The 57347-nt window shown below is 72.7% G+C and carries 49 protein-coding genes and 2 pseudogenes (2 of these 51 cut by a window edge); 33 read left to right on the forward strand and 18 right to left on the reverse strand.

The window, feature by feature from the left end:
* On the forward strand, positions 1-305 hold the final stretch of the coding sequence (locus HS99_RS10060) for a CCA tRNA nucleotidyltransferase (protein ID WP_030278265.1). Its footprint begins 1123 nt before the window's first position; the window shows 305 of its 1428 coding nt (coding positions 1124-1428); its start codon lies off the left edge, out of view; it ends in the stop codon at positions 303-305.
* 62 nt (positions 306-367) lie between these two features.
* Here HS99_RS10060 and HS99_RS45790 read toward each other — a convergent pair whose 3' ends face one another.
* From HS99_RS45790 to HS99_RS10085, 5 genes are all read right to left on the reverse strand, one after another.
* The gene (locus tag HS99_RS45790) at positions 368-1333 is read right to left on the reverse strand and encodes an LppU/SCO3897 family protein (RefSeq protein ID WP_050366676.1); all 966 of its coding nucleotides are present in this window, start codon (positions 1331-1333) and stop codon (positions 368-370) included.
* A 58-nt stretch (positions 1334-1391) separates the two neighbouring features.
* Positions 1392-2033 (reverse strand): LppU/SCO3897 family protein, encoded by a 642-nt coding sequence (locus tag HS99_RS44740; RefSeq protein WP_050366677.1) that lies wholly within the window; start codon positions 2031-2033, stop codon positions 1392-1394.
* A gap of 134 nt (positions 2034-2167) precedes the next feature.
* A complete protein-coding gene (locus HS99_RS10075; protein WP_223886025.1) occupies positions 2168-3502 on the reverse strand; it encodes an MFS transporter in 1335 nt (444 codons plus the stop codon).
* Positions 3503-3689: 187 nt separating this feature from the next.
* On the reverse strand, positions 3690-4772 hold the full coding sequence (locus HS99_RS10080) for an inositol-3-phosphate synthase (protein WP_030278269.1): 1083 nt from the start codon (positions 4770-4772) through the stop codon (positions 3690-3692).
* Between the two features lie 127 nt (positions 4773-4899).
* A complete protein-coding gene (locus tag HS99_RS10085; RefSeq protein ID WP_030278270.1) occupies positions 4900-5616 on the reverse strand; it encodes a PadR family transcriptional regulator in 717 nt (238 codons plus the stop codon).
* 353 nt (positions 5617-5969) lie between these two features.
* Here HS99_RS10085 and HS99_RS10090 point away from each other — a divergent pair, with 353 nt between their 5' ends.
* Together HS99_RS10090 and HS99_RS10095 are read left to right on the forward strand one after the other, a co-directional pair.
* Positions 5970-8624: a transglycosylase domain-containing protein gene (locus tag HS99_RS10090; RefSeq protein WP_072654915.1), complete on the forward strand. Its 2655-nt coding sequence runs from the start codon at positions 5970-5972 to the stop codon at positions 8622-8624.
* Between the two features lie 169 nt (positions 8625-8793).
* A complete protein-coding gene (locus HS99_RS10095; protein WP_030552098.1) occupies positions 8794-10377 on the forward strand; it encodes a glycosyltransferase family 87 protein in 1584 nt (527 codons plus the stop codon).
* A 27-nt stretch (positions 10378-10404) separates the two neighbouring features.
* Here HS99_RS10095 and HS99_RS10100 read toward each other — a convergent pair whose 3' ends face one another.
* The 3 genes from HS99_RS10100 to HS99_RS10110 form a co-directional block, all read right to left on the reverse strand.
* Positions 10405-11439, reverse strand: coding sequence for an alanine racemase (locus HS99_RS10100; protein ID WP_030278273.1), 1035 nt, complete (start codon positions 11437-11439; stop codon positions 10405-10407).
* Between the two features lie 13 nt (positions 11440-11452).
* Positions 11453-12571 carry a lipid II:glycine glycyltransferase FemX gene (locus tag HS99_RS10105; protein WP_030278274.1) on the reverse strand — a complete coding sequence of 373 codons (1119 nt, stop codon included), beginning with the start codon at positions 12569-12571 and terminating at the stop codon, positions 11453-11455.
* 168 nt (positions 12572-12739) lie between these two features.
* Positions 12740-13039 carry a hypothetical protein gene (locus HS99_RS10110; protein ID WP_030552096.1) on the reverse strand — a complete coding sequence of 100 codons (300 nt, stop codon included), beginning with the start codon at positions 13037-13039 and terminating at the stop codon, positions 12740-12742.
* Positions 13040-13356: 317 nt separating this feature from the next.
* On the opposite strand from HS99_RS10110, the gene rpsF reads away from it, so the two are divergent.
* The 4 genes from rpsF (at position 13357) to rplI (ending at position 15119) form a co-directional block, all read left to right on the forward strand.
* A complete protein-coding gene (gene rpsF / locus HS99_RS10115) occupies positions 13357-13647 on the forward strand; it encodes a 30S ribosomal protein S6 (RefSeq protein WP_030278276.1) in 291 nt (96 codons plus the stop codon).
* Positions 13648-13743: 96 nt separating this feature from the next.
* Positions 13744-14340 carry a single-stranded DNA-binding protein gene (locus HS99_RS10120; RefSeq protein WP_030278277.1) on the forward strand — a complete coding sequence of 199 codons (597 nt, stop codon included), beginning with the start codon at positions 13744-13746 and terminating at the stop codon, positions 14338-14340.
* Between the two features lie 78 nt (positions 14341-14418).
* Positions 14419-14655, forward strand: a complete 237-nt coding sequence (gene rpsR / locus HS99_RS10125) for a 30S ribosomal protein S18 (RefSeq protein WP_030059640.1) — start codon at positions 14419-14421, stop codon at positions 14653-14655.
* 17 nt (positions 14656-14672) lie between these two features.
* Positions 14673-15119 (forward strand): 50S ribosomal protein L9, encoded by a 447-nt coding sequence (gene rplI, locus HS99_RS10130; protein WP_030278278.1) that lies wholly within the window; start codon positions 14673-14675, stop codon positions 15117-15119.
* Positions 15120-15222: 103 nt separating this feature from the next.
* On the opposite strand, the gene HS99_RS10135 is transcribed toward rplI, so the two are convergent.
* Positions 15223-16557, reverse strand: a complete 1335-nt coding sequence (locus HS99_RS10135; protein ID WP_030278279.1) for an MATE family efflux transporter — start codon at positions 16555-16557, stop codon at positions 15223-15225.
* A gap of 453 nt (positions 16558-17010) precedes the next feature.
* Here HS99_RS10135 and dnaB point away from each other — a divergent pair, with 453 nt between their 5' ends.
* The gene (gene dnaB / locus HS99_RS10140; protein WP_078938455.1) at positions 17011-18615 is read left to right on the forward strand and encodes a replicative DNA helicase; all 1605 of its coding nucleotides are present in this window, start codon (positions 17011-17013) and stop codon (positions 18613-18615) included.
* 48 nt (positions 18616-18663) lie between these two features.
* Here dnaB and HS99_RS10145 read toward each other — a convergent pair whose 3' ends face one another.
* Positions 18664-19887, reverse strand: a complete 1224-nt coding sequence (locus tag HS99_RS10145; protein WP_030552091.1) for a GNAT family N-acetyltransferase — start codon at positions 19885-19887, stop codon at positions 18664-18666.
* Positions 19888-20069: 182 nt separating this feature from the next.
* Between HS99_RS10145 and HS99_RS10150 the strand changes: the two genes are divergently transcribed.
* Positions 20070-21515, forward strand: coding sequence for an acyltransferase family protein (locus tag HS99_RS10150; protein ID WP_072654917.1), 1446 nt, complete (start codon positions 20070-20072; stop codon positions 21513-21515).
* A gap of 71 nt (positions 21516-21586) precedes the next feature.
* Here HS99_RS10150 and manA read toward each other — a convergent pair whose 3' ends face one another.
* Complete coding sequence (gene manA, locus HS99_RS10155) at positions 21587-22795, reverse strand: mannose-6-phosphate isomerase, class I (protein WP_030278283.1); 1209 nt, start codon at positions 22793-22795, stop codon at positions 21587-21589.
* A 343-nt stretch (positions 22796-23138) separates the two neighbouring features.
* On the opposite strand from manA, the gene HS99_RS10160 reads away from it, so the two are divergent.
* Positions 23139-23906, forward strand: a complete 768-nt coding sequence (locus HS99_RS10160) for a polyprenol monophosphomannose synthase (protein WP_030552087.1) — start codon at positions 23139-23141, stop codon at positions 23904-23906.
* A 77-nt stretch (positions 23907-23983) separates the two neighbouring features.
* Here the strand turns inward: HS99_RS10160 and HS99_RS10165 are convergent, their stop codons facing one another.
* Positions 23984-24397 (reverse strand): winged helix-turn-helix transcriptional regulator, encoded by a 414-nt coding sequence (locus HS99_RS10165; protein ID WP_078866947.1) that lies wholly within the window; start codon positions 24395-24397, stop codon positions 23984-23986.
* 107 nt (positions 24398-24504) lie between these two features.
* On the opposite strand from HS99_RS10165, the gene HS99_RS10170 reads away from it, so the two are divergent.
* The 11 genes and pseudogenes from HS99_RS10170 (at position 24505) to HS99_RS10215 (ending at position 35416) form a co-directional block, all read left to right on the forward strand.
* Complete coding sequence (locus tag HS99_RS10170) at positions 24505-25152, forward strand: FMN-dependent NADH-azoreductase (protein WP_030552083.1); 648 nt, start codon at positions 24505-24507, stop codon at positions 25150-25152.
* Positions 25153-25307: 155 nt separating this feature from the next.
* Positions 25308-26309, forward strand: coding sequence for an MBL fold metallo-hydrolase (locus HS99_RS10175; RefSeq protein ID WP_050366680.1), 1002 nt, complete (start codon positions 25308-25310; stop codon positions 26307-26309).
* A 17-nt stretch (positions 26310-26326) separates the two neighbouring features.
* Positions 26327-26908, forward strand: a pseudogene (gene mobA, locus HS99_RS10180) (molybdenum cofactor guanylyltransferase); the annotation flags it as partial.
* A gap of 200 nt (positions 26909-27108) precedes the next feature.
* Positions 27109-27390 (forward strand): annotated as a pseudogene (locus HS99_RS10185) (DUF6457 domain-containing protein); the annotation flags it as partial.
* The gene (locus HS99_RS10190; RefSeq protein ID WP_370863233.1) at positions 27387-28595 is read left to right on the forward strand and encodes a molybdopterin molybdotransferase MoeA; all 1209 of its coding nucleotides are present in this window, start codon (positions 27387-27389) and stop codon (positions 28593-28595) included. The pseudogene HS99_RS10185 and the gene HS99_RS10190, both read left to right, overlap by 4 nt.
* 179 nt (positions 28596-28774) lie before the next feature.
* Positions 28775-28948: a hypothetical protein gene (locus tag HS99_RS40910; RefSeq protein WP_370863234.1), complete on the forward strand. Its 174-nt coding sequence runs from the start codon at positions 28775-28777 to the stop codon at positions 28946-28948.
* A 48-nt stretch (positions 28949-28996) separates the two neighbouring features.
* Positions 28997-29974 carry an NAD(P)H-quinone oxidoreductase gene (locus tag HS99_RS10195; protein WP_030552074.1) on the forward strand — a complete coding sequence of 326 codons (978 nt, stop codon included), beginning with the start codon at positions 28997-28999 and terminating at the stop codon, positions 29972-29974.
* Positions 29975-30093: 119 nt separating this feature from the next.
* Positions 30094-30915 carry a hypothetical protein gene (locus tag HS99_RS10200; protein ID WP_030552072.1) on the forward strand — a complete coding sequence of 274 codons (822 nt, stop codon included), beginning with the start codon at positions 30094-30096 and terminating at the stop codon, positions 30913-30915.
* Between the two features lie 324 nt (positions 30916-31239).
* Entirely contained in the window at positions 31240-31854 is a 615-nt protein-coding gene (locus HS99_RS10205) for a bacterial proteasome activator family protein (RefSeq protein ID WP_030278293.1), read from the forward strand.
* A gap of 255 nt (positions 31855-32109) precedes the next feature.
* Positions 32110-33540, forward strand: a complete 1431-nt coding sequence (locus HS99_RS10210; RefSeq protein ID WP_063737826.1) for a protein kinase domain-containing protein — start codon at positions 32110-32112, stop codon at positions 33538-33540.
* Positions 33541-33652: 112 nt separating this feature from the next.
* On the forward strand, positions 33653-35416 hold the full coding sequence (locus tag HS99_RS10215; RefSeq protein WP_094742898.1) for a protein kinase domain-containing protein: 1764 nt from the start codon (positions 33653-33655) through the stop codon (positions 35414-35416).
* A 4-nt stretch (positions 35417-35420) separates the two neighbouring features.
* Here HS99_RS10215 and HS99_RS10220 read toward each other — a convergent pair whose 3' ends face one another.
* Both HS99_RS10220 and HS99_RS10225 read right to left on the reverse strand, forming a co-directional pair.
* Positions 35421-36521, reverse strand: coding sequence for a phosphotransferase enzyme family protein (locus HS99_RS10220; protein WP_078866949.1), 1101 nt, complete (start codon positions 36519-36521; stop codon positions 35421-35423).
* A 67-nt stretch (positions 36522-36588) separates the two neighbouring features.
* Positions 36589-37248, reverse strand: a complete 660-nt coding sequence (locus HS99_RS10225; protein WP_030278297.1) for a response regulator — start codon at positions 37246-37248, stop codon at positions 36589-36591.
* A gap of 425 nt (positions 37249-37673) precedes the next feature.
* On the opposite strand from HS99_RS10225, the gene pdhA reads away from it, so the two are divergent.
* The 3 genes from pdhA to HS99_RS10240 are packed head-to-tail and all read left to right on the forward strand — an operon-like array spanning position 37674 to position 41242.
* Positions 37674-38828 (forward strand): pyruvate dehydrogenase (acetyl-transferring) E1 component subunit alpha, encoded by a 1155-nt coding sequence (gene pdhA, locus HS99_RS10230; RefSeq protein WP_030278298.1) that lies wholly within the window; start codon positions 37674-37676, stop codon positions 38826-38828.
* Positions 38828-39802, forward strand: a complete 975-nt coding sequence (locus HS99_RS10235) for an alpha-ketoacid dehydrogenase subunit beta (protein ID WP_030278299.1) — start codon at positions 38828-38830, stop codon at positions 39800-39802. Before pdhA ends, HS99_RS10235 begins: the two co-directional genes overlap by 1 nt.
* A 15-nt stretch (positions 39803-39817) precedes the next feature.
* Positions 39818-41242, forward strand: a complete 1425-nt coding sequence (locus tag HS99_RS10240; RefSeq protein WP_030552069.1) for a dihydrolipoamide acetyltransferase family protein — start codon at positions 39818-39820, stop codon at positions 41240-41242.
* A gap of 82 nt (positions 41243-41324) precedes the next feature.
* Here the strand turns inward: HS99_RS10240 and HS99_RS10245 are convergent, their stop codons facing one another.
* Positions 41325-42248, reverse strand: a complete 924-nt coding sequence (locus HS99_RS10245; RefSeq protein ID WP_030552068.1) for a hypothetical protein — start codon at positions 42246-42248, stop codon at positions 41325-41327.
* Between the two features lie 205 nt (positions 42249-42453).
* Here HS99_RS10245 and HS99_RS10250 point away from each other — a divergent pair, with 205 nt between their 5' ends.
* From HS99_RS10250 to HS99_RS10260, 3 genes are all read left to right on the forward strand, one after another.
* Complete coding sequence (locus HS99_RS10250) at positions 42454-43686, forward strand: benzoate/H(+) symporter BenE family transporter (protein ID WP_078866951.1); 1233 nt, start codon at positions 42454-42456, stop codon at positions 43684-43686.
* Positions 43687-43843: 157 nt separating this feature from the next.
* On the forward strand, positions 43844-45076 hold the full coding sequence (locus HS99_RS10255) for a M64 family metallopeptidase (protein WP_078866953.1): 1233 nt from the start codon (positions 43844-43846) through the stop codon (positions 45074-45076).
* A gap of 60 nt (positions 45077-45136) precedes the next feature.
* The gene (locus tag HS99_RS10260; protein WP_030278305.1) at positions 45137-46489 is read left to right on the forward strand and encodes an MFS transporter; all 1353 of its coding nucleotides are present in this window, start codon (positions 45137-45139) and stop codon (positions 46487-46489) included.
* A gap of 57 nt (positions 46490-46546) precedes the next feature.
* Here the strand turns inward: HS99_RS10260 and HS99_RS10265 are convergent, their stop codons facing one another.
* Together HS99_RS10265 and HS99_RS10270 are read right to left on the reverse strand one after the other, a co-directional pair.
* On the reverse strand, positions 46547-47521 hold the full coding sequence (locus HS99_RS10265; RefSeq protein ID WP_141763685.1) for a BRO-N domain-containing protein: 975 nt from the start codon (positions 47519-47521) through the stop codon (positions 46547-46549).
* A gap of 39 nt (positions 47522-47560) precedes the next feature.
* Positions 47561-48382: a maleylpyruvate isomerase family mycothiol-dependent enzyme gene (locus HS99_RS10270; RefSeq protein WP_030278310.1), complete on the reverse strand. Its 822-nt coding sequence runs from the start codon at positions 48380-48382 to the stop codon at positions 47561-47563.
* A 172-nt stretch (positions 48383-48554) separates the two neighbouring features.
* On the opposite strand from HS99_RS10270, the gene HS99_RS10275 reads away from it, so the two are divergent.
* From HS99_RS10275 to HS99_RS10285, 3 genes are all read left to right on the forward strand, one after another.
* Entirely contained in the window at positions 48555-49352 is a 798-nt protein-coding gene (locus HS99_RS10275) for a carbon-nitrogen family hydrolase (RefSeq protein ID WP_030278312.1), read from the forward strand.
* Positions 49353-49500: 148 nt separating this feature from the next.
* Positions 49501-50550, forward strand: coding sequence for a GntR family transcriptional regulator (locus HS99_RS10280; RefSeq protein WP_063737827.1), 1050 nt, complete (start codon positions 49501-49503; stop codon positions 50548-50550).
* 115 nt (positions 50551-50665) lie between these two features.
* Positions 50666-51313: a putative DNA-mimic protein gene (locus HS99_RS10285; protein ID WP_030278316.1), complete on the forward strand. Its 648-nt coding sequence runs from the start codon at positions 50666-50668 to the stop codon at positions 51311-51313.
* 15 nt (positions 51314-51328) lie between these two features.
* Here HS99_RS10285 and HS99_RS10290 read toward each other — a convergent pair whose 3' ends face one another.
* The gene (locus HS99_RS10290) at positions 51329-52114 is read right to left on the reverse strand and encodes an SLATT domain-containing protein (RefSeq protein WP_078938761.1); all 786 of its coding nucleotides are present in this window, start codon (positions 52112-52114) and stop codon (positions 51329-51331) included.
* Positions 52115-52492: 378 nt separating this feature from the next.
* On the opposite strand from HS99_RS10290, the gene purD reads away from it, so the two are divergent.
* From purD to HS99_RS10305, 3 genes are all read left to right on the forward strand, one after another.
* Positions 52493-53740, forward strand: a complete 1248-nt coding sequence (gene purD, locus HS99_RS10295; RefSeq protein ID WP_030278320.1) for a phosphoribosylamine--glycine ligase — start codon at positions 52493-52495, stop codon at positions 53738-53740.
* A 615-nt stretch (positions 53741-54355) separates the two neighbouring features.
* Positions 54356-55936 carry a M48 family metalloprotease gene (locus HS99_RS10300; protein ID WP_030552064.1) on the forward strand — a complete coding sequence of 527 codons (1581 nt, stop codon included), beginning with the start codon at positions 54356-54358 and terminating at the stop codon, positions 55934-55936.
* A gap of 292 nt (positions 55937-56228) precedes the next feature.
* Positions 56229-57347: the 5' portion of a N,N-dimethylformamidase beta subunit family domain-containing protein gene (locus tag HS99_RS10305; protein WP_030278324.1), read on the forward strand. 420 nt of this gene lie beyond the right edge of the window; 1119 of the gene's 1539 nt are visible here — the first part of the coding sequence; the start codon lies at positions 56229-56231; its stop codon lies beyond the right edge, outside the window.

Here is a 57347-nt window from a genome sequence, read left to right on the forward strand (position 1 = left end):
GCCTGCACAAGCTGACCCGCTCGGACTGCACCACCCGCAACAAGAAGAAGGCGGCCGCGCTGTCGCGCACCTACGACGGCCTGGAGCACCGGATCGCCGAGCTGAAGGCGCAGGAGGAGCTGGACTCCATCCGCCCGGCGCTGGACGGCAACCAGATCATGGAGCTGCTCGGGCTGAAGCCCGGCCCGCAGGTCGGCAAGGCGTACAAGCACATGCTCGAACTGCGGCTGGAGCACGGGCCGATGGAGCCCGACGAGGCGGTCGCGGCGCTGCGGGCCTGGTGGGACGGGCAGCAGCAGGGCTGAGGCCCGGACGACGGAACGAGGGGCGGACCCGGTGCGGGCCGCCCCTCGCTCCGTGCGCGGGATCACTTGAGGTGCTTGAGGCAGAGCACGTAGTCCAGCGCGGGCCAGTTCGAGTAGGTGCGGGTGTACGTGCTGTCCGACTTGGGCTGCTTCTTGCAGACCGTCTCGTCCGAGGTGGCGACGTACTTGTAGACCACCTTGTACTGCGCCTTGGAGTCGGTGCAGGGCAGCACGGTGATCTTCGGGTGGTCGTCGCTCGTCCCGTCGTTGCGCAGGCAGTCGCCGGTCTTGGCGTCGTCCACCGTGTCGCTCGGGTCGGTCGGGGTGGCGATCGGCGGCAGGGTGATGCTCGGCATGGTGAAGGACGGCATCGGCGGCGGCGGGGTGTAGCTGAAGGTGGGCAGCGGCGACGGCGAGAAGGTGACCGTGGTCGGCGTCGGCGAGGCGATCGTGTTGCCGGAGTCGTTCTTCGGACCGATCACGCCGGTGGCGAGCAGGATTCCGGTGGTCAGCAGGGAGACCGGCACCAGCAGCATGGCCAGGTGCGGGCGGCTGGTCAGCGGGGCGCCGGGGTCGAGCTGCGGGCCGTGGGTGCCCGGCATCGGCGGCGGCAGCCGCTTGATCCGGCCGTGGGCGCCGAGGTTCATCAGCAGGGTGATCAGGGTCAGCAGCGGGGAGACCCAGCTCCACCAGCCCTGGACGAGCGTCCGGGCGGACATGTCGCGCACAGTGGCCGTGCCGCAGGTGTGGCAGAACGGTCCGTGCATCCGCAGCATCCGGAACGCGACTATCAGGCCCTGGTGGCCGCGGACGGTCGCGCGCACGGCGGGGAAGCCGCCGCAGAAGCGGCAGTGCTCCCCGTCCATCGGGGCCGGCGGCGGGTAGCCGTAGCCGTAGCCGGGAGGCTGGGCGCCGTAGGGCTGCTCCGGGGGCGGGGCGCCCGGGTAGCCGTACCCCGGCGGAGGCGGGGCGCCGTACGGGCCGCCGGCGTACGGACTGCCGTCACCGGGTGGCGGGCCGTAGGGCATCTGGGGCGGTGGCGGAGCGGACAAGAGGTCCCCCGGGAACAGGAAGGTGGCGGAAGGGTCAGGACTTCTTCACCGGCGGGTAGCCGCCGGTGGTGGGGGTCAGCGGGCCCAGGCAGAGCACGTACCGCGTCTTGTTCCAGCGGCGTCCGCTCTTGCCCGAGACGGCGCTGGTGGTCTGCGGCGTCTGCCGGCAGCGGGTCACGTCGGTGGTGCCGGTGAACTTCGACAGCACCTTGTAGTTGGCTTTGGAGTCATTGCAGTTGACGATCGAGACGTCACGCGAGCCGCTCACCCGGACGCAGTCGCCGGGCTTGGCGCTGCTCACGCTCGGGCCGGCCAGGAAGTAGCCGCCCGCGAGTACGGCGCAGCCGCCGACCAGCCCGGCGATCCTCAGCTTGGACCGGACGCCGCGCTTGGCGGGGGGCGTCGCGGCCGCCGGGGCGGGCTGGGGGTGGCCGTACGGCCCGGCGGGCGGCTGCTGCCCGTACGGCGCCTGCTGCCCGTACGGCGCCTGGGGCTGGGGCTGCGGCTGGGCCTGCGGTGCCTGCGCGTAGGGATTCTGGGCGTACGGGTTCGGGTACGGCAGCGGTGCGGTCGGCTGCTGCCCGTACGGCGGTTGGCCGCCGTACGCGGGCGGGGGCGGACCGTATCCGGGCGCGGCGGGCGGCGGCGGCCCGTACGGGCCTGTCGGTGTGCTCATCAGTTCGTCCCCCGAGACCGAGTTCTGTCGTTCCGACAGGTTTACGTACCTTAGCGACTCGGTCGGACGCAATCGGTCCCGAGCCCGCGAGGGACATCGGGACGTGGTGGTTTCGATTCCGCTACCGGACGGTTTCAGTGGCCGTCGCCGGGGAGCGGTCCGGACCGCCGGGCGGCCCGCAGGTAGAGCACGGCGGTCAGCGCGTACACCACGGCCACCCCGACGACCACCGCGACCGAACGGCCGGACAGCGGCAGCACCAGCGCGGTGACCAGGGCGGCCGCCACGAAGGCGACGTTGAACAGCACGTCGTAGATGGCGAAGACCCGGCCGCGGAACTCGTCCTCGACCGACTCCTGCACCACGGTGTCGGCGCAGATCTTGGTGCCCTGGGTGACCACCCCGAGCAGCAGGGCGGCGGCCAGGCAGGGGACCGGGGCGAAGGACAGGCCCAGCGCGGGGACGAAGACCACCGGGGCGAGCAGGCAGACCGTCATCCAGCCGGCCAGGCCGAGCCGGCGGGTGCACCAGGGGCTGACCACCGCGGCGACGAAGAACCCGGCGGCCGACAGGCCGACCGCCTGGCCGAGGGTGGCCAGTCCGGCCGCGCTGTCGGTCGGGTCGTTGAAGGTGTACCGGGCGAGCATCACCACGACCACGATCAGCACCCCGTAGCAGAACCGGGCCGCGGTGACGGCGGCCAGCGCGTGCACCGCGGGGCGGCGGTCCCGCACCAGGTGGCGCACCGCGGCGCCGAGTTCGGCGGCGGCCCGCTTCAGCGCCTGGCCGAGCGCGGGGTGGTCGTCGCGCTGCTCGGGGCCGAGCAGGTCGCGGTCCATCCGGCGGGCGGCCAGCGCGGCCGACAGGTAGAGCAGCGAGGCGACGGTGACCAGCGCGGCGTCCGCCTTCGGCCCGGGCGCCATCACCTGGTGCAGCAGGAAGCCGATCCCCCCGCCCGAGGCGGCGGCGACCGTCCCGAGGGTGGGGGAGAGGGCGTTGGCGGTGACCAGGGTGTCCTGCTCGACCACCCGCGGCAGGGCGGCGGACAGGCCGGCCAGGATGAACCGGTTGAGCGCGGTGACCAGCAGCGCGGAAGCGAAGAACAGCCAGGTCGGCGCCTCGACCAGGAGCAGCGCGCCGGTTCCCAGACCCAGCCCGAAGCGGGCCAGGTTGCCGAAGTACAGCACCTGGCGGCGGCGCCAGCGGTCCAGCAGCACCCCGGCGAACGGGCCGATCACCGAGAACGGGAGCAGCATCACGGCCAGCACCGAGGCGATGTCGGCGGGGGAGGACTGCTTCTCGGGGGAGAAGACCACGTAGGCGGCGAGCGAGACCTGGAAGACGCCGTCCGAGAGCTGGGAGAGCACCCGGGCGGTGAGCAGCCGACGGAAGTTCCGGCCGCGGAGCAGACCGAGGAGCGTGGCGCGTTGCGCGGACTGGTGGGTGCTGCCGTTCTCGGTGATCGCCACCCGCCCAGAGTGCCATGGAACCGGTCGCCGTTTCACGTGAAACATTCGCTGCGGAAACGCGAAGGGCTCACGATCAGATGATCGTGAGCCCTTCGGCCGCGTTATGAGCGGTCAGCTCGGCGCTCGACAGTCGCGAACCTCGCTGCGCTCAGCGCTCGGCGCTCGACAGTCGCGAACCTCGCTGCGCTCAGCGCTCGACCTCGCCGCGGATGAACTTCTCGACGTTCTCCTTGGCCTCGTCGTCGAAGTACTGCACCGGCGGGGACTTCATGAAGTACGAGGACGCCGACAGGATCGGGCCGCCGATGCCGCGGTCCTTGGCGATCTTCGCAGCGCGCACGGCGTCGATGATGACACCGGCGGAGTTCGGGGAGTCCCAGACCTCCAGCTTGTACTCCAGGTTCAGCGGGACGTCGCCGAACGCGCGGCCCTCGAGGCGGACGTAGGCCCACTTGCGGTCGTCCAGCCAGGCCACGTAGTCCGAGGGACCGATGTGGACGTTCTTGGCGCCCAGCTCGCGGTCGCGGATCTGCGAGGTCACGGCCTGGGTCTTGGAGATCTTCTTGGACTCCAGGCGCTCGCGCTCGAGCATGTTCTTGAAGTCCATGTTGCCGCCGACGTTCAGCTGCATGGTGCGCTCGAGGATGACACCGCGGTCCTCGAACAGCTTGGCCATCACGCGGTGCGTGATGGTGGCGCCGACCTGGGACTTGATGTCGTCACCGACGATCGGCACGCCGGCCTCGGTGAACTTGTCCGCCCACTCCTTGGTGCCCGCGATGAACACCGGCAGGGCGTTCACGAAGGCGACCTTGGCGTCGATGGCGCACTGGGCGTAGAACTTGGCCGCGTCCTCGGAGCCGACGGGCAGGTAGCAGACCAGGACGTCGACCTGCTTGTCCTTGAGGACCTGGACGACGTCGACCGGGGCCTCGTCCGACTCCTCGATGGTCTCCCGGTAGTACTTGCCCAGGCCGTCGAGGGTGTGGCCGCGCTGGACGGTCACGCCGGTCGGCGGGACGTCGCAGATCTTGATGGTGTTGTTCTCGCTGTTGCCGATGGCGTCGGCCAGGTCGAAACCGACCTTCTTGGCGTCGACGTCGAACGCGGCGACGAACTCCACGTCACGGACGTGGTAGTCACCGAACTGGACGTGCATCAGCCCGGGGACCTTGCCGGCCGGGTCGGCGTCCTTGTAGTACTCGACACCCTGCACCAGCGACGCGGCGCAGTTGCCCACGCCCACGATGGCTACGCGAACCGAACCCATTCCGGTTGCTCCCTGTGATCTCATGAGGGCCGTCGGGGTCGACGGCACTCGTCCTGCTTCTTCGAATGACTGCTTGTACGGGCGCGAGGCGCCCACTCCTGCCGCGTGGCACAGGGCTGACGCGGTGTCAGCGCTCCTGGGCGGAGCGCCCCGGGCGGTCGTACGGTGGCCCGGACGGGTCGGGGGACCCGGTCTCCTGGCCACGGCCGTCCGAAGTCGTGTGGGGTGCGGCGGTGGAGCCGGTGCTCCCGGTGGGGGCGCCGGCGGCGGGCCCGGTCCGGCCGGTGCGGTTGGCCCGCTCGGTCTCGATCAGCTCGTTGAGCCACCGGACCTCGCGTTCCACCGACTCCAGGCCGTGCCGCTGGAGTTCGACGGTGTAGTCGTCGAACCGTTCGCGGGCGCGGGCCAGCGAGCTGCGCATCCGCTCCAGGCGCTCCTCCAGCCGGCTGCGGCGACCCTCCAGGACGCGCATCCGGACGGCCCGGTCGGTCTGGCCGAAGAAGGCGAAGTGGACGCCGAAGCGCTCGTCCTCCCAGGCGTCCGGACCGGAGTCGGCGAGTAGCTCCTCGAAGCGCTGCTTGCCCTCGGGGGAGAGCCGGTAGACGATCTTCGACCGCTTGCCGTTGAGCGCGGTGGCCGGGACGTACTCGACGTCCGGGTTGTCCTCGACCAGGAAACCCTGGGCGACCAGGCTCTTCAGGCACGGGTAGAGCGTTCCGTAGGAGAGTGCCCGCAGCGCCCCGAGCAGGATGTTGAGCCGCTTGCGCAGCTCGTAACCGTGCATCGGGGCGTCATGGAGCAGGCCGAGAACGGCGAACTCCAGCACTCCTGAGCGTCTGCCCACTGCCGTCGTCCTCCTCCCTCTCGGCCTTCGCTCCGGCCGCTGCACCGGCGGTATACCGCTTCGATGTATCGGCTCGATATATCGAGAACAGTAAACCCGACCCCCGGAACGGGCAAGGGGGGCACGCGTGAATGTGATCACAAGCCGACGCGCGGGTGGGGTTGGCAACGGGCATGTAATGATCTGTCGCCGTTTTGCGGTTATTGGCGTCTGATGCCCGATTAGTTGTATTTCGGTGCTGCGTACGCTGTCGCGTGTGCACGAGGACCAACCTCCGGGGTTAGGGCGGTCCGGGCATCGGACAGGAACCCTGCCTTCAGGCCGACAAGGCCTGGCGAGGAGCGGCTGAGAACATGAGCGAGCGACGGCGAAGGACGCCCAACCCGGGCGGTGACGGGCAGCAGCCCCCGGGAGGCGGAGGTCGTCGGGGTGGTCCCGGTCCCGACGAGCTGGCCTCGGACGGGCTCGGTCGCCGACGCCAGCCGGGCGTCCGGGAGACCGCCCAGCAGCCCCGGATGGGCCGTGCCGAGATGCGCAAGGCCGCGCAGAAGAAGGGCAAGGGCGGTGGCCGGCGCGGCGGAGCCGCCTCCGCCGCGGCCGCCGCCGGGCCGGGCAAGAAGCGCTTCATCGACTACCCGCGGTTCGGCAAGACCGGCGTCCGGCGCTGGCTGCCGTCCTGGAAGCAGTGGCTGAGCGCCTTCCTGCTGTTCTTCGCCACCGGCGTGGGCGTCGTGTTCTACCTCTACGAGACCACCACGGTTCCGGACCTCAAGGACCTGGTGAAGGAGCAGAACACCATCTACTACTGGGCCGACAACACGGAGATGACCCGCAAGGGCGACACCAACCGCCAGATCGTCGAGCTCAGCGACATCAGCCCCAACCTGCAGAACGCCGTCATCTCGGCGGAGAACGAGACCTTCCGCACCGACAGCGGCATCGACCCCAAGGGCATGCTGCGCGCCGTCTACAACATGGCGAAGGGCGGCGAGACCCAGGGCGCCTCGACGATCACCCAGCAGTACGTCAAGAACGCCTACCTCAGCCAGGAACAGACCATCAGCCGCAAGCTGAAGGAGTTCTTCATCACGCTGAAGATCAATCAGCAGAAGAGCAAGGACGACATCCTCAAGGGGTACCTCAACACCAGCTGGTTCGGTCGCAACGCCAACGGCGCCCAGGCCGCCGCCCAGGCGTACTACGGCGTCAACGCCAAGGACCTGAACCTCTGCCAGAGCGCCATGCTGGCCGGTCTACTGAAGGGCGCGAACTACTACGACCCCTCCAAGCCGGCCAACCACGACCGCGCCGTGGAGCGCTGGAAGTGGATCCTGGACCGGATGGTGACCACCCACAACACCACGCCGGAGGAGCGGGCGAAGTGCACCACCTTCCCCGAGCCGATCCCGGTGAAGGCCAGCTCCAACATGAACGGTGAGATCAGCTACCTGGTCGACACCGCCAACCAGTACGTGATGACCACCGACAAGTCGATCACCCAGCAGATGATCGACAAGGGCGGCCTGAAGATCTACACCACCTTCGAGAAGGACAAGGTCGACGCCCTGAAGAAGGCCGTCGACGACGTCAAGGGCGAGAACCTCGACCCGCAGAAGCGCCCCAACAACGACACCTTCGTCCAGTTCGGCGCCGCCAGCATCAAGCCGGGCGACGGAGCGATGGTCGCCATCTACGGCGGCGACGGCGTGGAGAACGGCCACTTCGACAACAACGCCAACGCGAACGGCGTCCAGGTCGGCTCGACCTTCAAGCCCTTCGTGCTGGCCACCGCCATGCAGGTCGGCGTGCAGACCGCGAAGGACAGCGACGGCAAGCCCAAGCGGATCAACGCCGACAGCCGCTACCTCGCCGACGACATGTCCGAGATCCGCAAGCCGGACGGTTCGCTGGTGATCGGCGACGACGGCAAGCCCTACCGGCAGAAGAACGAGGACTCCGGCAAGCGCGGCTACGTCTCGCTGCGGCAGGCCATGCAGTGGTCGTACAACGTGCCCTTCGTCCAGCTCAACCAGGACGTCGGCGGCCCCGCCGTGGCCGACATGGCCGTGCAGATGGGCATCAAGCGGGAGAGCCTGGCCGACCCGAAGACCGCGACCTTCCCGCTCGGCACCTCCACCATCAGCCCGATCCGGATGGCCACCGGTTACGGCACCCTGGCGGCCAGCGGCAAGGAGGCCGAGCCCTACTCGGTCACCAAGGTCGAGGTGGACGGCAAGGAGCGCCCGGGCTTCGGCAAGAAGGACGTCAAGGCGGCGCTGGAGCCGGCCGTCGCCGACAACGTCACCGACGTGCTGGTGAACGTGGCCAAGAACGGCACCGGCTCGAAGACCAACGCGCTGGGCCGCCCGGTGGCCGGCAAGACCGGTACCACCGACGAGAACAAGTCGGCCTGGTGGGTCGGCTACACGCCGCAGTTGGTCACCAGCGTCGCCATGTGGCGCGAGGACCCGAGCAAGCACGACCGGGAGTCGCTCAACGGCACCGGCGGCAAGCAGTCCATCCACGGTGGTGACATCCCCACCGACATCTTCACCCGGTACATGAAGGCCGCGCTGGCCAACGAGAAGAACATGGACTTCCCGACCCCGCAGCCGGTCGGCACCGAGGTGGACTCCTCGGGCGCGCCGTCCACGGCCACCGCGACGCCCACCCAGACCGCGACGGAGACCCCGTCGGCCCCGGTCCAGACCCAGGCGCCGGTCCAGCAGCCGACCCAGCAGCCGACCCAGCCCACCCAGGGCGGGAACTGCGTGCCGGGCGTGGACTGCCAGCCGACCCAGACGCCGACCCACGGCGGCGGGCACACCCCGAAGCCGACGGACACCTCCTGCGGCAACATCATCTTCGGCTGCCCCTCGTCGTCACCGACCGGGAGCAGCGGAGGGGGCGCCGGAGGGGGCGGTGCCGGCGGCGGCACCGGCGGCGGCAAGCCGACCCCGTCCAGCACCGCCGGCGGCACCCAGGGCGGCGGAGCGGCCGGACAGTAGCCCGGCCCCGGTCCGACCGGTGACGAGACGGTGAAACGGCGGTGGCGGTCCTCCTCGGAGGGCCGCCACCGCCGTTTCGTCACGATTCGCCGCCCGCACCCCGGCCGCACCGCCGGAGCACGCGGGGTCCTCCTCGTCCCGGCGCATCCGGTGCGGCAGGATGTCCGGCATGACGTCGAGCGATCGTGACGAAACCGCCGGCCCGCACGGGCCCGGCGCCGCCGCAGGGCCCACCCCGGCAGCCGTCGCCACGGCCGCGCCACCGGCCAACACCGTGGTCGTCCCGGCCGACGAGGACCGGGTGGCGGCGGCCGGCAGCGAGGTGTTCGGCGGCCCGCCGGGGCGGCGGGCGCTGCTCGGCGTCTCCTGGTGGATCCCGGTGCGCGTCCTGGCGCTCGTGGTGATCGTGGTCTCGGCGCTCGGCATGGTGCACGACCTGCCCTGCTACGACCAGGCCTGGTTCCAGCCGGGGTCGCCGCAGTACATCCACGCCTGCTACAGCGACATCCCGCACCTGTTCTCCGGCCGCGGCTTCTCGGCCGGGCTGCACCCGTACGTGGACCGCATCCCCGGCACCACGGGGGACCTGCAGTACCTCGAATACCCGGTGCTGACCGGCCTGTTCATGCAGGTCGCGGCCTGGCTGACGCCCGGTGGCGGCACCGAGCAGTCCCAGGAGCAGTGGTTCTGGGTGATCAACGCCGGGCTGCTGATGGCCTGCGCGGTGGTCGCCGCGGTCGCGCTCTCGCGCACCCACCGCCGCCGCCCCTGGGACGCGATGCTGTTCGCGCTCTCGCCGATCGTGCTGCTCAACGGCACCGTCAACTGGGACCTGCTCGCGGTCGCCCTGGCGGCCGTGGCGATGGCCTGGTGGGCCCACTCCCGGCCGGGCTGGGCCGGCGTCTTCATCGGCCTGGCCACCGCGGCCAAGCTCTATCCGCTGCTGCTGCTCGGCCCGCTGCTGGTGCTCTGCTGGCGGGCCGGGAAGTGGCGCGAGTTCCGGGCGGTGCTCGGCGGCGCGGTGGGCGCCTGGCTGGTGGTCAACCTGCCGATCATGCTGGCCAACTGGCAGGGCTGGTCGACCTTCTACGTCTTCAGCGAGCACCGCGGCGAGGACTACGGCTCGTTCTGGCTGATCCTGATGCAGAACCGCGGGGTGGGGCTGGCCGACCTCGACCTCTACATCGGCGTGCTGATGGTGCTGGGCTGCGCCGCCACGGCGTGGCTCGGCCTCTCGGCGCCCCGCCGGCCGCGGTTCGCGCAGCTGGCCTTCCTGGTCGTCGCGCTGTTCGTGCTGGTCAACAAGGTGTACTCGCCGCAGTACGCGCTCTGGCTGCTGCCGCTCGCGGCGCTGGCCCGGCCGCGCTGGCGCGACATCCTGATCTGGCAGGCCTGCGAGGTGCTGTACACCCTCGGCATCTGGTCCCACCTGGGCTTCGTGACCGGGCCCAAGCAGCACGGGATCGGCGAGCCCTGGTACCACTTCGCGATCGTGCTGCACCTGCTCGGCACGCTCTACCTGGTCATGCTGGTGGTCCGCGACGCCCTCCACCCGGACCGGGACCCGGTCCGCTGGGACGGCAGCGACGACCCCTCCGGCGGGGTGCTCGACCGGGCCCCCGACGCCTTCACCCTCGGCACCGCCCGGCACCTCCACGAGGACGAGAGCTACGCCGGATACGCGCCGGCCGGCTCCTTCGAGCAGTGGCTGGAAGAGCCACGGCTGTCGGAGCCGGCCGGGGAGCAGCCCTAGCGCGAGCCGAGCGCCAGGGGGGCGGTCCTAGCGGTCCACCACGCGGTCGAAGTGGGTGGTGGTGTGCCGGACCTGGAGGCCCAGCTCCTCGCCGATCGCCGGGGGCGCGGTCTCCCCGTCCAGGAACAGCAGGGAGACCTGCATGTGCGGCGGCTCGGCGAACCAGAGCTGCTTGCCCGCCCAGTGGAACGGCGACTTGGTCTTGTTGACGGTCGCCAGGCCGGCCCGGGCGATGCCCTTGGCCCGGGCGCCCATGCTCGCCACGTACTTGGGCGCCTCCAGACCGATGCCGTGCGCGGTACCGCCGGCGACCACCAGGATGTGGCCGTCGGCGGGCGCCGGGTGCTGGCGGTAGCCGTAGCGGTCGCCCTTCCGCACCGGGGTGACGTCCAGCACCGTGGCCCGGACCTCCAGTGCGCCGTGGTCGCCCAGCCAGAGCCGGGTGCCGATCCGGGCCCGGAAGACGGTGTCCGGGTAGCGCTGGGACAGCTGGTCCATGCCGGCCGCGCCCAGGTGGCTGACGAAGACGGTGTGCACGGGGATGCCGGCCGCCTTCGCGGTGTCCACCCAGTACACGACCTCCTCGACCGGGCTGGAGCCGTCCGGCCGGTCCATCGGCAGGTGCAGCGCGAGGCCCTCGAAGGCGACGCCGTCCAGCTCGGCGGCGACCGTGCGCAGGTCGGCCGCGCTCACGCCGTGCCGGCGCATGGTGGTCATGCACTCCAGCACCACCCGGGCGCCGTGCAGCGAGCGCAGCGCGTCCACGCTGGCCACCGTCCGGATCACCCGGGCGTGCGGCAGCGGGAGCACCTCCTCGCCGACCCGGTAGGGGGTGAGCACCAGCAGCTCGCCGCCGTACCACTCGGCGGCGTCGGCCGCCTCGTAGGCGGTGCCGACGGCCAGCACACCGGTACCCAGCAGCGTCGCCTCCTCGGCCAGCCGGTGGTTGCCCAGGCCGTAGCCGTTCCCCTTGGCGACCGGCACCAGGCCGGGGAACTCGGCGAGGACGGAGCGCTGGTGGGTGCGCCAGCGTTCGGTGTCGAGGTAGAGCGACAGCGTCATCGGGTCAGCCTCCTCAGCGGCGGGACATGTAGAGGTCGAGGGCCTTGTGCAGCAGCTTGTTGAGCGGGAAGTCCCACTCGCCGAGGTACTCGGCCGCCTGGCCGCCGGTGCCGACCTTGAACTGGATCAGACCGAACAGGTGGTCGTTCTCGTCCAGGGTGTCGCTGATGCCGCGCAGGTCGTACACCCCGCCGCCGAGGGCATAGGCGTCGCGCATCATCCGCCACTGGATCGCGTTGGAGGGCTTGACCTCGCGCTTGTGGTTGGCCGAGGCGCCGTAGGAGTACCAGACGTGCTCGCCGACCACCAGCATCGTGGTCGAGGCCAGCGGCTCGCCCTCGTGGTAGGCGATGTAGAGCCGCATCCGGTTCGGGTCCTCGGAGTTGAGGGCGTTCCACATGCGCTGGAAGTAGGCCAGCGGGCGCGGGGTGAACTTGTCGCGCTCGGCGGTGACCAGGTAGAGCTGGTGGAAGATCGGCAGCTCGTCGTAGCCGCCCTGGACCACCTCGACGCCGCTCTTCTCGGCCTTCTTGATGTTGCGGCGCCAGAGCTGGTTGAAGCCCTTCTGGATGTCGTCCAGCGAGCGGTTGGCCAGCGGCACCTGGTACACGTAGCGCGGCTGGACGTCGCCGAAGCCGGCCCCGCCGTCCTCGCCCTGCAGCCAGCCGGCCTTGCGCAGCCGGTCGGCCACCTCGAAGGCGCGTGCCTCGTACCAGTCGGCCTCGACGTCGCGCAGCCGCTTGGCCTGCTTGGCGGCGATGGCCTCCTTGATGGTGGCGGCGTTCCAGCGGCGGATGACCACCGGCGGGCCCATCTTCACCGAGAAGGCGCCCTGCGCCTTCAGGTGCGCCAGCATCGGGGACAGCCAGCGGTCGAGGTCGCGGTCGAACCAGTCGATCACCGGGCCCTCGGGCAGGTAGGCGAGGTAGCGCTTGAGCTTCGGCAGCTGGCGGTAGAGCACCAGGCCGGCGCCGACCAGCTGGTTGTGCTCGTCGAACCAGCCGATCGACTCGGAGCGCCACTCGGCCTTCACGTCACCCCAGGCCGGCACCTGCATGTGGCTGGCCGAGGCGCGGCTCCTGATGAAGGCGAGGTGCTCCTCGCGGGTGATCGTCCTCAGGCGCAGGCTCATTGCTCGGTGCTCCTCGTCGGTCGGGCTGCGGTGGCCCCAGGTTCTCGGGCTGACCTTATCGTCCGGGGCCCGGGCGTCCGCTGCCGCGGGCACGACGGCGCCCCCGTCGGGTACCTGTCTGCTTGCAGATACGCGACGGGGGCGCCGAGGGTTCCTGGGGTGGTGCGGTCAGCCCCAGAGGCCGCCGCGCGCGATCCCGAGGTAGAAGCCGATCGCGGAGGCGCCGAGCGTGATCATCAGTACGAAGCGTTCGGCGGTGGTGACCGAGACGAACACGCCCCACAGGCCGGTGACGATCCCGGCGAGGCCGGTCCACGACGACAGCAGGTGCAGGTTGTGGAAGAACGAGCTGGTGAAGGCGATCACGCCCAGCACGGTGGTCAGTGCCACCAGGGTGTTCTCGCGGGGGTGCGGGTGGCCGTCGGTGTTCAGGGTGAGAGCGGGCATGCGGTGGACGGACTGGGCCATGAGTCCCACCTCCTGGCGTGGAGACGAACGAGCAGGAATCCCGTTCCGTCCAGATTGCGGCGGTTGGGTCCGTCTCACAACCCCTATGCGTTTTGTTCGGCCGTCCGGGTGCAGGTAGGCTGTGCCGTCTGCACTGGTGTAGTTGTGCCCCCTTGCGCCCTCTTTCGGGTGACACCCTTTCCGGGTGCGGAGCCCGACTGTCCGACCCGGCCGCTACGGTGGGCCCGGAGTCGTCACCGCACCGGTGCCGACGCTACGCACAACCCTCCTGCCACGGAGAGACCGTGGCCGCTGAGTCCAAAGGAGGTGGGTTACTCATGCGTCACTACGAGCTGATGGTCATCCTCGACCCCTCGGTCGAGGAGCGCGCTGTCTCCCCCCTGATCGAGTCCTTCCTCGCCGTCGTCCGCAACGGCGGTGGCAAGGTCGAGAAGGTCGACACCTGGGGTCGTCGCCGTCTGGCTTACGAGATCAACAAGCAGTCCGAGGGCATCTACTCGGTCATCGACCTCAAGGCCACGCCTGAGGTCGTCAAGGAGCTCGACCGCCAGCTGGGCCTGAGCGAGTCGGTTCTGCGGACCAAGGTCCTGCGCCCGGACACCCACTGAGCCACCTCTGAGGCCTTCGGGTCTCGGGTAGCTCGCGTCCGCTGTTTCACGTGAAACAGCGGTGAACGGACATCTTCCCGAGAGGTCATCACCACCATGGCAGGCGAGACCGTCATCACCCTCGTCGGCAATCTCGTCGACGACCCCGAGCTGCGCTTCACCCCGTCGGGTGCGGCGGTCGCGAAGTTCCGCATCGCGTCCACCCCCCGCACCTTCGACCGTCAGACGAACGAGTGGAAGGACGGCGAGAGCCTCTTCCTTACGTGCAACGTCTGGCGTCAGCCGGCGGAGAACGTGGCCGAGTCGCTGCAGCGGGGCATGCGCGTCATCGTGCAGGGCCGACTGCGCCAGCGGTCTTACGAGACCAAGGAAGGCGAGAAGCGGACGGTCTTCGAGGTCGAGGTCGACGAGGTCGGCCCGAGCCTGCGTTCGGCGACCGCGAAGGTCACCCGGGCCAACCGGTCCGGCGCCCCCGGTGGCGGCTTCGGCGGCCAGCAGGGCGGCGGCCAGGGCGGTTGGAGCGGCGGTGGCGGCCAGCAGGGCGGCGGCTGGGGTGGAAACTCCGGCGGCGGCCAGTCCGGCCCCTCCGACGACCCGTGGGCGTCCAGCGCCCCGTCCGGTGGTAACCAGGGTGGCGGCGGCTGGGGCGGTGCCCCGTCCGGCGGCGGCTACTCGGAAGAGCCCCCGTTCTAGAGCTGACAGATTTCGTGCGGCCCGGCCGCAGGCGTCCCCGGACGCCGGTCGGGCCGTGAACCCCAAATGGAGCACACCATGGCGAAGCCGCCTGCTCGCAAGCCGAAGAAGAAGGTTTGCGTCTTCTGCAAGGACAAGGTCAACTACGTTGACTACAAGGACACGAACCTGCTGCGGAAGTACATCTCCGACCGCGGCAAGATCCGTGCCCGCCGGGTCACCGGCAACTGCACCCAGCACCAGCGTGACGTCGCCACGGCCGTGAAGAACAGCCGTGAGATGGCGCTGCTGCCCTACACCAGCACCGCGCGCTAAGAGAGGGTGACCGAGTAATGAAGATCATCCTCACTCACGAGGTGCCGGGTCTCGGCTCCGCCGGCGAGGTCGTCGAGGTCAAGGACGGCTACGCCCGCAACTACCTGGTCCCGCGTGGCTACGCCATCCGCTGGACCAAGGGCGGTCAGAAGGACGTCGACGCCATCCGTCGCGCCCGGAAGATCCACGAGATCCAGACCCTCGACGCCGCCAACGACGTCAAGGGCAAGCTCGAGGGCGTCCAGGTCAAGCTGGCCGTTCGCTCGGGTGACGCCGGCCGTCTGTTCGGCTCGGTGACCCAGGCCGACGTCGTCGAGGCCATCAAGGCCGCCGGTGGCCCGGCCGTGGACAAGCGCGCCGTCGCGATCGCCTCGCCGATCAAGACCGTGGGCACCCACAAGGTCTCGGTCAAGCTGCACTCGGACGTCGTGGCCAACCTCGACGTCGCCGTCGTGGCTGCCTGAGTTCCGTAGCAGTGGCCTGAGGGCCGGACTCCGCGAGGAGTCCGGCCCTCAGTCGTTCCCCGGATCGACCGCGGTGGTTCCGTTCCCGGGCCGGGCGTGCCGTTCAGCTCCGGACGGCCCCGGTGACCAGCCAGCGGCCGCCCCGGGCGCGGGCGACCAGGAAGACCGCGCGGACCAGCATGAACAGGTCCATCGCCCACCACAGCCCGGCCAGCCCGGTGCCGGTGGCCGGCACCGCGAAGGCCGCCGGGGTGAACACCGCCAGGGTCGCGAGCGCCGCCCGGGCGAGGTACGGGCCGTCCCCGGCGCCCATCAGCACGCCGTCCAGCACGAAGACCAGTCCGGCCACCGGCTGGCTGAGCGCGAGCAGCAGCAGGGCGGTGTGCAACTGCCCCTGGACGACCGGATCGGGCGTGAACAGCGGGACGTACAGCGGGCGGGCGAGCACCACCAGCAGACCGAGCACCACTCCGGAGCCGACGCCCCACTCGACCATCCGCCGGGTGGCCGCGCGGGCCCCCGGAACGTCCGAGGCGCCCAGGTAGCGGCCGATGACGGCCTGCCCGGCGATCGCGATGGCGTCCAGTGCGAAGGCCAGGAAGCTGAACAGCGTCATGGTGATCTGGTGCGCGGCCACCTGGTCGTCGCCGAGCCGGGCGGCCACCGCGGTGGCGATCATCAGTACCGCGCGCAGGCTGACCGTCCGGACCAGCAGCGGGCCGCCCGCCCTGGCACCGGCCCGGATGCCGGCCGGGTCCGGCCGCAGTGAGGCCTGCTCCCGCCGGGCGCCGCGGACCACCACGACCAGGTAGACGGCGGCCATCCCGGTCTGGGCCAGCACCGTGCCCCAGGCCGAGCCGGCCACCCCGAGCCCGGCGCCGTACACCAGCCCGGCGTTCAGGCCGATGTTGGCGGTGAAGCCCGCGACGGCCACCACCAGCGGGGTGCGGGTGTCCTGGAGGCCGCGCAGCACGCCGGTGGCGGCGAGCACCAGGAGCATCGCCGGGATGCCCAGGGAACTGATCCGCAGGTACGTCACGGCGTACGGCGCCGCGGTCGGCGAGGCGCCCAGCACCCCGGCGGCCCAGGGCGCCAGCAGCAGGGTGAGCAGGACCACCGGGACGGCCAGGCCGAGAGCGAGCCAGAGGCCGTCGACGCCCTGTTGGACGGCGCCCCGGCGGTCCCCGGCGCCGATCCGGCGGGCCACCGCGGCGGTCGTGGCGTAGGCGAGGAAGACGAACACCCCGGTCGCGGTGGTGAGGGCGGCGGAGGCGACGCCGACGCCGGCGAGCTGGGGCGTGCCGAGGTGGCCGACGATCGCGGAGTCGGCCATCAGGAACAGCGGCTCGGCGACCAGCGCGCCGAAGGCGGGCACCGCCAGGGCGAGGATCTCGCGGTCGTGGCTGCGTCCGGAGGGCTCGGAGGTGGCGGTGCTCATGCGCTCCAGGGTACTCATCCACAGGTAATAGTCCACTGGCCATATTGATCATTACTCGAAAGCCCGGGCGACCGGCTCCGTCCGGTCCGCGCCCACAGCCGCCCGGATGTGTGTGAAGAATTTCTCATGCACAGCCCCGGGAAGAGGTAATCGCAGGTCAACAGGTTGACGGTGGATCGATCGTCCGGTTATCCACAGGAGCTTCCACAGGGGTGTCCACAGCTTTGCGGCAGTTCTCCACAGCCCGGGGCCACTCGTCCACACCCCCTGTGGATAACCGTCTTGGCGCGAGGGCGTCCGGCACCTTAGCGTGGGCTCTCCACCCGACACTCCCACCGGCCCCGGCGTCCGATTTGTCGGTGCCGTGGCGTACAAAAGGAGCGGCTCCGCTCCACCCCAGCCACCGGCAAGGCCCGCTCCAACTTCGCACCACTCGCTGATCGGGGAACACGCGTGACCGGCCCCCAGTACGACGACCACGACGCCCCGCCGCCGGAGGAGGACTGGCAGAACGCCGAGGACCCCTTCCCGGCCGGAGCCTTCGACGACGCACCCTTCCCGGACGGGCCCGGCGACCGGCTCCCGGTCTCCCGCAACCGCGGCAACGGCCAGGGCGGTGGTCGGGGCGAGGGCTTCCGCAAGGGCGGCGCCGGGTTCAGTCCCAACGGCAAGAAGGGCGACCGCCGGGACGACCGGGGCCACCGGGACGACGGGGGCCAGGGCGGCGTCGACGGCTTCGAGCGGGTCCCCCCGCAGGACCTCGCCGCGGAGCAGTCCGTCCTGGGCGGCATGCTGCTGTCCAAGGACGCCATCGCCGACGTGGTCGAGGTGCTCAAGCCCGCCGACTACTACCGGCCCGCGCACGAAATGATCCACGGCGCGATCCTCGACCTGTACGCCCGCGGCGAGCCGGCCGACCCGATCACCGTGGCCGGCGAGCTCACCAAGCGCGGCGAGCTGCAGCGCGTCGGCGGCGCCCCCTACCTGCACACCCTGGTCAACTCCGTCCCGACCGCGGCCAACGCGGAGTACTACGCCCAGATCGTCCACGAGCGCGCCGTGCTGCGCCGCCTGGTCGAGGCCGGCACCCGGATCGCCGGCATGGGCTACGCGGCCGAGGGCGACGTGGACGAGATCGTCAACGCCGCCCAGGCGGAGATCTACGCCGTCACCGAGCAGCGCACCAACGAGGACTACGCGCCGCTGGCCGACATCATGGAGGGCGCCCTCGACGAGATCGAGGCGATCGGCTCCCGCAACGGCCAGATGTCCGGCGTGCCGACCGGCTTCGCCGACTTCGACCAGCTCACCAACGGCCTGCACCCCGGCCAGATGATCGTCATCGCGGCCCGTCCCGCCATGGGCAAGTCCACCCTGGCGCTGGACTTCGCCCGGGCCTGCTCGATCCACCACAAGCTGCCGAGCGTGATCTTCTCGCTCGAAATGGGCCGCAACGAGATCGCCATGCGCCTGCTCTCCGCCGAGGCCCGGGTCGCGCTGCACCACATGCGGTCGGGCAACATGACGGACGACGACTGGACCAGGGTCGCCCGCCGGATGCCCGACGTCAGCGAGGCGCCGCTGTTCATCGACGACTCGCCGAACCTGTCGATGATGGAGATCCGCGCCAAGTGCCGCCGGCTCAAGCAGCGCAACGACATCAAGCTGATCGTCATCGACTACCTCCAGCTGATGCAGTCCGGCGGCTCCCGCCGGGCCGAGAACCGCCAGCAGGAGGTCTCGGACATGTCCCGGAACCTGAAGCTGCTGGCCAAGGAGCTGGAAGTCCCGGTCATCGCGCTGTCCCAGCTGAACCGTGGTCCCGAACAGCGCACCGACAAGCGGCCGATGGTCTCCGACCTGCGCGAGTCCGGCTCCATCGAGCAGGACGCCGACATGGTCATCCTGCTGCACCGCGAGGACGCCTACGAGAAGGAGTCCCCGCGCGCGGGCGAGGCCGACCTGATCGTCGCCAAGCACCGTAACGGCCCGACCGCCACCATCACGGTCGCCTTCCAGGGCCACTACTCGCGCTTCGTCGACATGACCAGGGACTGACCCCGCCGCGGTGGTCACCCGACGGGCGACCACCGCGGTCGGTGCCGGTCAGAACCAGTGCAGGCAGTGCGGGGCGCGCTCGGCGCGGAACAGGGCGTCGGCCAGGGCGGCCGCCTCCGGGCGGTGGGCCCGGACGTGTCCGGCCCGCACCAGGGTGCTCGGGGCGGTGCCGCCGAGGTAGACCGAGCCGAGGTCGCGCACGTCCAGCGAGAGGTCGGGCTCCCGGTCGGTCGGGACGCACTCGGCCTTGCCGTCCCGGACGGTCAGCAGGTGGCGGGCCCGCTCGCCGAGGAACGGATCGTCGACGTCGAGCACGAGCTCGCCGTCGGCGGACCAGCCGCGGGCGGTCAGCGCCTGCGGGACGTCCAGCAGCCGTACCCAGAGCCAGTCGGTGTCGTAGCTCGCCTCGGCGGCGCGGAAGTCCACGAGCTGCCAGCGCAGTGGGTGCCCGGGCGGGAAGTGCTTGAAGAGCACCTGGGTGACCAGGTCGTGGGCGAGCAGGAACCGGACCAGGGCCGTTGTGACGGCGTCGTCGACGGTGATCGTCTCGTCCACCTTCAGGGTCTCGCCGTCGACGGTGTAGGTGGCGTACCCGTCCGGGTGGCCGTCGGCGTCCCGGTGGACGGCGACGTAGCGCGGTGCCCGGGAGACCGGCGGCTGTCCCGCGCCCAGGGCCCACCAGCGGGGCGGCCGGGAGAGCGCGCCGGGCTGGGCGCGGCGGTAGCGGTCGTAGAGCTCCTCCAGGAGGTCCCCGCAGTCGGCGCGCCGCAGCACCTCGACCGTGCCCCGGTCCGGAGCGTCGGCGGCGGTGCCGCGCGCCCGGGGGAGGTCGAGGGCGGCGCCGGTGCGGGCGACCTTCAGGTTCCCGGTGTAGGTCGCCGGGCCGTAGCCGAACCGGCCGTAGATCGGTGCCTCGGAGGCCAGCAGCACGGAGAGGAACTCCCCGCGGGCCCGCAGCCCAGCGAGCTGGTGGCGCATCATCGCCGTGAGCACGCCCCGCCGGCGGTGGGTGGGCAGGACGCCGACGTTGCTCACGCCGGAGACCGGGACGACGGCCCCGCCGGGCAGGGTGAGTTCGAAGGAGTACGCGGCGGCGGTGCCGACCGGCCGCCCGTCCTCCGCCACCGCCAGCACGCCGCGGTCCGGTTCGACCGCCGACCACCAGACGCCGCCGCCGTCCTCGGCCGGCGTCTCAGGGAAGCGGCCGAACGCGGTGTGGAGCGTGTCGACGAAGACGTCGAGGTCCTGATCGGTCGTGGAACGTATGTCCATGGCTGCCGCTGCCTCCCCTGGGTATCGGCCCCACGGTGCGTGGCGCCCGCGACAGTCCAGCCCCGCGCCGGGACGGGGGTCAACCGAATTAGGCGGCGGGGTGGCGACTCGGGTGGACAGGGTGGCGACGTCCGCACCGGCTTCGGAGAGGGGCGGGGGCGCAATGGACTACTGTCCCTGCCGTGAAGACGATACGACAGCTGTCCGCCCGCAGGGGCCGGGGGAGCGAGCAGTCCCAGACGGCTGGGGCGGCTGCCCGACTCGGCTGGCTCGACGCGCTGCGCGGCGTGGCCGCCCTCGTGGTCGCCCTGCACCACTTCGACGTGCTGAAACTGCTGCCGGACCGCCTGGCCGCCTTCGTCTGGTGGCACGCGGACCTCGGCCTGTACGGCGTCATGCTGTTCTTCCTGGTCAGCGGCTACATCATCCCGGCCTCGCTGGAGCGCCGCGGGAACGTGCGGGCGTTCTGGATCGGCCGGTTCTTCCGGCTCTGGCCGCCGGTGATCATCGGCATAGCGGTGGCGCTGGCGATCATCCCGAAGGGTGACGGCTCGGTCGCGCTCTTCGCGACCGGCCACAACTACGTGGCCGTGGCCGCCAACGCGACCATGCTGCAGGACTTCATGGGCGTCTGGAACGGCCTGGGCGTGATGTGGACGCTCAGCTACGAGATGGCGTTCTACTACATGGTCACCGCGCTCTTCGCGGTCGGTCAGCACCGCCGCAGCGGTCCGATCGCGGTCGGTTTCGCCGCGGTCGCGGTGCTCTTCGGCACCTCGATCGCCTCCCACACGATGACCGTCGACGCCGCCTCGACCCGTCACCTGGTGTGGGGCGCGGTGCTGATCGTGCTCTTCGCCTTCGCCTGCGTGCTGAGCGGCCGGGCGAACCTGACCCGGGTCGGGGCGATCACGCTCGGCCTGCTGGCCTTCGTGCTGATGTACAACAACAGCCGGGCTCCGATGTTCGAGACCCTGATGATCTTCGCGACGATGTTCGCGGGCACCGTGGTCTACCGCGCCGAGAAGGGCCAGATCGACCGGCTGCAGGCGGTGCTCTGCTGCGGCTTCGTGCTCGCCGCCGGCGTGGCCGTCGCGTGGTTCTACAACCGCAACGGCATGGAGAACAACACCTGGACGGCCGGGCCGCGGGCCTGGGCCGGCTCCTTCGTCGGGGCCTGGATCACCTTCGGGATCGGCTTCGCGCTGCGCAAGCGCCGCTTCCCGAAGCCGCTGACCTGGCTCGGTGGGATCAGCTTCTCGCTCTACCTGCTGCACGTCCCGGTGCTGCACACCCTGCACTACGCGCTGGACGTGCCCAAGGTGCCCCCGACGACCAGCGGCAAGGTGATCTGGACGGCCGAGTACCTGGCCGTGATCATGATCGCGAGCTGGCTCATGTACAAGCTGGTGGAGCTGCCGGTCCAGAAGCTGGGCCGCAAGGTGGGCAAGTGGGCGGACCGGCGCTGGCCGGGCGGCGAGCTTCCGGCGCTGGCGTTCGCGGTGCCGGCCGGTCCGGTCACGGCCGCACCTTCGGTGCCCGGCCCGGCATCAGCTGCGCCGGAGCGGACCGTGGAGCCGGTACCGGTCGAGGTCGGTGCGGGCGGGCCCGGTTCACGGGACCGCTGACCGGCTGAGAGTTGCGAGCAAGGGCCCGCCCCCGCTGGGGGGCGGGCCCTCACTCGTTCGCGGTGCGGCCGTCAGACCGTGACGGTGGCGCGGAAGAGGGTGCTGCCGGTGCCGGCGAGGCGGGTCGGGGTGCCCGTGGCCGGGAGGAAGGCGGACTGGCCGCGGGCGAGGTCGAGCACGGCGCCGTCGGCGGCGGTGAGGCGTACGGCGCCCTCGGTGCAGAGCACGATCTGCGGGGTGCGGCCGTCGATCTCGCGGTCGACGCCGTCCAACTCGAAGCGGGAGAGCCGGAATTCGTCGATCGGGACGGGGTAGAGCTGCTCGCCGGGGGTGGAGTCGACCCGGACGGGGTGCACCACCTCGGGGGCGCCGGGTTCGAAGAGCACGACCTTCAGCAGCTCCGGCACGTCGATGTGCTTGGGGGTCAGCCCGGCCCGCAGCACGTTGTCCGAGTTGGCCTGGAGCTCCACGCAGACGCCGGACAGGTAGGCGTGCGGCACGCCGGCGGCCAGGTAGAGCGCCTCACCGGCCCGCAGTCGGACGTGGTTGAGCAGCATGCCGACGATCACGCCGCGGTCGTCCGGGAAGTCCTCGGCGATCCGGGCGTACGGGGCGTGCTCGCCGTCCGGGTCCGTCCCGGCGAGCGCCGCGACGGTCTCCCGGACGGTCCGCTCGGCGGTCGCGTCGTCCATGGTGAGCACGGCGGCCAGGGCGCCGCGCAGCGCCTCGGCCTCGGCCTTGTCGTCCCCGGGGTCCTCGACCGACAGCAGCTCGATCAGCGGCTCCAGTCCGGGCACCGCGAGGGCGGCCAGCAGCGCGGCCGCCGCGGCGGGCCGGCGGAAGCCGCACAGTCCCTCGAACTCGCCCAGCGCGCAGACCATTTCGGGCTTGTGGTTGGCATCGCGGTAGCTGCGCTCGGGGGCGTCCAGCGGGAGTCCGAGGGCGTTCTCGGTGGCGAAGCCGGCCCGGGCCTGGTCCAGCGTGGGGTGGGCCTGGATGGACAGCGGCAGGCCCGCGGCGAGCACCTTGAACAGGAAGGGCAGGCTCGGACCGAAGCGGGCCGTGCTCGCCGCGCCGAGTTCGCCCTCGGGGTCGGCCGCGATCAGCTCGTCCAGCCGTCGCGGACCCTCGCCGCGGTCGGCGCGGGACGGGTCGCCGGGGTGGGCGCCCATCCACAGCTCGGCCTGCGGCTCACCGGTGGGCTCCTGCCCCAGCAGCTCGGGCAGGGCCGTGAGCGACCCCCAGGCGTACGGGCGGACGGTGTTGACGAGCCTGTCCATGCGCGCGGTCCTACTCCTTCGCTGACGGGGGCGGCCCCCGGACGTTCCGAGTCCGGATCGCCGGGGCGGGCCCGGCGGTACGGGCGGGTCCCGGCACGAGCAAGGGCATCGACCCTAGCCGACCCCGGTCGTCCGCGGGGAAACGGTGGGCACCAGGTGGGAGTGCGGTGGTCCTACCAGCGGTTCCCGGGCGCGGTAGTAGGATGCCAGGACGCAGTAGTCTCCGCCCTCCGCAGCATCCTCCACCGTGGTCATCCCGTCGGCGGGCTGTCGGCGGGGCCGCGCTCCAGAGTGCGGGCGACGGTGTTCTGACACTCCCCGCCATCGGCCGAGAGGTTTGTACGTGACCGTGAACCAGCAGAGTTTTGCTGATCTCGGCAGGGTCCTGGTGATCATCCCGACCTACAACGAGGCGGAGAACGTCGAACGGATCGTCGGCCGGGTCCGCGCCTCGGTGCCCGAGGCGCACGTGCTGGTCGCCGACGACAACAGCCCCGACGGCACCGGCGAGCTGGCCGACAAGCTGGCCGCCGAGGACCAGCACGTCCACGTCATGCACCGCAAGGGCAAGGAGGGCCTGGGCGCCGCCTACCTCGCGGGTTTCCGCTGGGGCATCGACAACGGCTACGACGTCCTGGTCGAGATGGACGCGGACGGCTCGCACCAGCCCGAGGAGCTGGACCGGCTGCTGAACGCGCTGCGCGGCGCCGACCTGGTGCTCGGCTCGCGCTGGGTGCCGGGCGGCCGGGTGGTGAACTGGCCGAAGTCGCGCCTGCTGCTCTCCCGCGGCGGCTCCACGTACTCGAGGCTGATGCTGGGCGTGCCGATCCGGGACGTCACCGGCGGCTACCGGGCCTTCCGCAAGGAGACCCTGCTGGGCCTGGGCATGGACGAGGTGGCCTCGGCCGGGTACTGCTTCCAGGTCGACCTGGCCTGGCGCACGGTGAAGGCGGGCTTCAAGGTGGCCGAGGTGCCGATCACCTTCGTCGAGCGCGAGCTCGGCGCGTCCAAGATGAGCCGCAACATCGTGGTCGAGGCGCTCTGGCGGGTGACCACCTGGGGCATCGCCGACCGGGTGGCCCGCTTCCGTGGTGGCGCCGCCACGCGCTGAGTCCCAGTGCCGAAGGGCCCGTCCGCCGTGCAACGGCGGACGGGCCCTTCGGCGTGTCCGGGGCCGGTGCGGGCCGGTCAGCAGCCGCCCCGGAGGGCGCTCTCCGGCAGGTAGCGGTCCGCCCAGACGGCCAGTTCGGTGAGGGCCGGCTTCAGCGCGACGCCGCCCTCGGTGAGCCGGTAGCTGACCCGTAGCGGGGGGCCGGGGTCGACCTCGCGGACGACCAGTCCGGCCTCGGCCAGCTCGGTCAGCCGGTCGGAGAGCATGCGTTCGCTGATGCCCGGGACGGCCCGGCGCAGCTCGGAGAAGTAGGCCGGACCGCCGTTGTTGAGCACGCCCAGCAGCATGCCGGTCCAGCGCTTGCCGAGCAGGGTGAACACCCGGTTGAGGGCCAGGTCGACGTTGCCGCAGCCGCCGGGGCCCGCGGCGGCCGCGCACGGGTCGTCGACGGCGGTCGGGACTGCGTCGGTGACTACCTCGTGCTCGGCCATGGATCAAGCGTACTCGATATGTCCGTAGTGACTGCAGAAAAGTAAGCTGCTACCGTACTTGCAGCTGCAGCGGAAAAAGCAGCTGCTTATTCTCTGGAGGTCATGCCATGCCCACGCTCCTGCACATCGACTCCTCGGCGATCACCGACGGCTCCGTCTCCCGCGAGGTCACCGCCGCCTTCCGGGCCGCCTGGGAGGCCGAGCACCCCGGAGGCACGGTGATCCACCGGGACCTCGCCGCCGAGCCCGTCCCGCACCTGGACGCCCACGGCATCACCGCCGGGTACGCCCCGGCGGAGGCACGCGACGCCGAACAGGCCGCCGCCTTCGCGCTGCGCGAGCGGCTGATAACCGAGCTGGAATCCGCCGACGCGGTGCTGATCGGCGCCCCGATGTACAACTTCACGATCCCGTCGACCCTCAAGGCCTGGCTGGACCACGTGATCCTGATGGGCCGCACCGCCGGCGAGTCGCCCTCCGCCAAGGGCACCCCGGTCACCGTCGTCGCCTCCCGCGGCGGCTCGTACGGCCCCGGCGCCCCGCGCGAGCCGTTCGAGTTCGTCACCACCTACCTGGAGAAGGTGCTGGGTGGCGGCCTCGGGCTGGAGGTCGAGTTCATCGTCCCGGAGTTCACCCTCGCGGCGTCCGTCCCGGCGCTGGCCGAGTTCGTCCCGGCCGCCGCCGAGTCCAGGGCCCGGGCCCTGGAGCTGGCCGCCCGCCGGGGCAAGGAGCTGGCCGCGCGCTTCGCGGCGTGACGTGCGGGAGGGCGCGTCCGACGATCCCGCCGGGCGCGGATCGTCGGACACGCCCGAGGCTCGCCCCGACGGGCGCGCCTTCCGCGCAATCGGCCGCCGGTGCTCCCATGCTGTAGGGCGCAGGAAGTCCGACCGCCGAGCAGAGGGAGCCACCCGTGACGTCGTCCCCGCCCGAGGAGGGCTCCGGCGCGGAACGGGCCGACGCCGAGCCCGTCACGGCCGTCGCCGATGGTGCTGACGGTGCCGGTGACGCGGAGCGGACCGCCCGGCCGCTGGAGGTCGCCGTCTTCACCGGGCCCGAATCGGCCTTCTTCACCACCTCCACGCTGATCCTCGGTGAGCGGACCGCGATCCTGGTGGACGCCCAGCTCACCCGCAGCGCCGGACGCGAACTGGCCGAGTGGGTCGCGGGCAAGGGCCGCCGACTGCTCGCCATCGTGGTCACCCACCAGCACCCCGACCACTACTTCGGCGCCGAGGAGGTGCTGAAGCTCTTCCCGGACGCCCAGCTGCTGGCCGCCCCGGTGGTGGTCGAGGGCATCCGGCGCACCGTCGCGGCCAAGGTCGCCCAGTGGAAGCCCGTCTACGGCGACGACATCCCGGACAACCCCTCGGTCCCCGCCCCGCTGCTGCCCCAGCCACTGATGCTGGACCGCCAGGTGATCCCGGTGCTGCTGCTCGGCCAGGCGGACTGCGGGGAGTCCTCGGTCGTCCACGTGCCGAGCATCCGGACCGTGATCGCCGGGGACTTCGTCAGCAACGGCACCCACGTGTGGACCGCCGACACCACCCCGGCCCAGCGCATCACCTGGGGCCACAACCTCGACCGGATCGCCGACCTCGGCGTCGACCGGGTCATCGCCGGACACCGCGCCCCCGAACAGGGCGACGACGCCGCCCGGGTGCTCGCCTTCACCGGGGAGTACCTGCGGGACTTCGACCGGCTGCTGGCCGAGCACCCGGACGATCCGGAGGCGCTGATCACCGCGATGAACGAGCGGTACGGGGAACTGACCCTGCCGTCCTTCCTGCAGCTGGGCGCGGCCGCGAACACCGCCCGGGCCGCCTCCCCGGAGTCCGGACCGGAGGCGGAGGACGGAGACTCCGAATCGGAGGCGGCGGACGGGGACGAGGACGAGGGCGGGGGCGGCGAGTAGGGCGGGATACTGGCCGCATGACGACGCCGTACGACGTGATCGTTCCGGCGGGCGGCGCGGCCCGGAGGTTCGACGGGGCCGACAAACCCGGCCTGACCGTGGGGGAGACCACCCTGCTGGACCGGGTGCTCGCTGCCTGCGCCGGCGCCCGGACCACCGTCGTGGTCGGTCCGGCCCGGCCGACCACGCGCGCGGGCGTCCGGTGGACCAGGGAGCAGCCGCCCGGCGGCGGGCCGGTCGCCGCCGTCGCGGCCGGACTCGACCTGGTCACCGCGGACACCGTGCTGCTGCTCGCCGCCGACCTGCCCTTCCTCGACCGGCGGACGGTGGAACGGCTGGCATCCGCCCTCGAAGAGGCCGGGCCGTACACGGACGTCGCCGTCCTGGTCGACGCGGGCGGACGCGACCAGCCGCTCACCGCCGCTTACCGCACCGCCGCGCTGCGCGCCGCGCTGGCCGCCCTCGGCGGCGACCCGGCCGGACAGCCGCTGCGCCGCCTCGTCGGCGGGCTGAACCGGCTGCGGGTGGCCGACACGGACAACGTCGCGTACGACTGCGACACCTGGGAGGACCTGGAACAGGCGAGGGAGCGCGACCGGTCCTGAGCGCCCCCGGCGCGCGGGCGAGCGCGGCCGTCGTGGACGGGGCCGGGCGCGCCCGGTGGTCGCAGCGCTGCCGGTGGCCGCTGCCGGGCGGCGATGACCAGGCACCGCGGAGGGAACCTCACCGCGGCCACCCCCGGGCTGTGAGGGAAACGACGCACGCCGCACACGGGGCGAACACGCCGGGGAAACCGCCGATCGGGCAGCATGGGCGCATGGAGCGCACGCTGGAAGACTGGATCGCCGAGGTCAAGGCCGACCTGGGCATCGACCTGGACGTGGACGTCCGGGGACTGCTCGACACGGCCCGGGTGGTCGCGCACGGAGTGGCCCGGCCGGCCGCGCCGCTGACCGCCTTTCTGATCGGCTACGCGGCCGCCCAGAAGGGCGGCGGACCGGCCGCCGTCGCCGAGGCGTCCCGGCGGACCACGGCGCTCGCCGAGCGGTGGCAACCCGCTGACGGCCCGGAGGAGCCGTGAGCACGGTCGGACGGACCACCGTGACCGTTCCCCCGACCCGTCCCGGCGTGCTGAGCTGGTCGCGCGCCCGGGAAACCGCGCGCCGGGCCGGGCTGCGCCCGCTGCCGGTGGTCGATCTGCCACTGGCCGGGGCGCTCGGGCACGTCCTCGCCGAGCCGCTCGGCGCGCTGACCGACCTGCCCGCCTTCGACACCTCGGCGATGGACGGCTGGGCGGTCGCCGGACCCGGGCCCTGGCGGGTCGCCGGACGGGTGCTGGCCGGGCGCACCGAGGTCGCACCGCTGGCCGACGGCAGCGCGGTCGAGATCGCCACCGGCGCCCAACTGCCACCCGGAGCCACCGCCGTACTGCGCCGGGAGCACGGCAGGACCGAGGGCACGCTGCTGCGCGAGCGCGGCCCGGAGAAGCTGACAACCGGTCAGGACGTGCGCCCGCGCGGCCAGGAGTGCCGCCGGGGTGAGGAACTGCTGCCCGCCGGGACGGTGATCGGTCCGGCCGTGCTCGGCCTGGCCGCCGCCTGCGGGCACGACCGGCTCGCGGTGCGCCGCCGTCCGGTGGTCCAAGTCCTGGTACTGGGGGACGAGTTGCTCGACAGCGGGACCCCCGGCCCGGGGCTGGTACGGGACGCGCTGAGCCCGCTGTTGCCGCCCTGGCTGCACGCGGCCGGTGCGGAGGTGGCCGAAGTGCGCCGCGTGCGCGACGACTTCGGGCTGCTGCGGGACGCCCTGCGGTACTCCACCGCCGACGTGGTGGTCACCACCGGCGGGACGGCCGCCGGACCGGTGGACTTCCTGCACCGGGCGCTCGCCGAGGTCGGCGCCCGGCTACTGGTGGACGGCGTGGCCGTCCGTCCCGGGCACCCCATGCTGCTGGCCGAACTCCCCGGCGGGCGCCACCTGGTGGGCCTGCCCGGCAACCCGCTGGCGGCCGTCGCCGGGATGGTCACGCTCGCCCTGCCGCTGCTGCACGCCCGTAGCGGACGGGCCGCCTTCGGCCCCGCACCCGCCCCGGCGGCCGTCCTGCTTCCCGGGCACCCGGTGGACACCCGGCTCCAGCCGGTGCGACGCACCGCCGAGGGGGTCGTACCGCTCGCCTTCGACGGGCCCGCGATGCTGCGCGGCCTCGCCCGGGCCGAGGCGCTGGCGGTGATCCCACCCGGCGGGGCGGCGGCGGGGGAGGTCGTCGAGCTGGTGGAGGCGCCGTGAGCGAGCTCACCGTCGGGGTGGGCGTTTGAGCGAGCGGAGCGAGGCCATCGTCGAGAGGTGCGTGTGGGGGAGTGCCCCTGCCGGGCGCGGCGGGGTGGGCGTTTGAGCGAGCGGAGCGAGGTCATCGTCGAGAGGTGCGTGTGGGCGAATGCCCCTGCCGAGCGCAGTGAGGCGGGCGCATGAGTGGGCTGTGCCGCCCGGTCACCCGGGCCGAGGCGGGGCACGGCCCGCGCGAGTGCGAGGACCTGGTGGTCGCGGTGGTGCGCGGCCGACGGGTGCTCAACTACAACGAGCCGAAGGCCGCGGTGCTGCAGCTGACCGACCGGGTGATCGTCATCAAGTCGACGGCGTAGGGCGGGCCCTGGCGGCCGGACCACCGTGCGGCGCAGTAGGTTCGGTGCATGCATGCGATGACGATTCCCGTACCCGGCGGCCCCGAGGCACTGGTGTGGGCCGAGGTGCCCGACCCGGTGCCTGGCGAGGGCGAGGTCCTGGTCGAGGTGGCGGCCACCGCCGTCAACCGTGCCGATCTGCTTCAGCGGCAGGGCTTCTACAACCCGCCGCCCGGCGCCTCGCCCTACCCGGGGCTGGAGTGCGCCGGGCGGATCGTCGCGCTCGGGCCGGGCGTGGCCGGCTGGGCCGTCGGCGACGAGGTGTGCGCGCTGCTGTCCGGCGGCGGTTACGCGCAGCGGGTCGCGGTGCCGAGCGGGCAGCTGCTGCCGCTGCCGAAGGGGCTGAGCCCGGAGCAGGCCGCCGCGCTGCCGGAGGTGGCCTGCACGGTGTGGTCCAACGTCTTCCTCACGGCCCACCTGCGGCCGGGCGAGACGGTGCTGCTGCACGGCGGCGCGAGCGGGATCGGCACGATGGCGATCCAGCTGGCCAAGGCGGTCGGTGCGCGGGTCGCGGTGACGGCGGGCAGCCCGGAGAAGCTGGCCCGGTGCACCGAGCTGGGCGCCGACATCGTGATCGACTACCGCGAGCAGGACTTCGTCGAGGCGCTCCGGGAGGCCACCGACGGCGCCGGGGCGGACGTGATCCTGGACATCATGGGCGCCAAGTACCTGCAGCGGAACGTGGACGCGCTGGCGGTCAACGGGCGGCTGGTGGTCATCGGGCTGCAGGGCGGGGTGAAGGGCGAGCTCGACCTCAACACGCTGCTGCGCAAGCGGGCGGCGGTGATCGCCACCAACCTGCGCGGGCGGCCGCTGGCGGAGAAGGCGGCGATCGTGGCGGCGGTGCGGGAGCACGTGTGGCCGCTGGTCGAGTCCGGAGTGGTGAAGCCGGTGGTCGACCGGGTGTTGCCGTTGACCGACGCCGCCGCCGGGCACCGGGTGCTGGAGGCGGGGGAGCAGGTCGGGAAGGTCGTGCTGACGGCCTGAGCGGCGTGGCGTGAGGGGTTCGAAATGCCGCGATTGCCGGATTGTGTGAGGCTGGTCCGGAGCTGTCTCGCCGCCGGTCCCGCCCCCGGGCGTGGTCGGCCGTCGGAAGGACTCCGACCGTGGCTGCAACTCCGCACGACGTCCTCGGGCCGCTGCCGACCGCGCCGCCGCCCGCCGCGCCCCACCCCCGTCGTACCCGCCGGACCAGCCGTTCCTGGTGGCTGCTCGCGGCGGCCGTGCTGGGACTGACGCTCCCGCTGGCCGCCGTGACCACGGCGGTGGCGGAGCCGTCCCCGGGCGCCTCGGCCCCGGCGGCGGACTCCCCGGCTCCCGACTCCCCGGCTGCGGATTCCCCCGTACCGGACTCCGCTGTGCCGGTCTCCCCGGCTCCCGACGTCTCGGCTCCGGACGCCTCGGCGCCGGGGGCCGACGGGCGGGCCGATCCGGCCGAGGCCTCCGGGCCGTCACCCAACGCGGCGCCGCCGCAGCAGCACATGGTGCCCGACCGGTCGCGTCCGGACTTCTACGAGAGATGGGCGCGCCACCACCGCCCGGTCTCGGCGCCGGAGCGGCGCCCGGACGCGACCGTGGACCGGGTGCCCGACCGGGCGCGCGGTCAAGCGCCCGGTCAGGCTCCGGGCCAGCCGTCGAACCAGGCTCCGGGCCAGGCCGTCGAGCAGTCGCCCGAGCAGGACCGGGGCGGCACCGCCGACCAGTCCGGCTCGGACTCCGACGCGGACGCCCCGGACGCCTCGGCTCCCGCCGACGACCAGGGTGCCGGCACGGCGGCCTCCGGCCGGCCCGCGGCCGCCGGGACCGTCCCGGCCGTCCTCCCGGCCCACTGGCAGGACCCCTCCACCCTCCAGCTGCCGCTGGGCGTGGGCCTGGGGCTGATCGGCTGCGGCCTGGGGCTGATCGGCGTGCGGCTGCGGAAGGGCTGAGCCGGGGGCTCGCAGAGTGGCGGGGCGGCGTCGCAGGGCTGTGGGGCCCGGGGCGCCGCCCCCGGGCGGCTGGCCGGGGTGCGGCTGCGGAAGGGCCGGGCCCCGTCGAGCCGGTGCGCGGGTGGCGGGTGGCGTGGAGATTCGGTGGGGGTTTCCGGGGCGGGTGACGCGCCGCCGTGGCGGACCGGAGCGGCCGGGGAACTGAGTATCCGTACGGATTCCCGGGCCGCCCGCGGGGGCGTACCGTCGTGACGGGGTGGCGCAGGACGGCGGGACGAACGGGGGCTTCCGCCCGACCAACCCCAGTGAGAGAGAATGTTGTTCATGACGAATCCGATGAACGAGCGCTCGTCGCAGGAGCCCTTCCGGGCCGGCGGCGGGCAGCCGCAGGACGGCCAGAAGGTGCTGATCGTCGGACCGGACGGGCTGCCCGTGGGCCAGGGGTTCGCCGGGGCGACGATGGAGGGGGACGACGAGGCGGACGTGCCCCGCGAGCTCCCGGTGACCGAGATGGTCGAGCAGCCCGCCAAGGTCATGCGCATCGGCAGCATGATCAAGCAGCTGCTGGAGGAGGTTCGGGCGGCGCCTCTCGACGAGGCCAGCCGGGCTCGGCTGAAGGACATCCACGCCAGTTCGATCAAGGAACTGGAGCTCGGGCTGGCCCCGGAGCTGGTCGCCGAGCTGGAGCGGCTCTCGCTGCCGTTCACCGAGGACAGCATCCCGACCGAGGCCGAGCTGCGGATCGCCCAGGCCCAGCTGGTGGGTTGGCTGGAGGGCCTCTTCCACGGCATCCAGACCGCCCTGTTCGCCCAGCAGATGGCCGCGCGGGCGCAGCTGGAGCAGATGCGGCGCGCGCTGCCACCCGGTTCGCACGGTGTCGACCCGGACGAGGAGGACCCGGGCCAGGGCCGCGGGATCCGTTCCGGCCCGTACCTGTAGGGCCGCCGGGGCCGGACGTACCACGACGATCCGCCCCGGACCGCACCGCCGCAGGACGGCGCCGGCGGTCCGGGGCCAGGATCGGCCCTGGACCGGTCACCGTCGGCGGAAGCCGATACCCTGACCCCTGTCGCTGGCCGGTCGAGCCGCCGCGGCAGGGGATCGCCGGGCCGGTGGGCCGGGCCCACCACGTACGGACGAGACCGAACGTCACGGTCGCGGCAGCACCACCGCGCCGAGGGGGAGCAGAGGACCATGAGCGAGCACGGCAACGCGGTCGAGGGCTTCTCCCTGGGCAACGGCCGCTATGTGCTGCAGCGGCTGCTGGGCGAGGGCGGCATGGCCTCCGTGCACCTCGCGTACGACAGCGTGCTGGACCGGCAGGTCGCGTTGAAGAGCATGCACAGCGAGCTGGGCCGGGACGACTCGTTCAAGGAGCGGTTCCGCCGCGAGGCCCAGGCCGTGGCCCGGCTGGAGCACCCCAACATCGTCACGGTGTACGACAGCGGCGAGGACGTCGCCCCGGACGGTTCCAGCACGCCGTACATCGTCATGCAGCTGATCGACGGCAAGGGCCTGCGCGAGACGATCAACGAGGCGGTCGCCCAGCACGGCGCGGTGCCCGCCGAGGAGGCCCTGAAGGTCACCGTCGGCGTGCTGAACGCGCTGGAGGCCTCGCACGACATGGGCCTGGTGCACCGCGACATCAAGCCCGGCAACGTCATGTTCGACCGCAAGGGCAATGTCAAGGTCATGGACTTCGGCATCGCCCGGGCGCTGGAGTCCGGCGTCACGTCGATGACGCAGACCGGCATGGTGGTCGGCACCCCGCAGTACCTGTCGCCCGAGCAGGCGCTCGGCAAGCCGGTGGACGCCCGTTCCGACCTGTACTCGGTCGGTGTGATGCTCTTCGAGATGCTCACTGGCCAGCTGGTCTTCGACGGCGACTCGGCCTTCTCGATCGCCTACAAGCACGTCCAGGAGGAGCCGCCGGCGCCCTCCAGCCTCAACCGCTCGATCACCCCGGCGGTGGACGCCTACGTCGCCCAGGCGCTGCGCAAGGACCCGGCGCACCGGTTCCAGAGCGCGGCCGCGATGCGGGACGAGGCGGAGCGGCTGATCGCGGAGCTGAAGGGCGGCGGCAGCGGGCACGCGCTGCAGGCCAGCTCCCCGCTGGTGATCAAGGAGGGGCCGCGCTCGGTGCACGCCGGTCCGCAGGCGCCGCAGACCCCGCACCCGCAGTACCTCCAGCAGGGCGGGCAGCCCCAGTACCAGACCCCGCCGCCCGCCTACCAGACGCCGCACCCGCAGGCGCCGCGGACGCCGCACCCGTTCCCGCAGCAGCAGCAGCCGCAGTACCGGACCCCGCCGCCCGCCTACCAGACCCCGCGCCCGCAGGCCCCGCACACGCCGCACCCGTTCCCCCAGCAGGGACAGCGGCCGCCGATGCACACCCCGGGCCCGCAGCCGATGCCGCCGTACCAGCAGCCGAAGCCCAACGGCGGCGGCTGCTCCACGGCCTTCGTGGTGATCGCGATCATCGTCGGCGTGCTGGTGCTGGCCGGCATCATCATCGCGATCGTGGTCAACAAGGCGGAGAAGAACACCAACGGCAAGTTCCACTCCGAGCGGCCCGCCGCGGTCGTGGTGGTGGGTCCGCAGGCCGACCGGAACGGTCTGCTCTGACCGTTTCCCGCCGCTTCGCGCGTGTCACGGGTGCGCGCCGGAAGCGGTAGCGTTCGGGGATACGTAAGCGACAGGGCACCGCGATCCGAGCGAACGCCCGGGGCGAGGAGCGATGGCACAGACGCAGCAGCCGGACGACGAGGCGGGTGCCCGAGCGGTCGGACGGACCGGCGGCACGCCGAGGATCCCCGAGCCGGGCAGCGAAGCCGCGACATCCGCGCTGCCGCCCTTCGGCGGGGCCGGCGGACCGCAGACACCGGGCCGCGGAGTGCCGCTGGGCACGGTCGGCGACGGCCGCTACCGGCTGACCCACCGGCTCGGCCGCGGCGGCATGGCCGAGGTGTTCGCCGCCGAGGACGTGCGGCTGGGCCGCACCGTCGCGATCAAGCTGCTGCGCGGCGAGCTGGCGCAGGACGACGTCGCCCGGCTGCGCTTCACCCGCGAGGCACACGCCGTCGCGGCGCTGAACCACCACGCGATCGTCTCGGTCTACGACACCGGCGAGGAGTACGTCGGGGACGAGTCCACGCCGTACATCGTGATGGAGCTGGTCGAGGGCCGGACCGTCCGCGAGCTGCTGGTGGACGAGGAGGCGCCGCCGGTCGACCAGGCGCTGATCATCATCGCCGGGGTGCTGGAGGCACTGGCCTACAGCCACCGCAACGGCATCGTGCACCGCGACATCAAGCCCGCCAACGTGAGCATCACCACGACCGGCGCGGTCAAGGTGATGGACTTCGGCATCGCCCGCGCGCTGACCGGCGGGGCCACCACGATGACCCAGACCGGCATGGTCATGGGCACCCCGCAGTACCTGTCGCCCGAGCAGGCGCTCGGCAAGCCGGTCGACCACCGCTCCGACCTGTACGCGGCCGGCTGCATGCTCTACGAGCTGCTCACGCTGCGCCCGCCGTTCACCGGCGACACCCCGCTCTCGGTGGTCTACCAGCACGTCCAGGACCCGCCGGTGCCGCCCTCGCAGGCCAACAGCCGGGTGCCGGTCGGCCTGGACGGGCTGGTGCTGCGCTCGCTCGCCAAGAACCCGGACGACCGCTTCCAGGACGCCGACGAGTTCCGCGCCCACCTGCAGCACGCGCTGCGCGAGATGCACGGCGCGGCCGGGGCCGGCTGGGTCGGTGCCGCGACCGGGATGCCCGGCGACACCGGGGCCACCCAGGTGCTCCGGCCGGACCGCGCGGCGGCCACCCAGGCCTTCGGCGCGGTCGCGGCGGGCGACCAGACCTCGGTCCTGCCGTACTCGGCGGGCGGCCAGCACAGCCCCTCGTCCTACCAGGGCGGCGGCGGCCCGTACGGCGGTGGCGGCGAGGACGACCACGGCGGGGACGGCGGTCGGCGGCGCGGGCCTTGGGGCTGGGTGGCCGGCGGGATCGCCGTGCTGGTCGCGGCCGGGGCCGGGATCGCCTTCGCGCTCAGCAGCGGTGGCGGCGCCATGGACCACACGACGCCCCCGACGCCCGCCCCGGTGGTCAACACCACCGAGCCGACCACGCCCACCCAGAACGGGCAGCCGACGCCGCCGCCGTCGTCGTCGGGCGCCGGCAGCAGGCGGCCGACCCAGCCGGCCGACAGCGGGTCGTACGGCTGGAGCGGCGGGAGCGGCGGCAACAACATGTCTCCGTCACCGGGTTCGGGCAAGCACACCCAGGCCCCGACGCCGACGCCGACCCACTCGGCGACCTCCACCGCGACGGCGACCAGTGGGGCGAGCACGACGCCGTCGGCGCCGGCGGGCGGTGACGGCGGCAGCACCGCTAGCCAGAAGCCGACCACGAAGCCGACCGGCGGCGGGAGCGGCGGCGCGGGCGGAGCCGGCGCCGGGGGCGTGGGCGGGGTGACGCCGCCGGCCACCAACTGACGGTTCAGTTGACGAAGGCGTCCAGGACCTGCTCGTACTCCTGGCACCACCACGCCAACTGCCCCGCCGAGGCGGGGTACAGCGGGTCGGCCCGGTGGTCGGCCCGCTGGTAGCGCCACTGCAGCATCCAGAAGTCGTTCAGCCGTTCCCACCAGACCCGGTGGACGGCGGCAGCCAGGTGCTCGGCGGTGGCGGCGCCGGAGGCCCGGTAGGCCTGTGAGTAACGGCGGACCCGGACCAGGTCGAGGGTGCCGGTGGTCCGGTCGTTGAAGAGCAGGGTGGCGGCGCGGACGGCCTCCTCGGCGCGCGGCTGCGGGCCGAGCTTGTCCCAGTCGAGCACGGCGGCGACCCGCTCGCCGTCCGGGCCCTCGTCGTACAGCAGGTTGAGGCCGTGGAAGTCGCCGTGGGTCCAGCCGGTGGGCGGGGCGTCGAGCGGGTCGGGGCGGCGGTGGGCGTGCTCGGCGAGCAGTTCCAGCCGTTCGCCGAGCCGTTGTTCGACCAGGGCGTCCAGGTCGTCGTACGGGCGGTGCTCGCGGGCGCGGCGCCGCAGCTCGCGGGCCAGTTCGGCGCTGTCGAGGGGGTCGGCGCTGCGATAGCCGGCGGGCGGGTCGAGGGGGGCGCAGACGTCGTCGAGCGCGCCGTGCAGTCGGCCGAGCAGCGTGCCGAGCGCGTCGCACCGCGCTGGTTCGAGCTCCGTACCGTGCCGGTGTCGGCCGTCCACCCAGGGGAACAGCGCGAACATCCGGCCGTTCGGGGCGGCCACCGTCCCGCCGCGGTCGGCGCAGCTCAGCGGGGGTACCACCGGCAGCCCCAGGGCGTTCAGGTCGGTCATGGCGCGGTGGTGGGCGAGGATCTTCGGGCGGCTGGCGGTGGCGGTGTCGACGTAGCACTTGAGGAAGTAGTCGCCGGCCTCGGTCGTGACCCGGTAACCCCGGTTGAGCAGGCCTTCGGCGACCGGTTCGGCGGTCAGCAGCCGCCCCACCCGGAAGCGGGCCAGGACCTCGACGAGTGCGCTGCGGGGGACGGGTGGACTGAGGGTCCCCATCGGCGGGGCGGAGAGGTCGGGGCGGGCCGGGGCGCAGGCGAGGGTCTGGCTGAAAGTCACGTGCAGAGGTTATGGCCCCTTGGTGGGGGCCCTTGACAAACCGTCAGGAGTGTGAAAGGGCCAGGGTTCAGTGCTGGTGGTCGGCCTGGTGCCGCGCCACGTACGCCGCCGCCTGGGTGCGTCGCTCCATGCCCATCTTGGCGAGCAGACTGGAGACGTAGTTCTTCACCGTCTTCTCGGCGAGGTGCAACTCGTTGCCGATCTGACGGTTGGTCATCCCCTCGCCGATCAGGTCCAGGATCCGCCGCTCCTGCTTGGTGAGCTGCGCCAGCCGTTCGTCCTCCCTCTCGCCGCCGTCGCGCAGCCGGGCGAGCACCCGGCTGGTGGCGACCGGGTCGAGCAGCGAGCGGCCCGCCGCGACGTCCCGGACGGCGGTGATCAGGTCGGTGCCGCGGATCGCCTTCAGGACGTAGCCGGCGGCGCCCGCCATGATCGAGTCGAACAGGGCCTCGTCGTCCGAGAACGAGGTCAGCATCAGGCACTTGATCTCCGGCAGCCGGGAGCGGATCTCCCGGCAGACCTCGACCCCGTTGCCGTCCGGCAGCCGGACGTCGAGCACGGCGACGTCGGGGTGGACCGCGGGAATCCGGGTGAGCGCCTCGGCGGCCGTGCCGGCCTCGCCGACGATCTCGATGTCGTCCTCGACCGAGAGCAGATCGTGCACCCCCCGGCGGACGACCTCGTGGTCGTCGAGCAGGAACACCCTGATTTGTCCGTTATCAGTCACGCCCAAAGCCTCCCATATCACCGTACGCAAGGCGTATCGTTCGCAGCGCCGTAAAGGCGTGATCCGGCCACAGCCGCCGAAACCGATACCGAGAACCCCCTTACGTACGGGCTTCCGCCCGGATAACGTGCGCTGGTGTCCTGAAGGCGCTCGAATTGAGAGCTGCGTCACGCCGACCGTCACCCCCACCCTTCCGACGGCGAGCCGGGCGCGGCACCCTCGGGGTTGTAGGCCCTGAACAAGTAGGACGTCCTAGCGCAAGCGCGCCAAGGGCGGACGCTGGGTAACGTTCTCGTGAGGGACGCCGTCGGAACAGGATCACCACCTGCCACGCAGTAGGTGCGCACACCCACGCGCGCCCCGCGAGGCGGTGACCGGACCGGTCACCGGCGACCCCGGGCGGCCGGACAGACCGAGGAGTGAACGTGACCGTCAAAAGCACGGCGAGGGCTCGCAAGAAGGCGGCCCCCGCTGTCCCTGACACCCTCCGCGCCACGGGGACGGACGCCCAGCCGGAGCTCGTACAGCTGCTCACGCCGGAAGGCGAGCGGGTCGAGCACCCGGACTACCCCCTGACCACCACTCCGGAGGAACTGCGCTCGCTCTACCGCGACCTGGTGCTGGTGCGCCGGTTCGACGGCGAGGCGACCGCCCTCCAGCGCCAGGGCGAGCTGGGCCTGTGGGCCTCGCTGCTCGGCCAGGAGGCCGCCCAGGTCGGCTCCGGCCGGGCCATGCGCACCGGTGACTACGCCTTCCCGACCTACCGCGAGCACGGCGTGGCCTGGTGCCGCGACGTCGACCCGCTGAACCTGCTCGGCATGTTCCGCGGTGTGAACCACGGCGGCTGGGACCCGAACGAGAAGAACTTCCACCTGTACACCATCGTGATCGGCGCGCAGACCCTGCACGCCACCGGCTACGCGATGGGCATCACCAAGGACGGCGCCGACGACGCGGTGATCGCGTACTTCGGCGACGGCGCCTCCAGCCAGGGCGACGTCAACGAGGCCTTCACCTTCGCCTCGGTCTACAACGCCCCGGTGGTCTTCTTCTGCCAGAACAACCAGTGGGCGATCTCCGAGCCCACCACCACCCAGACCAAGATCCCGCTGTACCGCCGCGCCTCCGGCTTCGGCTTCCCGGGCGTCCGGGTCGACGGCAACGACGTGCTGGCCTGCCTCGCGGTCACCCGCTGGGCGCTCGACCACGCTCGCAGCGGCAACGGCCCGGTGCTGATCGAGGCCTTCACCTACCGGATGGGCGCGCACACCACCTCCGACGACCCGACCCGCTACCGGCTCGCCGAGGAGACCGAGGCCTGGAAGGCCAAGGACCCGATCCTGCGGCTGCGCACCCTCCTGGAGAAGGAGGGACTGGCGGACGAGGAGTTCTTCACCGCCGTCGACGCCGAGAGCGAGCAGCTGGGGCTGCGGGTGCGCGAGGGCGTGCGCAGCATGCCGGACCCGGACCCGACGCTGATCTTCGACCACGTGTACAGCGAGCCGCACGCGCTGGTCGATGAGGAACGGGCCGAGTACGTCGAGTACGCGGCCTCCTTCGAGGCGGGGGAGAACCACTGATGGCCGGTCAGCTGAGCATCGCCAAGGCGCTCAACGACGCGCTGCGCAAGTCGCTGGAGAAGGACCCGAAGACCGTCCTGATGGGCGAGGACATCGGCAAGCTCGGCGGCGTCTTCCGGATCACCGACGGCCTGCAGAAGGACTTCGGCGAGGACCGGGTGATCGACAGCCCGCTGGCCGAGTCCGGCATCATGGGCACCGCGATCGGCCTCGCGCTGCGCGGCTACCGCCCGGTGGTGGAGATCCAGTTCGACGGGTTCGTCTACCCCGCCTTCGACCAGATCGTCTCCCAGCTGGCCAAGATGCACGCCCGTGCGCTGGGCCACGTCAAGATGCCGGTGACCGTGCGCATCCCCTACGCGGGTGGTATCGGCGCGGTCGAGCACCACAGCGAGTCGCACGAGGCGTACTTCGCCCACACCGCCGGTCTGCGGGTGGTCACGCCGTCCAACGCGCACGACGCGCACTGGATGCTGCGCCAGGCCATCGAGTCCGACGACCCGGTCATCTTCCTGGAGCCCAAGCGGCGTTACTGGGACAAGGGCGAGGTCGGCGCCACCGCCGACCTGGCGCTGCACGACGCCCGGATCGTCCGCCCCGGCACCGACGCGACGCTGATCGCGTACGGCCCGATGGTCAAGGTCTGCCTGGAAGCCGCCGCGGCCGCGGAGGAGGACGGCCGCCGGCTGGAGGTCGTCGACCTGCGCTCGCTCTCCCCGGTGGACTTCACCACCCTGGAGGAGTCGGTCAAGCGCACCGGTCGGGCCGTCGTGGTGCACGAGGCGCCGGTCTTCCTGGGCATGGGCGCCGAGTTGGCCGCCCGGCTCACGGAGCGGTGCTTCTACCACCTGGAGGCACCGGTCCTGCGGGTCGGCGGCTACTACGCCCCGTACCCGCCGTCCCGCGTCGAGGAGGCCTTCCTCCCCGACCTGGACCGCGTGCTCGACGCCGTCGACCGCGCGCTCGCGTACTGATACCGGGGAGCGTAGATGACCACCGAAGTTCGCTCGCTCCGCGAGTTCAAGATGCCCGACGTGGGCGAGGGCCTCACCGAGGCCGAGATCCTCAGCTGGTACGTCAAGCCCGGTGACACCGTCACCGACGGGCAGGTCGTGTGCGAGGTGGAGACCGCCAAGGCGGCGGTGGAGCTGCCGATCCCGTTCAACGGGGTCGTCGAGCAGCTCTTCTTCCCCGAGGGCTCGACGGTCGACGTCGGCACCGTGATCATCTCGGTCGCGGTGGCCGGGGAGGCGGGGGCCGCGCCGGCCGCCGCACCCGCGCCGGCCGCGGCTGCCGCGCCGGCGCCGGCCGCCGAGGCCGAGCCGGAGCGCCGGGAGGTGCTGGTGGGCTACGGCCCGCGCACCGGCACCGCCCAGCGCCGGGCCCGGCGGACGACCACCACCACGACGAAGGCGGCCGCCCCGCAGCCGGCCCAGGTCGCGCCCGCGGCCCCGGCCCCGGTCCCGACTGGACCGGTGGCCGAACCGCAGCTCGGCGAGCGGCCGTTGGCCAAGCCGCCGGTGCGCAAGCTGGCCAAGGACCTCGGCGTCGACCTGCGGGCCGTCACCCCGACCGGCCGGGACGGCGTGATCACCCGCGAGGACCTGCACGCCTATGCCGAGGCCCAGGCCGCTCCGGCGGCCCCGGCCGTCGAGCCGGTCGTGGTCGAGGCCGCCGAGGCCGTCGTGGCCCCGGTGCCGGTGTCCGGCGCGGGCGACGTCCGGGTGCCGATCAAGGGCGTCCGCAAGGCGACCGCGCAGGCGATGGTGGCCTCGGCCTTCACCGCCCCGCACGTCACCGAGTTCGTCCAGGTCGACGTGACCCGCACGATGAAGTTCGTCCGCAAGCTCAAGGAGAGCGGCGAGCTGGGCCGGGACGTCCGGGTCAGCCCGCTGCTGCTGGTCGCCAAGGCGCTGCTGGTGGCGATCAAGCGGCACCCGGAGATCAACGCCCAGTGGGACGAGGCGGCCCAGGAGATCGTGGTCAAGGGCCAGGTGAACCTCGGCATCGCCGCGGCCACCCCGCGCGGCCTGATCGTCCCGAACATCAAGGACGCCGGGTCCAAGACCCTCGCGGGCCTGGCCACTTCGCTCGGCGAGCTGGTCGAGACGGCACGTCAGGGCAAGACCTCGCCGGCCGACATGCAGGGCGGCACGGTCACCATCACCAACGTCGGCGTCTTCGGCGTCGACACCGGCACCCCGATCCTCAACCCGGGCGAGGCGGCCATCCTGGCCTTCGGCGCGGTCCGGGAGCTGCCGTGGGTGCACAAGGGCAAGGTGGTCCCGCGCCAGGTGACCACGCTCGCGCTCTCCTTCGACCACCGGCTGGTGGACGGGGAGTTGGGCTCCAAGGTGCTGGCCGACATCGCCGGCCTGCTGGAGTTCCCGAAGCGCCTGATCACCTGGGGCTGACGCCTCCGGAGACATGACGAAGGGGCCCTCGCTCCGCACCGCCGTGCGGAGCGAGGGCCCCTTCGCCGTACCAGACCGTCGACTACCGCTGGCGGCGGAGGCGGCGGAGGCGGCGGACGACGAGCAGGACGCCGGCGCCGAGCGCGAGCAGCGCGGCGGCCGAGGTGGCGAGGAAGGTGTCGGTGCCGGAGGAGCCGGTGTGGGCCAGCTCGGCGGTGCCGGCCGGTGCGGTGGCCGCCGGCGCGGAAGGAGTGGCCTGCGGAGCCGGGGACCCGGCGGAGGGCTGCTCGGTCTTCTCGGCGGCCTGCTTGGCGGCGGTCTGCTCGGCGGGTGCGGGCTTGGCGGGTGCGGGCTTGGCGGCCGGGGTCGGCTTCCCGGTGGTCGGCGCGGTCCTGGGGTGGGTGACCTTCACGGTGCGGTTGCCCCAGTACTCCAGCGTGGCCTTGTCGGTGACGGCGTCCGTCACCAGCGTCAGCGTGCTCAGGTCCTTCGGCGAGGCGGGGGAGAGCGAGACCCGGAACACGAAGTCGGCGGCCCGGCCGTTGGCCAGCGGCTGCGCCAGCGAGTCGGTGTCGGCGTCGATCCCGATGCAGCCCGCGTTGAGCTCGAGCGGCTTCCAGCTGCCGTTCTGCTCGACCTCGACCCGTACGTCCCTGGTACGCAGGGAGGTGCCCGACAGGCTGAAGCTCGGCGCGGCCTTGGCGACGTCGGCTCCGGTGAAGTTGGTCATCCCCACTCCGAACTCGGTCCAGCTGCCGTCGGCGGCAAGGCTGTTGGACAGGGGGTCGCGGAAGTCCGAGTTCGGGACGGTCGGCTTGCGGACGGAGGGGTCGAACACCGGAGAGGTGCCGAACCGGGCGTCGCCGCAGGCCCAGGCGGTGTCGCTCATCGCGAGGACCTGGACGCCGCCCGCGAGGACGGCGGTGGCGGCGAGGACGGCGATGCGGCGGCGGCCGGAGAAGGCGCGGTCGTTCTTCGCAAAACGGTTGATAACGGACGTACGCATGACGTGACTCCCCAAGGTCATGGGCCTGACGGTGTGTTGGGTGAAGACGACCGGCTCCGCTCCTGGTGAGCGGAAGCGCCCCCCGGCTCCGCCGGTCTCGCTCTCCGTGCCTTCACCCTGATAGACGTCCATCACCGTCGGGGGTTGCAGGTGGATCGAAAAGTTTTTCCGGGAGTCTTCGGCCGGGCTTCGGGATACTGCCGGAATGACGGATGAGCTGACGATTCGACCGGAACAGACGGCGGCCGGGGACGGCGAACGCCGGTCGCTGCGGCGGGACGCGTCGGCGCCGGCGCTGCTGGCGGGGCTGGTCTGCGTCGCGGTGTCGTTCTCCGGGCCGCTGGTGGTGGTCCTCGCGGCGGCCGCCGCCGGGCGGCTGGACCCGGCGCACACCGCGTCCTGGATCTGGGCGGTGGCGATCGGCAGCGGGGTGAGCGGATTCGCGCTCAGCTGGTGGACCCGGACGCCGGTGGTCACCGCCTGGTCCACTCCGGGGGCGGCGCTGCTGGTGACCAGCCTGGGCGGCTACCCGTACCGGGAGGCGGTCGGGGCGTTCCTGGTGAGCGCGGCGGTGGTGACGCTGTTCGGGGTGACCGGCTGGTTCGGCCGGCTGATCGCCGCCGTGCCGGTGGGGATCGTGAACGCGATGCTGGCGGGCATCCTGTTCTCCTTCGGTGCCGGGATCTTCGGCGCGGTGCACAGCGCGCCGGTGCTGGTGGTGGGCAGCTTCGCCGCCTTCCTGCTGGCCAAGCGGCTCGCGCCGCGGTACGCCGTACCGGTCGCGCTGCTGGTCGGCGGGGTGCTGGCGGCGCTCACCGTCGGACTGCCGCTGCACCTGGGGACGGGCGGGCCGACCGTGCCGGTGCTGACGGTGCCGGCCTTCTCCTGGTCCGCCGTGGTGGGGCTGGCGCTGCCGCTCACCATCGTCGTGCTCGCCTCGCAGAACGCGCCGGGCCTCGGGGTGATGCGGGCCTTCGGCTACCGGGCGGACGACCGGCTGCTGATCGGCACCACCGGTCTGGTGTCGCTGCTGGTGGCGCCGTTCGGCTCGCCGGGGGTGAACCTGGCGGCGATCACCGCGGCGATCTGCTCGGGCCCGGAGGCGCACCCGGACCCGCGCCGCCGGTACGTCGCGGGGATGTCCTCGGGCGCGGGGTACGTGCTGGTGGGCAGCTTCGGCGGGGTGCTGGTCAGCCTGTTCACGGGGCTGCCGAAGGAACTGATCGCGGTGATCGCCGGGGTCGCCCTGCTGGCCTCGCTGCAGGGCAGCCTGGCGGCGGCGGTCGCCGAGGAGCGCGGGCGGGACGCGGCGGTGGTCACCTTCCTGGCCAGCGCATCGGGGATGAGCCTGTTCGGCATCGGCTCGGCCTTCTGGGGGCTGCTCTTCGGGCTGGGCACCCACCTCCTGCTGGACCTGGGGAAGCGCGCCCCGCACTGATCGGCGGAATTGGTTGGTATGGCCGGGACAATGCGGATCGTTCGGCCAGGTCGGTGACTTTTTCGTCCGCCGGTGGGGGCGACACGCCGCTCCGGGTACGTCTCCGCTCCACCACCCGGGCGACACCGGGTGACCGGAACCCCGAGGACGCACCCGTATGCCTGCTGGCAACCCTGGCCGTCTCGTCCGGAGTCTGGCCGCCCTCGTACTGGTGTCCACCGCCGTGCTCCCGGCCGCTTTGGAACTGGCCGGCCCGTCGCCGTTCGTCGTGATCGGACCGGGTGCCGTCCTCGACCGGGCCGTGCCCCCGCACACCGCGATCCGCGCCGACCAACGGATACCCGCGGCCGCCCCGACCTTCGACATACGCCGGACCGGGGACCCGTCCAACCGGATCACCCTGGTCCTCCTCGGCGACGGCTACACGGCGGACGAACAGGAGCTGTTCCGGCAGCAGGTCGACAAGACCTGGCACGCCCTGATGGACATCGAGCCGTTCCGCACCTACCAGGGGTTCTTCAACATACGGAGGGTCGAGGTGGTCTCCCCGGTCTCCGGGATAGCGGAGACCGAGAGCCACGGCCGGAACCCCGCCACCCCTCTGGGCATGCACTTCTGGTGCGAGGGGACCGCCCGGCTGCTCTGCGCCGACGAGAGCGCCACCGCCCGCTACGCCGGCGACGGCGCCGGGCCGCAGTACCTGATCGCGCTGGCCAACTCGACGGAGTACGGCGGTGCCGGGGGCACCGGGGTGACCACCCTGGCCGGAGGCAGCCCGGACGCCGGGCGGATCATCCAGCACGAGATCGGGCACACCGTGGGGGACCTCGGCGACGAGTACGACAGCGCCCCCGACGACGCCGACTACCCGAACCTCTCCACCCTCAACGCCGACGACATGAAGAAGAAGCAGACCAAGTGGTGGCGCTGGCTGGGCGCGGTGTCCCCGGACGGCGCCGGCACCGTCGGGGCGTACCGCAGCGCCAACGGCCTCTACCGGCCCACCCCCGACTCGGTGATGCGCACGCTGGGCAGTGCGTACAACCTGCCCTCCCGCGAGGCGATCATCGAGGAGCTGTACCGCAGGGTCCGGCCGACCGACGCCCCCTCTCCGCCGCCCGGCGAGGTCACCGGGCGGCCCCGGCTGGACGCCCGGCCGCTGCCGCTGACCGGCCCCCGGCAGCTGAAGGTGGAGTGGAAGGTGGACGGGGTCCCGGTGAGCCCGCCGGTCGCGGACGGCGGGGTGCTGGACACCGCGCAGCTGAACCTGGTCCCGGGCCGTACCGCGACCGTCACCGCGACCGTCCGGGACACCACGGACTGGGTCCGGGACGAGGCCTTCCGGGACCGCTACATGACCCGGTCGGTGTCCTGGACGGTCACCGGCTGAGCAGGCCCCCCTCACCCCAGGCTGGGCCTCCCATCATGGGATGACTAACCTGGACGAACTATGACCGTGGAGCCCGCCCGCTCAGCCGCAGCCCCGTCCCCGTCCTCCTCCGAACCCGCTCCCCGGGCCGCCGCCGCGACCCCGGCCGTAACCGTTGTCCAGGCTGCTCCGCCCGGCGGCCGTGCGGCCTGGGTGGCCTGGTCCATCGGCGTCAGCGTCTACGTCCTGGCCGTCGTCCACCGCACCAGCCTCGGGGTGGCCGGACTGGACGCCGCCGAGCGCTTCGGCATCGGCGCCTCCGCGCTGTCCACCTTCTCGATCCTCCAGGTGCTGGTCTACGCGGCCATGCAGGTCCCGGTCGGCCTGCTGGTCGACCGGTTCGGACCGCGCCGGGTCCTGCTGCTCGGCGTACTGCTGCTCAGCACCGGGCAGCTGGCCTTCGCCTTCAGCTCCTCCTTCGCCCCGGCCCTGGCCTCCCGGGCGGTGCTCGGCTGCGGCGACGCGATGACCTTCATCAGCGTGCTGCGGATAGCCGCCCGGTGGTTCCCGGCGGCGAAGAACCCCTTCGTCGCCCAGCTGACCGGCCTGGCCGGGATGGGCGGCAACCTGGTCAGCACCGTGGTGCTCGCCCAGGCGCTGCACAGCGAGGGCTGGACGCCCACCTTCACCGCTGTCGCGCTGCTCGGCGTCGCGGTTTTCGCGCTGGTCGCGCTGTTCCTCAGGGAGGCGCCGGCGGCCGTACGGCCCGTCGACCCGCCGACCGCCGCCGCCCGCCCGAAGGTCCGGCGGCAGGTCCTGGACTGCTGGCGGGAGCCGGGCACCCGGCTGGGCCTGTGGGTCCACTTCACCACCCAGTTCCCCGGCAACGCCTTCGGCCTGCTCTGGGGCATGCCCTACCTGGTCGAGGCCCAGGGCATGTCCCGGGGCGAGGCGGGCGGGCTGCTGACCCTGCTGGTGCTCTCCAACATGAGCTTCGGCTTCCTCTTCGGCCGACTGCTCTCCCGCACGGCGCGGGCCCGGATGCCCATCGTGCTCACCGTCATCACCACCACCGGCCTCGGCTGGGCCCTGGTCCTGGCCTGGCCCGGCGGCCACCCCCCGATGTGGCTGCTGGTTGGCATCATCCTGGTCATGGGCAGCAACGGCCCGGCCTCACTCGTCGGCCTGGACTACGCCCGCACCCGCAACCCGGCCGAACGGCTCGGCACCGCCTCCGGGATCGTCAACATGGGCGGCTTCATCGGCACGATGATCACCCTCTTCGGCATCGGGGTGCTGCTGGACGCGGTCTCCCCGGCCGGCGCCGAGGCGTACTCGGCCACCGCCTTCCGCTGGGCGTTCTGCTGGCAGTACGTGCCGCTGGCGGTGGGGACGCTGATGATCCTCCGCCTGCGGCGGAAGGTCGATGCGTAGCGTTTCTGACCTGGGGAAATTCGGCCAACTATCACTGAAAGTGATAGTTGGCCGCTGTTACGACCCGATGCCGCGGAGGACTTCGGTGATCTCCGGTGGGCGACCGTAGATCCGGGCCCGGTCAATGAGGCACAGGACCATGCCCTCCGGTGGCATCGTCGGCGAGGGAGCCGAGTGGGCCACTGGCTGCGATCGTTCGATCGCTGCCTCTCGGAGGCGGAGCAGGTCCAGCAGCTTCAGCTTCCGGCACCCCGGGACGACCCGGCTGCCCCGGATCCCGACCCGCTCCCCGCCCGGGCAGGCGAAGTACGCGCCGAACGGTGGTCCGCTGTCCTCCTCCCGGCCCGGCAGGTGGAGGACCATCTCCCCGTGCCGGCAGTGGACCGTCCCGTCCGAGTGGACGGTCAGGCCGGGCCAGTCCTCGTGGTCGATCTCCGCGACGATCCGCACCTGCTGGCCGATCGCCTGGGCCAGGGTCTCCGCCATCCGCCGCTGCTGGGTCGGGACGTCGGTGTCCCCACGGCGGACGGAGGGGAGGAGGTCGCGGGTGACCCAGTCCCTGAAGGGCTTGGAGGATTTCTTGTTGGACCGCATCAACAGGGAGTAGAGGCCTGCTTCGCTGACCAGGGCCAGGAATGGATTTCCTCGGCTGTACAGTTTCTGACCTGCGGAAACGTCGTATGCCTGACTTTTGGGCAGGCATACGAGGCGCATATCCACAGTCCGCGTGTCGCTGGGATCGAGGTTCCTCGTCGCGCGGCTCGCGCTGCCTCGGTCCAGCACCGTGCACACGTCCGCCGTGACGAACCACGGCTCCCCGTCGATCATCACGACGCGGATCGGCTGCCCCGTGACCGGGAAGCTCGACCGCACCAGCACCATCTCTTCCTGCTGCCCCTGTTCGTCGTCCATCAGGACGCTCCTCCTTCTACCGGGTGACAGCATGACTGCCCGGAGAAACGAGGCCGAACAGGTGAGGTTGCTGGTGCGGCGTTGACGCATGGATGCACGAGTGGTGCCGACCCGGCGCACGTTCGTGCGTGTACGCCGGGTGGTGCGCGCCGACGAACCTCAGATGGTGACGGAGAAGTTGGCCAGCACTCGCTCGGCCAGTTCCTTGTCCCCCTCGACGGTCACCGGCCCGGGCCGGCCGCGCCCGCAGGCGAGCCGGACGTACGTCTCCCAGTCCATGGTGAGCTGGACGTCGGGCGCCAGGCTGATCGACTCGTCCACGCTGCCGCGGCCGGTGGAGTCCACCCGCACGGTGCGCAGGAACTCCACCGGGCCGGTCACGTCGACCACCAGGGTCGTCCCGGCCGGGGCGCCGGCGGTGTGGGCGACGGCCTTGGGCAGCCGCTCCAGCAGGAAGTCCCGGGCGACCAGCGCGCCCGGGGCGGCCAGGTTGCCGGGGGTGTCCAGGGCCCGGCGCAGGTCCTGCTCGTGCACCCAGACGTCGAAGGCCCGCATCCGCAGCAACTCGTGGTACGGGAGCTCCCCGGCCAGCGGCCCGGCCGGCCAGCGGACCAGCTCGCCGGGCGTCTGCTTGGCGTTCCGCAGCGCGCGGGAGCGGCGGATGATCGTGTACTCCAGCTCGCTGGTCATCTCCAGCGCCGTGTGGCAGCGGCGCTTGTCGACGGGCAGCTCGATGTAGCGGGCGAACTCGGTGGTGACGTGGCGAAGGTCACGCGGCAGCGAGTGGATCGGGCGGGGGTCGCCGAGCAGTTCGGACTCCACCGCGATCACGTGCGAGACGACGTCCCGGACCGACCAGCCGGGGCACTCGGTGGCCCGGTTCCAGGAGCCTTCGGGGAGGGGGGCGACCAGCTCCGATATGGACTCGATGCTGTGCGTCCACGCCTCGGTGTAAGCCTGCACGGTCTGGTTGTCCGTCACGGGAATCTCCGGCCCTCCGTCAGCTTTCCTACGCTCCGCGCCCGGCCGTCGCGGTCGGCCGGGATGTCCGGCTTCCGGGCGCACACGCTAACCGCACGTTACGCTGCCGGGAGACAGCTGGGCAGCGCTTTCGGGTGACGATCGTAGGTCTCTTGCCGTGGACGGTGGTACTGTGCGCGCTTCATTGATCCAACTCGCGGTCTCCGACGCCGAGCCGCCCGCCGAACGGCGGGCCCGGGCCGCGTCGCTGGTACGGGCGCAGCAGGGCGCCGACCTGGTGGTGCTGCCGGAGCTGTGGCCGTTGGGCGGCTTCGCCCACGACCTCTGGTCGGAGGGCGCCGAGACGCTGGACGGACCCACCTCGGACGCCATGGCGGCGGCTGCCCGGGCTGCCGGCGTCTGGCTGCACGCCGGTTCGATCGTCGAACGCGACCCGGACGGGCCGATCTACAACACCTCGATGGTGTTCGCCCCGGACGGCGAGCTGGTGCACACCTACCGCAAGATCCACCGCTTCGGCTTCGACAGCGGCGAGGCGGTGGTGATGGGCGCCGGACAGGAGATCGTCACGGCGCCGACCGAGTTCGGCACCCTGGGCCTGGCGACCTGCTACGACCTGCGCTTCCCGGAGCTGTTCCGGGCGCTGCTGGATGCCGGCGCCCAGCTGCTGGTGGTCCCGGCGGCCTGGCCGGCCAAGCGGCGCGAGCACTGGACGCTGCTGGCCCGGGCCCGGGCGCTGGAGGAGCAGGCCTTCGTACTGGCCTGCAACACCGCCGGAACGCACGCCGGGGTCGAGCAGGCCGGGCACAGCGTGGTGGTGGACCCGTGGGGCCGGGTGCTGGCCGAGGCGGGGCCGGAGGAGGAGGTGCTGACCGTGGAGTTCGACCCGGCCGAGGTGGGCCGGGCGCGCGAGGACTTCCCGGTGCTGCGGGACCGCCTGCTCGGCATTCCGGCGCCCGTCCAGCGGTAGGGCCTGTCCGCCGGGAGGGTCGTCGGGTGGGTTGGTTCGGACCTGCCCCGGGCCGGTTTGAGAAGATGAGCACTCGTCGTGTTCCCTGCCGCCGGTCGGCCGGTCCGTCGCGGGTCGGTACGGCGGCCTGCCCGAGGAGGTCGCGCGCATGTCCGGCACCGGCGCCGGCGACACCCCCCACCCGGTCATCCACCGCAACAGCCTGCGCGAGCAGATCGCCGGCGCGCTGCGCGAGGAGATGATGGCCGGCCGGCTGGAGGCGGGTCGCAACTTCACGGTCAAGGAGATCGCGGAGCTGTACGGAGTCTCCGCGACCCCCGCCCGGGAGGCGCTGGTCGACCTCGGTGCGCAGGGGCTGCTGCGGGCCGAGCACCACCGCGGCTTCACCGTGCCGGAGCTGTGCTGGGAGGACTTCCTGGAGGTCTTCGAGGCCCGGGTGCTGCTCACCGACAGCTTCTACCGCCAGTTCTCCACCCGCCGGGCGCTGCCCGACCTCACCCGGCTGCCCTCGCTGCGCCGCCGGGCCGACGCGGCGGTGCGGGCCGCCCGGGCCGGGAACCTCGACGTGATGGTGGGCTGTGACCGCCGGTTCTGGCAGGAGGTCTCCGCCCTGCTCGGCAACCGCCGGATCGGGGACTACCTGGACTGGCTGCGGGTGCAGTCCTGGATGTTCGCCGCGCCCTACCTGCGGGCGATGCCCGCCCTGGGCGGGGTCTGCTGGGACCGCCACCCGGACCTGGTCGACGCGATCGGAGCCCACGACCTGGCCGGTGCGCACCGGATCATCTGCGAGTACAACCTGTTCACCGTCCGGCTGCTGGCGGGGCTGGCCGGGCAGTCGCTGGAGTCGGTGCCGGTGCTCGGGCTGCTCACCGAGGTGGCCGACGGAGAGCCGCTGCCCGTCCCGGTCGAGCCGCGGGCGCCGCAGCCGCCGGCCCGGACGGCCTCCGGAACCGAGTCCGCATCCGGGGCCGGGTCCCGGGCCGGGTCCGCCCCCGCGCCCGGCGGGGACCGGTCCGGGCGGCCCCGCCGGGGCGACGAGATCGGCCGGGAGCTGGGCCGCGAACTGGGGCTGGGCCTCGGTCTGGTGCCGCAACCGCGCTGGGTGCCGCACACCCGGTTCGGCCGACGGCTGCCCGAGCCGCCCCCCGAGGCCCCGAGGGGACGGCCCGATCCGCACCCGGCCCCGGGCCGGTAGGGTGGGCGGTCGTCGAACCGGGTGCCCCGCACGGGCCCTCCGGGTACCGACTCCGCCCCCCGTCGTCGCCCCGCCCCCGCGGGCGATCCCGCCGTCCGGAGAGGAACTGCCGGCCATGGCCTGCGACCTCTGGCTCGTCCCGCTGGTGGACGTGCTGAGCCACAGCCCCGACAACCCCTTCCGGGACGACCTCGCGCTCTACAACGCGGTGCTGACCTCGCGCGGGCTGCCCGAGGTGCCGGTCTACCAGTTCGTCCCCGGGCTGAGCGGAGCGGTCGAGCCGATAGCCGCCTTCGACTACGACTCGCTGCACTTCCTGCGCCGCGCCTACCTGTTGGGTCTCACCGGCCTGGACATCACCCCGGTCGACTCGCTCGGCGGCGACTACGAGCAACTGCTGGAGATGTTCGAGAGCAGTGCCGAACAGTCCCATCTGGTCTGGCACTTCGACCACGCCGGTGCGTACGTGCCGGTCGAGTTCCAGACCCCGCTGGTGGACGAGGTGCTGCTCGCCTCCGGCGGCCCGCTCGGCTCCAGCCACGGGCTGCTGCGCGAACTGCAGGCGGTGGCACCGGCGCTGGGCATCGACCCGCTCAACCCGCCGGACCCGACCCGGCCGCTCGGCCCGACCGGCCTGGAGCAGCCGTTCGGACCGCCGATCGACGACGTGCACCCGTTCGCCCGGGAGCGGCACGCCTGGTCGGGCCTGTACGCGGCGGCGACCAGGAGCGTCAGCCAGGGCTCGATGATCGTCTTCGCGTAGCGCCGTCCCGACCGCCTATCGCAGTGGCCCCTCCGGCGGCCGCTGGCGCGGCATGGTGGGCCTGGTACCGGGCGGTGGCAGCACCCGCACCTGGGCGCCGGCCCCGGGCTCGGTGCGCCCTCCCCACGTCCCGGCGGTCTGGGTGGGCAGCCGGGTCATCGACGCGCGGAACTCCAGCATCCACTCCGAGGTCTCGGTGCGGACCATGTCCGACACGTCCTCGCAGAACCGGCGCAGCACGCCCAGGCAGCGTTCGGCGGCCTCGCCCGCGGTTCCCTCGGTCGGGCCGAGCACCTCGCGCACGCACTCCGAGGCCCAGTCGAACTGGAAGGCCTCCAGGCGGCGTTGCAGCGCCTGCCCGGTGGAGACGTCCCGCATCCAGCCGGAGGTGAGCCCGAAGACCCGGTCGGCGCCGTAGCAGGCGGCGGAGAGCGCCAGGCCCACGTACCCCCAGCTGGTGCCGTGGGCGACGGCGTCGGTCAGGTCCACCAGCGGGGCGGTCACCCCGCCGACGGCGAAGCCGGCCGACCCGAAGCGCAGCAGGCGTGCCCAGCGGCGCTTCCAGATCCGGTCCCGGCGGTACCACTCGATCGCCTCGACCGCCCGCTCCTCGGACCAGCGGTAGAGCTCCTCCAGCCGTTCGGCGGGCTCGCCCCAGTCCCCGAGCGGGAACTGGCGGGCGCTCAGATCGGTCCGGCGGCGGGTGGTGGCCCGCCGGGCCACGGCTGCGGCGGGCTGGTCCTCCTCGCCGATCTCCTTGCCCCAGGCACTCTCCTCGGGCTGCATTTCCGGCTGGCTCACCTGTGGGGCTCCCTGTGGCGGGCGGGCGGCTTGGTCTGTCGGCGCATCGGCTGACATGACGTCTGCCGGTGGTTCTCCAACAGCACTTCTTACCGCCAAATGGCTGACCATGGGGGCGCTTCCCCGCTGATCGTTACCGGTTTCGGCCACCGGAACCCGAGGTGGGAGGGTTGCGGGGGGCGGCGAGATTTCACCCGTCCGAGCGAGGCCCCGGTGACCTGCCGTCCTGACCCGGACACCGACCGCGCACCCGGGCCCGTCCGAATTGGAGGATCCTCCTATCTCGTCGGCTCACGGACCGCTTCTCCTGGAGGATCCGACGACGATCCGACGGGACCGGAGAGCGGCCGGAACCGGCCACCGACTACGCTGCCTGGCGTGAAGGTCCTCGTCATCGGCGGCGGCGCCCGCGAACACGCCCTGTGCCGCTCCCTGTCCCAAGATCCCTCCGTGACCGAGCTGCACTGTGCCCCGGGCAACGCCGGGATCGCCCAGGTGGCGACGGTCCACCCGGTCGACCAGCTGGACGGCGCCCTGGTCGCCGACCTGGCCGCGAAGCTCGGGGCCGACCTCGTCGTGGTCGGCCCAGAGGCCCCGCTGGTGGCCGGCGTCGCGGACGCCGTGCGCGCGGCCGGCATCCCGGTCTTCGGCCCCTCCGGCGCGGCCGCGCAGCTGGAGGGCTCGAAGGCCTTCGCCAAGGACGTGATGGCCGGCGCCGGGGTGCCCACCGCCCGCTCCTACGTCTGCACCACCCCGGAGGAGGCCGCCGAGGCGCTGGACGCCTTCGGCGCCCCCTACGTGGTCAAGGACGACGGCCTGGCGGCCGGCAAGGGCGTCGTGGTCACCTCCGACCGCGCGGCCGCGCTGGCCCACGCCGCCTCCTGCGAGCGCGTGGTCATCGAGGAGTACCTCGACGGCCCCGAGGTCTCGCTGTTCGCGATCACCGACGGCACCACCGTGCTGCCGCTGCAGCCCGCGCAGGACTTCAAGCGCGCGCTGGACGGCGACGAGGGCCCCAACACCGGCGGCATGGGAGCCTACTCGCCGCTGCCGTGGGCGCCGGCCGGGCTGGTCCAGGAGGTGCTGGACACCGTCCTGCAGCCGACCGTGGACGAGCTGCGCCGCCGCGGCACCGAGTTCTCCGGCCTGCTGTACGCGGGTCTGGCGCTGACCTCCCGCGGCACCCGGGTGATCGAGTTCAACGCCCGGTTCGGCGACCCGGAGACCCAGGTCGTGCTGGCCCGGCTGCGCACCCCGCTGGCCGGTGTCCTGCTGGCCTCCGCCACCGGCACCCTGGACCAGCTGGAGCCGCTGCGCTGGGACGAGGGGGCGGCCGTCACCGTGGTCATCGCCTCCGAGGGCTACCCGGCCGCGCCGCGCACCGGCGACCCGATCGAGGGCCTGGCCGAGGCCGAGGCGGACGGCACCGCGTACGTGCTGCACGCCGGGACGAAGGCGGACGAGGACGGCCGGGTGCTGAGCGCCGGCGGCCGCGTCCTGTCGGTCACCGCGACCGGCGCCGACCTGGCCGAGGCGCGCGACCGCGCGTACGCGGCCGTGGCGCGGATCTCGCTCAAGGGCGGCCAGCACCGCACCGACATCGCGCTGAAGGCGGCCACCGCCTGAGGCACCCACGCCCCCGCGGCCCCCGTGCGAACCGCTCGCACGGGGGCCGCCGTGCACTTTCGGCGAGCGAGCCGCTGGAAAGGCGCGAGCCTGCGGACCCCCGGGGGAGGGGAAACAACCCGCAGGGCGCAGCGCTCCCGGCGTTTCCGGGGCGGGAGCGGCTCCGGGGGCCGACGCACCGTTCGGCGGCCCGATTCCAGCCCATCGGGTGACAGCAACCGCATCCAGCTGACGCAACCGGGCGCCCGGCCTTATGGTGCGCTGGATCGCCGTGCGACGGGCCGTGCGCCGGGGTCGCCGCCGGGTAGCGGCGCGCCCGCGGGGGGATGCTGGACGGCGATCGGCCGGGCGGTCGCCCGGTGCTTCGCACCGGACCGGTCCCGGGGAGCCCGGGCGGCGTCACCGGCACGACCGGGCGGCGTCACCGGGACGAGTGGAAACCGGGGCGATCCGGAACACCCGCTCGGACCGGGGCGTCGAAAATGTCAGTAGCGCCACACAGCATGCACTGCCGGGGATCGGACGCCTCCGCTTCCCGGTCGGAACTGATCGTTTCGAGTCGGCTCAGGGCCCGTAGGCGGGCGCCCGAGGGCTCCGAAGGGGGTGCCGCACCGTATGGCCGTCGACACCGCGCGCGCTCACGCCCAAGCGGTCCTGCGGGTCCGGGGCCTCGCCCTGGCCGCCGCAGTGCTGCCCACCGCCGTCGCGGTGGTCCTGCTCGCGGGCCGGTTCACCGGCCGGATCGGGGCCGCCGGATCCTCCGACGCCACCGGGTGGGACGCCGCCCGCTGGGGGGTCTGCGCGCTCGCCGCCCTCACGCTGCTGGTGGCCGGACTGACCACCCGCGCCCTGCGCCGGGCCGTCCCGCCGCAGACCCCCGCCGTGCCGGTCGAGCGCGCCGTCGCCCCCGAGCTGTACCGCCTGATCGACGAACTGGCCGACCGGCTGGACGTCCCCGCGCCCTCCGCCGTCGCCCTCACCCCGGACTGCGACAGCTGGCTGGAGGACGTCCCGCCGCCGCGGCGCCCCCACGCCCTGCGGCCGCACCCCGGGGGGCCCGCGCCGGTGCTGGTGATCGGCTCGCCCTTCCTGTGGTGGATGCGGGCCGGCGAACTGCGCGCCCTGCTCGCCCCGGTGGTGGCCGGCACCGCCGCCTCCGCGGACCCGGAGATCGCCGCCGCCCGCCGCTTCCTGCGCAGCCTGGACGCCTGCCTGGACTCCGGCCCGGGCTCGGCCCCCGGGCTCGGCGGCGCCACCCTGGCGGCCCCGCCCGCCCCACCGCGCGGCGGCCCGGCCGGGCTGGCCGACCGGATCACCCGGCGGATCACCCGCCGGTTGCTGGGCGCCTGCCGCGGCCACTCCGCCGAACTGGAGCGGTCCGTCGCGAGCTGGGCCTCCGAGGAAGCCAGGACGGTCGACTACGGCCTGCGGATCGCCGCCCAGGAGCAGGTCGGCCTGGCCTATGCGGGCTGGGACCGGCTACTCACCCGGGTCGCGCTGCCCGCCTGGCGGCTCGGCCGCCACCCCGCCCACCTGAACGCCGGCGTGGTCGCCGCGCTCACCGAGCTGTCCCGCCGCGACCGGCTGGCCGACGGCTACGGCACCCGGCTCGGCGACCGCCCCGCCTGCGACCTGCTGGAGGAGCCCGGCACGGTCGACCGGGCGGTCTCCCGGCTCGCGGCCGACCTGTTCTTCGGCCGCCCGGCGGCCGGCGCCTGGCACGAGCTGGAGTGGGCCGACTACCCGGCCGAGGTGGTGGACGCCGGCTGGCGGTCCAGGGCCGCCGCGCTGCAGGCCGCCCTGGACCGGCTGGCCCCGCAGTCCCGCCCGGGTGCCCCGACCCTCACCCGGCTGCTGGTCCGGCTCGCCGAGGGCGACGGAGAGCAGCTGGCCGCAGCCCTGGCCGCCCAGCTCGCCCGCACCACCGCCCCGGCCCCGCTGCTCGAACCCGACCGCACCGGCCGCGACCTGCTGGTCGACCACGTCACCGCGATGGTCTGCTGCGCCGCCGTGGACACCGCGGGCGGCGTTCCCGGCCTGGACTGGCTGGACGGTCCGGTGCTGCTGCTCGGCGGGGTCCGCCGCACCGACCTGGCCGCCCCGGTCGCCCAGGCCGTGGAGCAGGGCCAGGACGGCCCGCTGCGCGCCTGGCTGGACGCGGCGGAGGTCCGGCTGGAGAAACCCGTGCGCCTCTGACGCCCCGGGCGTCACCGGACCTCCGTGCGTCCCCTGGCCCCCCTGTGCGTCCCTGGCGCCCCATGCGTCCCCGGGCCTCCGGGCGGCGCTCGGCGGTCCGGCACGCGCCCCCGGGGGCCTCGGCCGCCGGTCGTCTCCGCAGGCCGGAGGCCCTGTCCCGGAGGCGTGCGAGATTCCCGACACCAATTGCTACCGTGGGGTGACGGAGCGCCAGCACCGTGTGGTGTATTAGACCGCACGCACATCCGGGGGGCACGTGCCAGCCGGACGGAAGTGCACCTGGGAGGGGCGCGTGGGGACCGAACTCAACCGCCGCTGGGAGTCGGGCACGCACGCTTACAGCGTCTCCGACCCCTTCGGCCAGGGCCCGCTGCCCTGGCTGCGCAGCCCCGACCAGTACCTGGCCGGCGCCGAGGGCGCCGTGCCCTGGTACGTCTCGGTGGACGCGCCCGGCCAGCAGCCGCTGTCGGAGGGCGTGCGGCCCAAGCCGCCGGTCGGCACCCCGCAGAGCTCCAACGACGTGGACCAGCAGATCAAGGGCTTCGCCTCGGCCGGGGTGATCCGCCCCGGCGGCTCGGTGGACTTCCGGGTCACCGTCAATCCGCCCCGCGAGTTCACTGTGGACGTCTACCGGATCGGCCACTACGGCGGTGACGGCGCCAGGCACATGACGTCCAGTCCGCTGATCGCGGGACTGGCCCAGCCCGCCCCGCTGGTCGTGGACCGGACGGTCTCCTGCCACCACTGGTGGCACTCCTGGCGGTTGCAGGTCCCGCTGCACTGGAAGCCCGGCGCGTACGTCGCCGTGCTGACCACCGCGGACATGCTGCACCGCAGCCACATCCCGTTCACCGTACGGGACTTCGCCGACCAGGGGCACACCGCCGAGCTGCTGCTGGTGCTCCCGGACGTGACCTGGCAGGCGTACAACCTGTTCCCCGAGGACGGCCGCACCGGCGCCAGCCTTTACCACGCCTGGGACGGCCGGGGCGGCCTGGTCGGCGAGTCCGAGGCGGCCGTCACGGTCTCCTTCGACCGCCCGCACGCCACCGCCGGGCTGCCGCTGCACGTCGGCCACGCGTACGACTTCATCCGCTGGGCCGAGCGCTACGGCTACGACCTCTCCTACGCCACCGCCACCGACCTGCACGCCGGCCAGGTGGACCCGTCCGAGCACCGGGCGCTGGTCTTCCCCGGGCACGACGAGTACTGGTCCGAGCCGATGCGCCGGACCGTCGAGCGGGCCCGGGACGGCGGCACCTCACTGGTCTTCCTGTCCGCCAACACCATGTACTGGCGGGTCGAGCTGTCCGCCGCCGCCTCCGGCGAGCCCAACCGGCTGCTGAACTGCCGCAAGCGGCAGAAGCCCGGTCCGGGCACTCCGGCCGCCGGGGTGCCCGGCGCGGCCAGC

Source organism: Kitasatospora aureofaciens (assembly GCF_001188955.3).
Taxonomy (GTDB): domain Bacteria; phylum Actinomycetota; class Actinomycetes; order Streptomycetales; family Streptomycetaceae; genus Kitasatospora; species Kitasatospora aureofaciens.

Coding starts and splice junctions, on each gene's coding strand:
- HS99_RS45790 (WP_050366676.1), bottom strand. CDS start 1,333: ATGCCCTACGGCCCGCCACCCGGTGACGGCAGTCCGTACGCCGGCGGC.
- HS99_RS44740 (WP_050366677.1), bottom strand. CDS start 2,033: ATGAGCACACCGACAGGCCCGTACGGGCCGCCGCCGCCCGCCGCGCCC.
- HS99_RS10080 (WP_030278269.1), bottom strand. CDS start 4,772: ATGGGTTCGGTTCGCGTAGCCATCGTGGGCGTGGGCAACTGCGCCGCG.
- HS99_RS10090 (WP_072654915.1), top strand. CDS start 5,970: ATGAGCGAGCGACGGCGAAGGACGCCCAACCCGGGCGGTGACGGGCAG.
- HS99_RS10095 (WP_030552098.1), top strand. CDS start 8,794: ATGACGTCGAGCGATCGTGACGAAACCGCCGGCCCGCACGGGCCCGGC.
- HS99_RS10100 (WP_030278273.1), bottom strand. CDS start 11,439: ATGACGCTGTCGCTCTACCTCGACACCGAACGCTGGCGCACCCACCAG.
- HS99_RS10105 (WP_030278274.1), bottom strand. CDS start 12,571: ATGAGCCTGCGCCTGAGGACGATCACCCGCGAGGAGCACCTCGCCTTC.
- HS99_RS10110 (WP_030552096.1), bottom strand. CDS start 13,039: ATGGCCCAGTCCGTCCACCGCATGCCCGCTCTCACCCTGAACACCGAC.
- rpsF (WP_030278276.1), top strand. CDS start 13,357: ATGCGTCACTACGAGCTGATGGTCATCCTCGACCCCTCGGTCGAGGAG.
- HS99_RS10120 (WP_030278277.1), top strand. CDS start 13,744: ATGGCAGGCGAGACCGTCATCACCCTCGTCGGCAATCTCGTCGACGAC.
- rpsR (WP_030059640.1), top strand. CDS start 14,419: ATGGCGAAGCCGCCTGCTCGCAAGCCGAAGAAGAAGGTTTGCGTCTTC.
- rplI (WP_030278278.1), top strand. CDS start 14,673: ATGAAGATCATCCTCACTCACGAGGTGCCGGGTCTCGGCTCCGCCGGC.
- HS99_RS10135 (WP_030278279.1), bottom strand. CDS start 16,557: ATGAGCACCGCCACCTCCGAGCCCTCCGGACGCAGCCACGACCGCGAG.
- HS99_RS10145 (WP_030552091.1), bottom strand. CDS start 19,887: ATGGACATACGTTCCACGACCGATCAGGACCTCGACGTCTTCGTCGAC.
- manA (WP_030278283.1), bottom strand. CDS start 22,795: ATGGACAGGCTCGTCAACACCGTCCGCCCGTACGCCTGGGGGTCGCTC.
- HS99_RS10165 (WP_078866947.1), bottom strand. CDS start 24,397: ATGGCCGAGCACGAGGTAGTCACCGACGCAGTCCCGACCGCCGTCGAC.
- HS99_RS10170 (WP_030552083.1), top strand. CDS start 24,505: ATGCCCACGCTCCTGCACATCGACTCCTCGGCGATCACCGACGGCTCC.
- HS99_RS40910 (WP_370863234.1), top strand. CDS start 28,775: ATGAGTGGGCTGTGCCGCCCGGTCACCCGGGCCGAGGCGGGGCACGGC.
- HS99_RS10195 (WP_030552074.1), top strand. CDS start 28,997: ATGCATGCGATGACGATTCCCGTACCCGGCGGCCCCGAGGCACTGGTG.
- HS99_RS10205 (WP_030278293.1), top strand. CDS start 31,240: ATGACGAATCCGATGAACGAGCGCTCGTCGCAGGAGCCCTTCCGGGCC.
- HS99_RS10210 (WP_063737826.1), top strand. CDS start 32,110: ATGAGCGAGCACGGCAACGCGGTCGAGGGCTTCTCCCTGGGCAACGGC.
- HS99_RS10215 (WP_094742898.1), top strand. CDS start 33,653: ATGGCACAGACGCAGCAGCCGGACGACGAGGCGGGTGCCCGAGCGGTC.
- HS99_RS10235 (WP_030278299.1), top strand. CDS start 38,828: ATGGCCGGTCAGCTGAGCATCGCCAAGGCGCTCAACGACGCGCTGCGC.
- HS99_RS10240 (WP_030552069.1), top strand. CDS start 39,818: ATGACCACCGAAGTTCGCTCGCTCCGCGAGTTCAAGATGCCCGACGTG.
- HS99_RS10245 (WP_030552068.1), bottom strand. CDS start 42,248: ATGCGTACGTCCGTTATCAACCGTTTTGCGAAGAACGACCGCGCCTTC.
- HS99_RS10250 (WP_078866951.1), top strand. CDS start 42,454: ATGACGGATGAGCTGACGATTCGACCGGAACAGACGGCGGCCGGGGAC.
- HS99_RS10255 (WP_078866953.1), top strand. CDS start 43,844: ATGCCTGCTGGCAACCCTGGCCGTCTCGTCCGGAGTCTGGCCGCCCTC.
- HS99_RS10260 (WP_030278305.1), top strand. CDS start 45,137: ATGACCGTGGAGCCCGCCCGCTCAGCCGCAGCCCCGTCCCCGTCCTCC.
- HS99_RS10280 (WP_063737827.1), top strand. CDS start 49,501: ATGTCCGGCACCGGCGCCGGCGACACCCCCCACCCGGTCATCCACCGC.
- HS99_RS10285 (WP_030278316.1), top strand. CDS start 50,666: ATGGCCTGCGACCTCTGGCTCGTCCCGCTGGTGGACGTGCTGAGCCAC.
- HS99_RS10300 (WP_030552064.1), top strand. CDS start 54,356: ATGGCCGTCGACACCGCGCGCGCTCACGCCCAAGCGGTCCTGCGGGTC.